Here is a 55,529-nt window from a genome sequence, read left to right as displayed (position 1 = left end):
CTGCTGACCACCGTCCGCTTCGTTGGCGTTCTGCCGGACAAGCCCGCCGCCGTGCCGGTGGAAGTCCTGCAGGTGCTTTGCCGACAACTGGCGATTCCAGACCCCGACTGCCTCCAGCGCTATAGCGATCATCGCCGCTGGATACATGCCACCGATATTCAGAACCGCTTTGGCTATCGTCATTTCACCGATCCGGGCATCGGCTTTCGCTTGAGCCGCTGGCTGTATGCCCTCTGCTGGACGGGCACCGACCGGCCGGGAGTGCTGTTTGAGCGAGCCACCTCGTGGCTGTTCACACAGAAAGTCCTCCTGCCTGGTGTGTCTCAACTAGAGCGCTTTATCGCCCAGTTGCGCAGTCGGGTCGAAGAACGCCTCTGGTTTACGCTGGGCCGCAGCGTGACTGAGGAACAGCGATTGCAACTGCAAGACTTGCTGACGGTGGCCGAAGGCAACCGCAGCTCCCGGCTGGATCAATTGCGCTCCGGCCCGGTCATGGTCAGTGGCCCCGCGTTGATTCGGGCACTGCGCCGGCTCGATGACGTGCGCGGCATCGGCATCACCTTGCCGGCGGCGGCGCACATCCCTCCCAGCCGTATCGCCGCCCTGGCCCGCTTCGCCAACACGGCCAAGGTCACCGCGATTAATCGGCTGCCGGCGTCGCGGCGGATGGCGACACTGGTGGCCTTCGCACTCTGCCTGGAGGCGACTGCGCACGACGACGCACTGGAAGTCCTGGAGGCCTTGCTGCGCGACCTGTTCAGCAACGCGGAGAAGGCCGACAAGAAAGCCCGCATGCGCAGCCTGAAAGACCTGGATCGGTCGGCCGCGACGCTCGCCGCCGCGTGCAAGGTCGTGCTGGACAGCTCGATCAGCGATGACAACGTGCGCGCCCGGCTGTTCAACGACCTGCCGAGGACCACCCTGGAAAAGGCCCTGGAAGAGGTCAACGCGCTGATCCGCCCGGTAGATGACGTCTATTTTCTTGCATTGGAAGCGCGCTACCGCAGCGTGCGCCGCTTCCTGCCCGACCTGCTCAAGCACATCCGCTTCGGCTTCAGCCCGGCCGGCAAGGGCGTGGCGGCTAGTCTGGAGTGGCTGCAACTGAACCTGCCGCGCCGGAAGCCAGAGGATGACGCGCCGCAGGAGATCGTGGCCAAGGCTTGGCAGAAGCACATCACCCGCGAAGATGGCTCCCTCGACATGGGTGCCTATGTGTTCTGCACGCTCGATGCGCTGCGCACGGCCCTGCGCCGCCGCGATGTCTTCGTCTCGCCCAGTTGGCGCTATGCCGACCCGCGTCTTGGCCTGCTCGACGGTGCCGAATGGCTGGCGGCGCGACCGATCATCTGCCGGTCACTGGGCCTGACCATCGACGCCAAAACCACCCTGGACGCCTTGTCCGTCGAGCTGGATGCAACCTGGCTGGCAGTAGCCGCGCGCCTGCCCGACAACCCGGCGATTCAACTGAGCGAGAACACCGAGGGCAAGACCGAACTGTCGCTCGGGGCGCTGGACAAGCTGGACGAGCCCTGCTCGTTGCTGCAACTGCGGGCGGCCGTGTCTGACCTGATGCCGCGTGTCGATCTGCCGGAAATCCTCTTGGAAATCGCCGCCCGCACTGGCTTTTCCGAGGCCTTCACCCATGTCTCCGAACGCAATGCACGCGCCGACAACCTGGTCACCAGCCTCTGCGCGGTGCTGTTGGGCGGGGCCTGCAACACCGGCCTGGAGCCCTTGATCCGCACCGACAACCCGGCGCTGCGCCGTGACCGGCTGTCCTGGGTCAGCCAGAATTATATCCGCGACGACACCCTGTCAGCGGCTAACGCCATCCTGGTCGGAGCGCAAAGCCAACTGGAACTGGCCCAAGTCTGGGGTGGCGGCGAGGTCGCCTCCGCCGATGGCATGCGCTTCGTCGTACCGGTGCGCACCGTGCATGCCGGCCCCAATCCGAAGTATTTCGGCACCGGCCGGGGTGTCACCTGGTACAACCTGATTTCCGACCAATTCTCCGGCCTCAACGCCATCACCGTGCCCGGCACGCTGCGCGACAGCCTGGTGTTGCTGGCGGTCGTGCTGGAACAGCAGACCGAGTTGCAGCCGACGCAAATCATGACCGACACCGGGGCCTACAGCGATGTGGTGTTCGGGCTCTTCCGCCTACTTGGCTACCACTTCAGTCCGCGGCTGGCCGATGTCGGCGGTACCCGCTTCTGGCGCACGCGCCCGGACGCGGACTACGGCAAGCTCAACGGGCTGGCCCGCCAGTCGGTCAAACTCGACCTGATCGCCGAGCACTGGGACGACCTGCTGCGCCTGGCCGGCTCGCTCAAACTCGGCCGGGTGCCGGCGACTGGCATCATGCGCACGCTGCAAACGGGAGATAGACCCACCCGGCTGGCCCAGGCGCTGGCCGAATTCGGGCGGATCGAAAAGACTCTGCACACGTTGACCTATATCGACGACGAGTCCAAGCGCCGCGCCACCCTGACCTAGTTGAACCGAGGCGAAGGCCGGCACAGCCTGGCCCGCGCCGTGTTCCACGGCAAACGCGGCGAGCTCCGCCAGCGCTACCGCGAAGGCCAGGAAGACCAGCTCGGTGCTCTGGGCCTGGTGGTGAACATCATCGTGCTGTGGAACACCCTCTACATGACGGCGGCCGTGGAACGGCTCAAGCAGCACGGCTATCCAGTGCTGGAAGAGGATTTGGCCCGGCTATCGCCGCTGATCTACGAGCACATCAACATGCTCGGGCGGTATTCCTTTGCGGTACCGGAAGAAGTTGCGCGCGGCGAGCTGCGGCCACTGCGTAATCCAGACGACGACCTGTGATCCCCCTAAACGCTATGAGCAACACCCAAGCTGCTGCTGGATCGGCGGGCACTTCACCGAGCCGAACGAACAGAAAACGCAGCAATCCCCTGGGTTGGGGCGCAGCAGCGCCTTGCAGTTGCTGCACTCGTAATAGAACTGGCAGGCGTCCGTGGGCATGGTTTCCGGCTTGGCGAAGCCGCAGCGCGGGCAAGTCAGCACGGACTCAAGGACAATGGCGCTCATCGTGACCTCACTTCTGCACTGTGGAGGGGTATCCCGCGTTCGCGGTCGCCTCAGTCAGTGCCTCGGGCTGGGCCTTATCGGGATCGTAGGTGACGGTCGCCGTCTTCTGGTCGAAATTGACCTGGACGTCACTCACGCCGGACACCTTCTCCAGCGACTTCTTGACCGTGATCGGACAGAGTCCGCACGTCATGTTCTGCACGTCGAGCGTGACGGTTTTCGGGGGAGCCGCCAGCGCCACGAAGGGCAAGGCGAAAAGCACGGCGATCAGCAGTTTGCGCATGGTTAATCTCCTTCAGTAGAACAGCGGGGCGAGCCACGGCACGGCCAATAGGCCGAGCAGCAGCACGCTGACGATCCAGAACACGAGTCGCTGTCGCACGAGCGTGCGCGGATCGGCGCAGGGTGTACCTGGCGTACAAACCTGTGGCACCAGGTAGAGCTTGCGGAATGCCAATCCCAGGAACAGTAGAGTCAACCCGATGAAGAGGGGGCGTAGTGGCTCCATCATGGTCAGAGCGCCCACCCACGTACCGCCGACACCGAGTGCCAACAGCACCAGTGGCCCGACACAGCACACCGACGCACCGATGGCGGTCAGCGAACTCGCGACCAGCGAGCCTTTCCCGGTGAGTTGCATCCCCATTCCCATCTCCTGAGCCTGATTGCCTAGGTGCTATTCTAAACTCCGTACCAAAGTACGGAATCAAGGAGAAAGTGATGGCCACAGAGCTGACCATTGGCAAGCTGGCAGACGCCGCCGGGGTGAACGTCGAGACGATCCGCTACTACCAGCGACGCGGGCTGCTGGATGAACCAGCCAAACCCTTGGGTGGCCATCGGCGCTATCCGGTGGACATGGTGAAGCGACTGCGTTTCATCAAGCGGGCTCAGGCGCTGGGTTTCACGCTCTCGGAAGTCGGTGGACTGCTGACGCTGGATGAGTCGTGCGCCTGTGCCGAAACGCGAGCACGGGCTGCACGCAAGCTCGCGTTGATCGAGCAGAAGATGGCCGACTTGGTCGTCATGCAGCAACTGTTAGGCGAACTGGTGCAGCAATGTGATGCGGGAGACGGCGGAACGATCTGCCCGATCATCGAGGCACTGATCAGAGAGTAATGCCTGGCGGGTGAGCTGGAGATCGGAAAGCCCCTTTACGGTGGGATTCAGAGCTTACGTTGGTTTTTGGTTCCATTGCTCCCCAAACCCCTCGTTCAAACGGACGACCAGGCTCTGGTCGTCCTTGAAACGCGCTTCACCGTGCAAAACGGTGATGGCTGGATTGCCGTCCAGGATGCCTTCGTATTTGGCGTGCCGCAGTTCATCGACACGGGCCTGCTGCTGGGCCAGCAGTTTGCTGCGGTCAATCGCAGGCACAGTTGCCGCAATACCGCCGTCGAACGGACTTTCCCGGCGCAGATGGGCAATATGGGCAGCGCGGATCATGATCTTGGACGGCACACAGCCGATATTGACGCAGGTGCCGCCGATGGTGCCGCGTTCGATCAGCGTGACCGTCGCGCCTTGCTCGACGGCCTTCAGCGCCGCCGCCATCGCGGCCCCGCCGCTGCCAATGATGGCGATATGCAAACCGGCGCCCTCAAGTGCATCACGGATTTTTGGTTCATCTTTGAAATCACCAACCCGGATCGAGCCTTGATAACCCAATGCGGCGATGGCGGCCAGCAGTTGGTTGTGGCTCACGGCGGTGTCTGCCATGACTTGCGCGCGGCTTTCTGGATAGGACACCACAGCGGCATTCACGCCGGGAATCTTTTCCAAAGCATCTTTGACATGGGTGGCGCAGGATGTGCAGGTCATGCCATTCACGGTGATTTCGGTCATTTTTTTACTCCATTGAATTTCGGGGTGCAGCAGGCATCGGCTTGGCGTTTTCGTTGGATGGCGTAGATGGTCAAGCCGATGAAAATCGCCAGCGCAGGCAGCAGCACATAGTCCAGATAGCCGGTCAGCGCGGACAAGCCGACCACACCGAGCAAAATGACCAGAACAGGGGTGAAGCAACACAGCGCCACGAGGGTTGTGCCAATGATGCTGACCCGCAGCAGTGTCTTCGGGTCTTTCATGATCAGTTCTTGACTGATGATGGGTAGCCCGCATCCTCGGTAGCCTTGGTCAGTTTCTGCACGCTGGTCTTGGCATCATCGAAGGTGACCACCGCTTCGCGCGTCTCGAAGGTCACGTCAACTTTACTGACGCCATCGACCTTGGAAATCGCCTTCTTGACAGTGATCGGACAGGCCGAGCAGGTCATGCCCGGTACGGACAGCGTAACGGTCTGGGTGGCGGCCCACACGGGGGCAACAACGGCAGCGAGGGCAAGGGCGGAAAGCAGCTTTTTCATGGTGAACTCCTGTGATCAATAGAAAAATGGCACGACGTAGGGAAATCCGAGCGCGACCAAAACCAGCACGGCCACGCCCCAGAAAATGAGCTTGTAAGTAGCTCGCACTTGGGGAATCGCGCAAACCTCACCCGGTTTGCAGGCGGCTGACGGCCGGTAGATGCGCCGCCAGGCGAAGAACAACGCCACCAGCGCCACGCCGATAAAGATGGGGCGATAGGGTTCCAACACCGTCAAGTTGCCGATCCAAGCGCCGCTGAACCCCAAGGCGATCAGAACCAGCGGCCCGAGGCAGCAAGCCGAGGCGAGGATGGCGGCCAGCCCGCCAGTGAAGAGCGCGCCGCGCCCGTTTTGAGGTTCAGACATACGTTTGTCCTTTCGAATCTGAATTGGATAGCTTAAGCTTACTTCCGTAGTTATGTACGGAGTCAAGCGATATGGAAAACAATTTGGAGAACCTGACCATTGGCGTTTTCGCCAGGACGGCCGGGGTCAATGTGGAGACCATCCGGTTCTATCAGCGCAAGGGCTTGCTCCCGGAACCGGACAAGCCTTACGGCAGCATTCGCCGCTATGGCGAGACGGATGTAACGCGGGTGCGCTTCGTGAAATCAGCCCAGCGGTTGGGCTTCAGCCTGGATGAGATCGCCGAGCTGCTGCGGCTGGAGGATGGCACCCATTGCGAGGAAGCCAGCAGCCTGGCCGAGCACAAGCTCAAGGACGTGCGCGAGAGGATGGCTGACCTGGCGCGCATGGAGGCCGTGCTGTCTGATTTGGTGTGCGCCTGCCATGCGCGGAAGGGGAACGTTTCCTGCCCGCTGATTGCGTCACTGCAAGGGAAGAAAGAACCGCGCAGTGCGGACGCGGTGTAGCCCGAGGGAACTACGCCTTAGCGTGCTTTATTTTCCGTTTTCTGAGGCGACTCCAACGTCAGAAAAGACCGTGCGGTCGACTTTTGATATTTCGTGCTGTCGCCTTCTGAAAGTGACAGGCGCGGCACGGGAATCAAGGCATTGCGATTCTCGAAAATAGTTCTTGAAATTCTATTCTTGATTGCATATCATCTCAACGAGTTTCGATAAGAAAGGATGCCCATGCGACCGTCTGTTGTGCTTGACATGAAGCGAAGCGCAGTGCGTGAAGCGGTAGGCCGCTTTCGCGCCGCGAACCCGCGCGTCTTCGGCTCGGTGCTGCATGGCACCGACCGGGATGGCAGCGACCTCGACCTGTTGGTCGATGCGCTGCCCGGTGCCACGTTGTTGGACTTGGGCGATTTGGAAGAAGAACTGAAATCGCTGCTCGGCGTTGACGTCGATCTGCTGACTCCCGGCGACCTGCCGCCGAAGTTCCGGGCCAAGGTGCTCGCGGAGGCGCAACCGATATGAGCGAGAACCGCCTGCCCGATTACCTCGACCACATTCAGCAGGCCGCAACCGATGCGCGCAGCTTCGTGGAAGGGATGGCCAAGGACGACTTCTTGGCCGACAAGCGCACCCAGCAGGCCGTCATCATGAGCCTGATCGTCATCGGCGAGGCGGCCACAAAGGTGATGGATGGCTACGTCGAGTTCACCCAGGCGCATGCCGACGTGCCGTGGCGCAGCATGCGCAATATGCGTAATCGCATGGCTCACGGCTATTTCGACATCAACCTCGATGTGGTGTGGGAGACGGTACAGGAATGGCTGCCGGCGTTGCTCCAGCAATTGCCCGCCGTGCGTCAGGATGCCGACGATGAAGACCGTAACGACAAAGGCATGGAGCCATGACCAATCAAGCCGCCGATGTTCGGCCCCTCTGGCGTGTTCGATCCCGCGACCTATGAGCCGCGCTCGGGCAAGACCTTCTGGATGGCCGCAACGGACGTGAGTTCGCTGGTGGGCAAGGAGGCAGCAGCCGACACGCTCATCGGCAACTGCACGACCGCACGACCAGCCTCCCGTTCAAATTCGAGTTAGAACTCATATCCAGCCTGTCTGGGGGCACTGTGAAAGAGGGATCTCCGATGACTGTTGAATCGAGAATATTTTCTGTAGCCGAGTATGTTCAGCCGTCCGAAGGCGAGCCTATTCGTTCCGTTGTGCTTGAAACCCGAGACTCAATTATCGTGGTTTGGCATGTCCATCCCGGGCAGGAAATTGCGGCTCACATTCATCCTCACGGCCAAGACACGTGGACTGTTTTGTCGGGAATGGCTGATTACTTTCAGGGCAATGGGATTGTTCGTGCCCTCAGGGAAGGTGAGATAGCCGTGGCAAGACCGGGCCAAGTGCACGGGGCGCGAAATACAGGTACCGAGCCATTTGTGTTCGTCTCGGTTGTGGCATCAGCCAATGCCGGTTTCGTATTGGCTGAGCGATAGAGCCCAATCTCTGGAGTTGGTCCAATGAGCGGTCGGGGAGATAGGTAACAGACATGCAGCGGACACGGCTGCTAAACCAGGTCGCAAACCTCCTTGCGTCGCAGCGTGCCGCAAGCGACGCGATCAATCGAATGGGGTCGGCATGAGACTGAACACCATCCAGTTCCCGACCGCGTAGCCGCCTGTCCTGCCGATCAGGTCTTGACCATCGACGCCTGGGATCAGTCCTGAATGTTCTTGGAGACCACTACGTTATGAGCCGCAGCCGCCGCAAAACACCCATCGTCGGGCACACGACCTGCGGCAGCGAGCGCGAGGACAAGAAGCTCTGGCATCAGCGCTGGCGCACCCGTGAGCGCACGGCGCTGACCAGCGCGTCGCCCGAAGCCCTGAGCGCCCATCTGCCCCTGCTGGAAAACCAGGCCAGCAGCGTCTGGTCGATGGGCAAGGATGGCCGCTCCTACTGGCCCGTCAAGCGCCAGGCCGCCACGGCGGATCGCATCGCCAATCACAAGGGACGCAACCCGCAAGAACGCGCCTCCCTGAAAAAGCGCCTGCTGCGCAAGTGGATGAGCAAATGAAGCTCTCCTTCCATCAGCACATTGCGCTGTTCTGGATGATCGGTGCTCCGGGCGTCTTCGCGCCCGTGATCGAGAACGCCAAGCGGCCCGATGCCGGCGCCGTCATGGCGTGGGGTGTCGCGATCGTGGCGGTGATGATCCTCTTCACCCCTTTGCTGCTGCGCTGTCCACCATTCCGGCGCTGGTATGGCCGGACGGATGCGCTGTCGGAGCGGCAGCGCCAGGCGCTTGCCGAGCGCGGCCTGCGCCGCTACTACCAGACCGCTTTCGATGACGGCTACGTGCCCCGCGTGATGCCCTACGTGTGGCGCATCATCTGGACGGTCGGCGGGTTGATGGCTGTGACCGCCGTACTGCCTACCAACACCGGACGGCCAGCCTTCGATGCCTTGGTGGTCTTCTCGACCTGGTATCCGATAGGCGTGATGCTGCTGGTTTTCGCGTCGAGGCCCCTTGGCCGGTTGATTCGCCAAAGAGCACAGGAGCGGCGGAAATGAGCACGTCAACCATCGAGGCGCTGGCCAGCGCCTGGGCAAGGATTGCCGAGGAAGCGGAATTCCCCGCTGACTACGAGGGGACTGCCACACCACAAGCGCATCGGGCTAGCGAAGCTATTCAGGAGCAGATTCGGGAGCGCATCGTCGCCACCAACGACATGCGGCTGTTCAGCCTGCTGCACCTGCTGGGTCAGGCGTCGCTGCGCATGGAGCAAGCGCTGTGGCCGGAGGATTACGAGCGGATGACGCGCGAGGTTGAGGAAGCCCTGCGGCAAGCCACCGACGCCAACGCCAGATCGTACACCCACGAAGAAGTGATGCAGGCGATGCAGGAACGCATCGACCGGGCGCGAGACAAGCCATGTTGATTGGCTATGCGCGCGTCTCGACGCAGGATCAGAACCTGGAGCTGCAACGCGAAGCCTTGAGCAAGGCCGGATGTAAAAAGGTCTTCGAGGACAAGGTGAGTGGCACGCGGGCAGACCGGCCTGGCTTGGCCAAGACGCTCGAAATGCTGCGCGAAGGCGATACTTTGGTCGTCTGGAAGCTCGACCGGCTGGGCCGGTCGGTCAAGCAACTGGTCGATCTGGTCGGCGATCTGCACAAGCACGGTGTCCAGTTCAGGAGCCTCACCGACTCCATCGACACCGGCACACCATCCGGGCGGTTCTTCTTCCACGTCATGGCGAGCCTTGCCGAAATGGAGCGCGAGCTGACCGTCGAGCGCACCCGCGCCGGGCTGGAAGTCGCCAAGCAGCTCGGCCGCAAAGGCGGCCGCAAGCCGAAGATGACCGACAGCAAGATCGAGTCGGCCAAGAAGCTGCTGGCCAGCGGGGTGCCGCCCAAGGACGTGGCCAAGAACCTCGGCGTGTCCATTCCGACGCTGTACCGCTGGGTGCCAGCCTCCACGCACGCTTAGCGTGCTTTATTTTCCGTTTTCTGAGACGACCCCTGACGGCGCAGCGTGGCCATTCCTGACATCCAGTTAGGGTATGCCTTAAATTGACGCTCCGACATGAGTTGTGTATTAGATATAACTTATTGTAGTATTTGTAACATTAATCATCTTTTTGACGAAGGAGCCCGTGCTTGAGCTTTCTTGCCCTATTCGTCAGCCTGCCCACCAAGGCATCGACCGGCCGCATGCGCGTCTGGCGTTCTGTCAAAGCGCAGGGCTGCGCAACGCTGCGCGACGGGGTCTATCTGCTGCCCGACTCGGCGGACAGTGCGGCGACGCTGGGCGAAGTGGCGGCGCAGGCGGTGGAAGTCGGGGGCAGCGGCCAGGTCTATCGACTGTCGGGGTGTGACGAAGCTCAGAAGGCCGCGCTACGCGCCCTGTTCGACCGGGGCGAGGAGTACGCCAGCATCGCCGAGGAGATCAAAGCGCTCGGGCGTAACCTGGCATCCCCGGACGGCGCCGATGCCATGCGCAAGCTCCAGCCGCTCGTGCGCCGCTTCGAGCAGGTGAACCGCATCGACTTCTTCCCCGGCGAGGCGCAGCGGCAGACCTTGAGCCTGCTGGACGACCTGCGCGACGCGATCACCCGCCGTATGTCTCCCGACGAGCCGACCGCCCGGCAGACGGATATTCCGCGGCTGAACCGCGCCGACTATCAGGGTCGGACCTGGGCCACGCGGGCGCGCCCGTGGGTGGACCGACTCGCTTCGGCCTGGCTGATCCGGCGGTTCATCGACCCGAGCGCGCGCATCGTCTGGCTGGCGAGTCCCTCCGACTGCCGCAATGGCTGGCTCGGCTTCGATTTCGACGGCGCCGCCTTCAGTCATGTGGGCACCAAGGTCACCTTCGAGACGCTGCTGGCGAGTTTCGGACTTGATTCCGCCCCTGCACTGGTACGCCTGGGCAAGCTCGTGCATTGCCTGGATTTGGGCGGGCTGCCGGTAGCAGAAGCGCTGGGCATCGAATCGCTGCTCGCCGGCTTGCGCGCATCGGAACCCGATGACGACGCGCTGCTTGCCCGCGCGTGCGAAATTTTTGATTGGCTATTGAAGAGTTACGAGGACAAAACAACGTGAACGCCCCGACCAGTCCTCAGACCGCCGCGCAACCACGCCCGGCCCGTCCGTCTTTCTGGGACATCACCCAAGACGACCTGCTGCTGGCCGCAGGCTTCGGCCGTATTCGACGGCTTGTTGGCCAACTTCCGTATTTGACTGGTTACTGTTGAACTACAAGGAGAAGATCTATGAGCGTTGCGAATGAAGAGTCGTATCGCCCGAGCAAGGCGACGGATGCCACGACTGAAGCCGTCCCTCCACCCATGAGCTACCCACAGCTCTTCGCGCGCTTCCTCAAGTTCGGCTTGCTCGCATGGGGCGGGCCTGTGGCTCAGATCGACATGTTGCGCCGCGAGCTCGTGGACGAGGAACGCTGGATCTCCAGCAAACGCTTCAACAAGCTGCTTGCGGTGATGCAGGTGCTGCCCGGACCCGAAGCGCATGAAATATGCGTTCATTTGGGCATCCGAGCAAAGGGGCGGCTGGGGGGCGTGCTGGCGGGACTCGGTTTCATGCTTCCCGGATTCTTGCTGATGTTCGCGCTGTCCTGGTTGTACTTCCAGATTGAATTCGTGGGTACCGCGCTGGGCGCGGCGTTCCTTGGCGTGCAGGCGGCTGTGATCGCCCTGATCGTGCGCGCCGTGCACCGTATCGGCGAGCACATCCTGCTTGATCGCTGGTTGTGGGTCATTGCCATCGTTTGCGCGCTGGCAGCCATAGGTCGTGTCGACTTCTGGATCACCCTGCCGGCGGGCGGCCTTGTGTACGCCCTGCTCGTGCTGAATCATCGGGCCTCAGCGCTCTTGGTGACACTGGCGGCGGTGGCGCTGGCCGCGGCCGTGGCTTTGTGGGCTGCACCGACAGCGAAGCTTGTGGAAGCGGTCGTTCAGGGCCAGGCCTCGGTGCTGCTCATCTTCGCGTCGGGCCTGAAGGCCGGCTTGCTCACCTTCGGCGGCGCCTACACAGCGATTCCGTTCGTTCGCAACGACGCCGTCGGGCGCGGATGGATGACGGATGGGCAGTTCCTGGACGGCCTGGCGCTGTCCGGTGTGCTACCGGCACCCCTCATCATCTTCGCCACGTTCGTCGGCTATGTGGCGGGGGGGCCGATCGGGGCGGTGGCCATGACGGTGGGTGTCTTTCTTCCGGCCTTTGCGTTCTCGCTGATTTTCTACGACCGGCTGGAGGCGGTCGTGGAGAACAAACGGCTGCACGCCTTTCTGGACGGCGTCGCGGCTGGGGTAGTCGGCCTGATCGGCGCAACCACCATCGACTTGGCGCAGGTCACTGCTGAACGTGTCCCATCGTTGACGGTGGGCATGTCGATTTTCGCCGCAGGCTTGGCATTCCTTTATGCCTGGAAGAACAAGCTCAACGTCGTCGTCGTGATCCTCGCGGCGGGATTGGCGGGGTGGCTGGTATTTCCGAACCAAGGCTGAACCTGATCGAGTCAGCCTTCGTCGCGCCGTTTCCGATCCACCTTGCTGAGGAAGCCAAGATGCCTTACGAACTGAAACCTCTTTCATGCGATCCGGCCAAACTCACCGGCCTGTCCGAGAAGCTGATCGTCAGCCACTGGGAAAACAACTACGGCGGTGCGGTAAAGCGCCTCAATGCCATAGCGAGCCCCGCCATTGGCGGCGCCCTATTCGCCGCCGGCTGGCTGGCGGCGCCGCTGGTGGCCTGCGGCCTACTCAAGGTCGTCTATGACGTTGTGCTTTGGCGCGCTTTTCGGAAGTACGAGGGACCATCCTCTTGAGAGCGCTCGCGCGCAAGCACATGGCGCGGCTTAGCGTACGATTTTTTCCGAATTCTGCGGGCACCCAATGCTCACCGCCCGCGACCAACTAGATGACCGGCTACAAGGCTTCCAATCCGGAGCAGACGACTATCTGGTGAAGCCCTTCGCCCTCTCTGAGCTAGCGGCTCGCATTGAAGCAGTGTTGCGCCGCAGCCTTGGCGGAGGAAAACGTCAGCTGCAGGTCAGCGACCTGATCTATGACCTCGATACTCTAGAAGCGACGCGCGCCGACAAGCCCCTCAAGCTGAACCCTGTTGGTCACAAGTTGCTGACCCTTCTCATGCAAAAGAGTCCACATGTGGTGCGCCGTGAAGTACTTGAGGAGGCAATTTGGGGCGATGACGCGCCTGATAGCGACAGCCTTCGTAGCCATGTCCACCAGCTGCGCCAGGTGATCGATAAGCCATTCGAGAAGCCGCTGCTACACACAGTGCATGGCATCGGCTTCCGACTGGCGGATCAAGATGGGAGCAACTGAATTGCCCATGCTGTAGACACAGGTCAAGTCAGTTCTGAACTACTCCTGCGGTAACGAGAACGCGAGCGTGGAAACGTAGCCGTCCTCATCCACCTCACGCCTATCCTCTCGCTGGACATTGTGCGAGACCTTAACCACGTTCAAGCCCGTGCTGCGCACCTTGATCTGGGCATAACCCTTCTCATCAGTTTTCACCGAACTGTCGCTTTCGTTGAGGTAGTCGCCGACAACCTTCACCTTGGCCAGCGGCTTGCCATCGAACAGTACCTGGATGCGCAAAGTCTCCCCCAGCTTGAGGCTTAGCGGATCAACCTGCGGCAGGATCTCCAGCGGCAGCCCAAAAGGCTTCGCTGGCATGCTGGAGGGGGCAAGGGCTGCACGGGTAAACATCTGGTAGTAGCCTGCAATTTTTGCCTCAGGAAACTTGAGGCGAGAGCCCGCTACGCGCTCCCGTGCCGTAGTGAGGGTACGAGACTTTCTTGTCCAGCTATCCAAAGCTAAGTTCCTACACCTACTCCAATCCGCCCTAGCTCCATACTCAAGGAAGAGTGAAATGAGGCATCTACTTGCACTACCCCTGCTCCTGCTGCTTGGCTCATGCGTGCGGCATGAGCCCTTACCGCCTCCTGTCCCAGTAGCACTTACCGTTGGGGCGCCGCTCACCGAGCTGGACTATGGTCGCTTTCAGATCATGTATGACTGTCAGTTAGGAGAGCCGCACCGCGTGACCTATCTCGTGGGCGCCGACAAAGGGGCACTTGAGCGGGTTGATAACTTCCGCGTCGACCGTAGCCTGCCCGAGGGATGCAAAGGTCAGCACGCAGCAGACACCTACAAGCCCCCCTCAGGATTCGATCGCGGACATCTGGCCCCAGCCAATCACTTCGATGACAGTCGCCAGGCCATGAATGCCAGCAACCTGATGACGAACATCGTTCCCCAGCTAGCCACACACAACAGACATACCTGGGGGATGACCGAGACTCTGACCGAGTGCTATCGCGACATCCGCCCCGTTCAGGTTATTGCAGGGGTCGTGTTCGGCGATCTCCCCCAAGACCTGCAGAATGACTACTTCGTGCAATCTCATGGGATCGCCACGCCGGAGTACTTCTGGAAAGTACTGCTGACGGAGGACGAGGTGGGGCAGCCGCTGATCATCAGTTGGTGGATTCCACACAAAACAGGACTGGGCACCAATCTGGATCCATTCGTGAAGTCTGTCCGCGAGATTGAAGTGCTACTCGGACCGTATGAGCTTCCAATTGATGTTCCGGAGGAGCTCAAGGACATACGTCCTGCACATAGCTGGGCACGCCCACATGGATGCGATACCGAATAGCGCTGATACGGATGAACAAAGCTTATATGAGGCGTTTGAGATGCCAGACATACAGCTGCGCGCAGTCAAAACCGAGTTTTTCTCAGCGCCTAGATACATGAGCCCTCAAAGAACCACCCTGCCCGGCCGTCATCCTTGCCCGATGCGCAGCCGGCGGGTAGCTAACCGGATTCTACCCCAGCGCTCCGAGCATAGAAGGGAGTCGACAATTGGCTATTCAACATGGCCTCTACCGGGAACATTGAACGTCGCTCCGACTGCCACCACAGGCTGCAGCAAGGTCACCGTAATTCAGTGACCGGCGCGGTGCTAGCCATCGGCTGAGGGCGATACAGCATCAAGTCGTACAGAGTGAGGCAGATGAGCCAGCACAGTAGTGCTGTCCATAAGTTGTGCGAGAAGAAGTGAGCCCCCTGAGCCATACGCACCAACGAAAACAAAGTCCCCAAGCTGGTGGCAGCTATCAGTGCAACATGAGCGACGTTAGGGCGGCGATCTCGCAAAGCGAAGAACAGTGCAAACAATGCAAAACCTGCAGCAGCATGGCCTCCCGGCCAGCAGTTCCCGGGCTTCTCTACGGGCTCCGCTCGTGCACCTAGCAATGGCGAGAAATGCTCTACTCCGCCGAACTGCTCGAGGCTCCATGGGCATTGCATCTGGGTCACTTGCTTGAGCGGGCTAACGAAGCCCCCTGATATCCCCATAGCCAGCACCAAGTAGCCCAATGTCAGGCGCAAAGGTCTCAGCCGAGTCGGAAACAGGCTTATCACAAAGCCAATCAACGCCAGGACACCAACAGCTATCACCAACTGCTTCGCACGATCGTGCAGCACGTTCTCCAGAAAATCATTATGTCGCCCTATGAAACCCAACCCATGGACGTAGAAGAGGTCCGCGATTGCGAAGTCCAACCTGGTCGGTTCAAAAGCTAAAAGCAGGGCAATGAAAAAGAGAGGGATGCCGTACCACCATCGTCTATCAAAACGGACTGAATATCGCTGCTGGTTCATTGCTGCCCCACCTCCATCTGCTTTTCAAACGGCTTCCAGGCCAATAGACCGTTTTGGAAAGCATGACTCGCCGCCTGGTAGTAGCTGATGTTCCTTTGCATCAGAGGATCCTGAGCATCCACTTGATACTCCCGGCTTTCGCCCAAGGCATCGTCATGCCGGCGCATATGATTTTGCGGACTGAGAATGGCCAGGTTTTTGCCGTCGAAAAGGCCCAGGTGCTGATAGTTGCCAATAAGAACCCGAGGCTGCGCAGCATTGCTCTTAAGCAAATCGCGGCCAAAGAACGTGGAGGTGTAGTCAAGGTTCAGCAAACCAAGGAGGGTCGGAGCTAGGTCAATCTGGCTAGCCAACTGACCATCCTCGCGAGCCGGAAGCCACTTGGGGGCGTATAGGAACAATGGGATGTGGTAATTGGCCACCGGGAGATCTTCCATGCCGGCGCTACCTGCACAGTGGTCAGCTACAAAGACGAACAGGGTGTTGTCGAACCAGGGCTTCTTTCTGGCCTGCTCAAGGAAGTTACCGATAGCCCAGTCGGTGTACTTAACCGCCCCCTCACGCCCATCGCCAGCAGGTATGTCGATGCGACCACTCGGGTATGTGTATGGACGGTGATTGGAGGTGGTCATCAGTTGCAGCAGGAACGGCTTGCTAGCTGCATGATCAGCATCAGCTAAGCGAAGTGCTTGAGCATAAAGATCCTCGTCCGCCATGCCCCAGGCATTTTTAAAGTGGATGTCGGCCTCATCAACACTGCTCTGATCGACCACGCGGTACCCGTTCCCGCTGAAGAAAGCGTTCATGTTGTCGAAGTAGCCGCGACCGCCATAAACAAAGACGCTGTCGTAACCCTGAGACGCAAGCTGCTGGCCGAGGCTGCCATAGCCACTCTCACGCCCAATGCGCTTCACGATGGAACGCCCTGGCGTCGGCGGTATGGAAAGCGTGATGGCCTCAAGGCCTCGGTCTGTCCGGGTACCGGTTGAGTAGAAATTGTTGAAGAACAGGCTCTGCTTACGCAGCTCATCCATGTTCGGGGTCAGCCCCCGCGGATCACCGAAGCTGCCCAAGTATTTGGCTGACAGGCTCTCGATGGTCACCAGGACAATATTGAGCTTACGTGGCGCTCCTGGATTGTTGATCTGCCGGCGAATATCCACCGGATCATCGCTAGTGAATTGTGCAGTCGGCTCGCTCATCTCCTGGCGCAACTGCTGGCCGATCTGGGCATCAGGCAGCGTGCTGTAGAACTGCTGATAATCAAGCTCGTTGTTCCGGAACGCCGCAAAGAACTGATATGGACCATTGCTCGCTAGCTCGTGGCGGTATGCGTTCCCCCCCATCCCTCGGGGACTGTCTTGATTGAGCGCCACTGCGGACAGAACTACAGCAAAACCCAACCCAGCCACGGCGATGCCACGAGAGCACCACGTCGGTAGAGGTGCATTCAAGGCCGCAATGAGGGGGCGACGGAGCATCCCCCCCAGCAGTGCGCTAACTGCGCCGAGACCGAGCAGTAGCAACCCGATGGGATAAGACTCAAGCAAGTTGTTAAGCACCTCATCGGAGTACACCAAGTAGTCCACGGCGATGAAGTTGAAGCGCACTCCGAACTCGTCCCAGAACAGCCACTCGGCTGTAGAGACAAAAAGCATGGCAAACAGGCTGACCAAAAACAGAGTAATCAGAAAAATCCGATGCCCAGGACGTCGCCAAAGCACTGGCGGGCACAGCAGCAGATACAAACCTAGAGGGAAAGCTGCATAAGCCAGGAAGCCAAGATCATAAAGTGCTCCAATAGCAAAGATTCCAGCGGACGCGCCGCCAGCCTCAGTAAGGTGAGAACCAAGCAAGACTGCCCGAGTACCCAAAAACACCACCAGCCAACAGGTCAGCAGCAGTAGTAGGAAACGCATAGGCGCAGTGCGGGGAGTGAACATACGAGAGTCCGAGCAGTAGAAATGCCCGGCAGTCTGCAAAGTGCGCCGTCGAAAACTGGTGAAGAAGATGTGAAAAAGCTGTCAACGCCGTGCGCGCATCTAGAACTCTGATGACGCAGCAGTAACTTCTGATTGAGACGTGAGTGCTATGCGAGAATTTTCGCCCTTCAGGAACAGGCACGAGCCTGCTCTTTGCTACTGACTGAGCGATGAACTGTCCGAACCCCGACATGATGTTTTGTCTGACAAATGACTACATCGGTGATGCTTAGAAGGGTTACTCCCAACCCCATCACACAGACAAAGACTCGGTAAGGCAGCCCCAAAATGCAGATTGCTCAGCCAGATAGAAACAGTGGCTCCAGAGTGCGCACCGGTAGGTAGCAGGGCTGATAGCCAAGTCCCCGTCCGAGCATCAAACAAGACTCCAGCACACTCGGCCTGATCAAGGACCGCAGGAGTTATCTGCAACTATTTCGTCCCCAATAATTGGCATTCAGCAATGCCATGGGGCGCATTTCACAGACACCGCCATCACAGATATACAGCCACAGCCCCCTACAAAGCCCCTCTTAGAGCAAGCTGGTAGGATCCCTCGAGAGCTAGCAGATCATCCTTGGGGAGCTCTCCCCAGTGCCTCCTCAGCTGGGATAGATCTTTTCGAGAGGCCTTGCCGACACTCCATCTCTGCCGACTCTTCTCCAGATCGAGCAAAGCAACTTCGACCTGCACTCCCCCCAAGGTATTGGTGAGGGTTTTGACAAAGATGTGCTTGGGATACAAGCAGCCATGCTGCCACCTACCCTTGTGCAACCGAGCCAGCTCTGTGCCAAGCGCCGCCATGAGGTGTTGGGCAACGTGAGTCTCACCCTGAACTCGATACCAGTCCTGAAGGCTAACGAAACCACGAAGCGCCTCTGTCACCAGTAGCGCTTGCCAATTTCCGTCACTGCGACGGGCTCCACAGTAAACAATGTTTGGTGTTCGAATACCGAGGCGAGCATATGCCAGGTACGCCTTTCGCTCACGCAGCACCGTAGGTAGTCCCATTGGGTGCTGAAGAGAACGATAGATGTGGCCGATCTGACGCTTGCAGTAGAGATCCGGCCGCTCATCGTTAAGAGAGCGCAAAATGCGCACTCCGCTCTCTCCTCCCCGCCGCTTATTGGCTGGCTCTACCCATTCCCCACCACTGTCCCACCAACGATCAAATGAGCGAAGGCCTTTGGCGCCCTTCTGCACCCGCCCTGCAGCACTGGTAATCGTATGCAGGCTCATAGCTTGGGAGCCTTACGCAAGACATATGTGCGCCACATGGCGTAGCCCGGCAAGAAGTCCAGGTGGCCAACGACCTGGAAACCTGCCTCTTTAAACTCACTTTCGATCACCGATCGAGGAACGATGAAGCGGTTTTGGTTCTGCGCTGGGCGACCTTTCAGAGCTCGTCTCGACTCAAGGCGCCGGCGCCTCCAGGCCTTGAAATTGCCGTCAACCCAGAGAGAGACGATGACGCTATCGCGACTAACTCTGGAGAACTCTCGTAGCATCGCAAGGCGATGCTCTGAAGACTCGATGTGATGCAGCAGTCGGATACAGAAGACGCAGTCCACTTCACTGTCATTGAGTTGAATATCAAAAGCGGAGGTTTGGAAGGTAGTGATCCGCCGGACAACATCCTTCGGCTGCCCCTGCCTAGCTATCTCAAGCATCTCAGCAGAGTTGTCAGCAGCAAGGATTACTCGATTAGGGTTCTCGCAGAGCAGCGGCCAGAAGCGGCCTGCGCCACTAGGCAGATCCAGAACTTGTGCGGGATCGCCCGCAAGCTTAAGTGCTTGTCGTGCAACCTCCACATCCCGCCAATGGGAAATTCGTCGAGCCAGACCATCCTGATGCTTAGCAAAGTATTGCTGAGCATGGTCGCGGTCGTACTTGCGGGAAAATTCGAGCTCGATAGGGTCTTGCTTGAGCATGAGATAGCGCTCCAGATGGTCTGGTTGACCACCCTAGAGATCCGGGCATCAAGCACTCGTTAAAAAAATGCGAAAAATTCGTCAACTGCGGAGCAACGGTTACTTAATATTTCAGCGTCGAGCAGTGTGGCAGTAACACTCAATTAAGCTTGATGTTTTTTTCACAATATCTTGACGACTGCTTAACAACAGAAAGAACAGACTGACTTCAAGGCTACACCCTGGAATCAGTCAATGCATCGCCCGCATACATCATTTTCATTACTAAATAATGAAAATTCACCCCTATTAGCTGCATGTCTAATTTTTTCAGCAGCGCTCATATCTGGCTGCCAAAACACTCAAGAACAGATGTTATACGAGGGCTACCCACCAACCTATGTTGATGGCTTCGATGCAGGCTGCAGCAGCGGTCGGCATGCTGGAGGAGGTCTAGAACCATTTCGAAAAGATGTACGGCAGTACATGAACGACTCGCTGTACAAAATGGGGTGGGAGGATGGGCTTAGCCAGTGCAAAGACGCACTTCAAGCAGAGGAAGACAGGATCGCCAACAAGCCTACCGACGAGGATAACGAGTGGCGTAGGCATGTAAAATCTCGAATGGGTGAGGCCTTCTCGAAGAAAAAGCAATTGGATTCCGAACACTAATTTACGTGATATCTACCCAACCGCTCTCCAAAAGAAAAGCCAGGCAATGCCTGGCCTTTCGCAATCGACGCGGCTGACTTACTGCAACCACCCGTCTACCTTTTCAGTTCCGTATTGCGCCCTCCAAGCCTTCAGCACTTTGCTGGCACCTTTGGTCTCAACCACTTCACCGGTTTCTGGATGCTTATAAACCTTGACCTGGCGTTTCCGGCGCTGCCCCTGCATTGCCGGAGCCAAGCGGCGACTTGCTTGTGGGTCGAGAAGAGAAATGACGCTTCCCAAATTAAAGCCGTATTCAGCCATGAGCTTGCGTAGCTTTTCTTCAAACTCAATTTCACGCTTCAAACCACCATCATTTTTAAGCACATCGAGCTGCTTAATCTGAGCGGCAAGCTGAGCCTCAAGAGCCTTGAATTCTGCAAGCTTAGACATAGACAAACCTTTATTAGGGTGTATTGGATTAAATCACTCTAACACGAGCCATCTGCAGCGAGGAAATTAACGACGAATAGGTCGACCAATGCACTAAATTTATGCCGTACGGCCTAGTGAAGCCTGATACCTCCCCACCCATTTCATGGCAAAGCACCCCACTCAAGCGCGTAGAAGCGGTGATATATAAAGAACCATGATCATCGATTGGCATGTGCTCTAGCTTGGCACGAAAACGCCTAATCGATGTAGATAATTGCTTTCTTATCTCCGTATTTCTTCTGCATTAACTGAAGTGCCACCCTAGCGTAGTCATGCTTGTAAAACCACGCAGAGTGCTTTTCTTTACCGTCCTTCAGATAAAGCACACGGTACCGAGGCGCAGAAATTGGCGCCTGCATGGCAGTTCGAAGGCGATCACGCTCAATGCGAGCAGACAAAGCCAATTTTGCGCGTAGCGCGGATTGAGCATCCATCATTATCCCTTAACGAGCTTCGTAATACCTATGCTGGCAGGTATGCGTAGCTTGATAAGGTAGTGTGGAACGGAAAAAGTTCACCCCTTGATCATTCGCCCTACTCATTAAGATCAGCGAGCCGAAACCCTACGCCTCGAATAGTATGTAGCAAGGGCGTGCCGAATGGCTTGTCTAGCGTTTGCCGAAGCTTATGGATCTGAGGCCTGGAACACCACAGCTCGCAAATATAAGCATTATCGTTTGCTAGGCAGCTCCCAACTTTGTGTCAAATCATGGCCGCGAGGATCGGCCAATACGGGGGGGCGCCCTCAATTACTGGTGCTGCCTACACCTAGGTTGCCGGGCAAGCCCACTCGCCCGGGTTGGCGAGCAGTGGGCTCAGCTGCTGCGGTGGTTGGTGAATGAGCCCTGTAGGCGACTCACATACACGCTGGATAAAGTTGTCGGTGAACAGCAGCTTGCCGGACACGTAGTATTCGTTTGGCCGCAGGTTGGAATTTCAATCTTCGTGCTCAGCCGGGCAGCCAACCACTGTTAGCCATTCAAGTAATGATCAACGTGGCAATCGACTGTCCGAACTGGAATGACAACAGGCTGGCGGCATTCTCGCCGCCAGCCTTCCCAAGTCACCTGCCTGCTTGGACCCGTGGGCGATCGCGCCAGCTCAGGTAGCACACCAGTGCAATGATGATGACGGCGAACACCTCGCTGGTTCCGACCGTTCCAAGCCCCAACCCGCCTTTCTTGGCTGAGTGCGATAGCCAGTCGCCCACGGATGCTCCGAACGGCCGTGTGAGCACATAGGCGACCCAGAAGGCCGTCACGACATCCAGGCGGAAGAAATAGTGGGCGATCGCCACAGCGAGGATGCACCCGGCGAAGAATAGGGCCGAGATCGCGTAGCCCAGCTTCAGCTCTTCCGCGACTAAGTCACCGGCGGCGGTTCCGAGCGCGAAGGTCATCAGGATCGCCGTCCAATAGAAGAACTCCCTCCGCCCCGGGTAAATGGCCAGGATCGACAGGGTCTTCTCCTGGGCGAACCAGAGCACAAAGGTCAGTACCAGCAGTACGCTGAACACCGCGGTGGTGGTGGTCAGCGCCACACCATAGGTGTCCACCAGGCTGTCGGTAACCAGAGTCCCGAAGATGCTCACCTGCACCACCGCCAACCAGTACTTCCAGGGCACGTAGTGCTCGCTGCGCAACTGGATGAACATGACCGCCACCAGCAACGCCCCCATGATCAAGGAGGTCAGCGGTAGCCCGAAATGCAGTTTGAAGATCAGGAAGTCAGCCCCCGTCTCCCCAACCGTGGTCGACAGGATCTTGATCACCCAAAACACCAGTGCCACCACTGGAACCTTGTTCTGCAGGGCATCGGCCCAATCACTATTGTCCACTCGCATGCTGGAGCCTCCGTGTTGTCGTTGTTCGAGGCTCGCCGGGATGCGTGTACACCCACCGCCTTTGCCAAGAAATGCGAAGGAGGTTAGAGGCGAAGGTGTGAAGTGCCTGTCAAGTGCACGTGAAGTTTTCGTTGGCCTGGCAACATTACGCGGGAGGAGCGATCTGCTGTCCTGAACAAAACTCGGCAGGTCCGCCCAGCGAGGGAAATAAAAGCAGCCTTACCAGTCTTCGAGCAGGAGTCGTTAGTCAGTGAGACCAAGAAGCAGGTGCTGTCGCCACTTCGCTCGATAGCTCAGAAGCCGAGGGAGTGATAGTCCAGCGTCCGCTATTGGCCGATTCTGTTGAAAAACTCCCTCGGCGATTTTCTTCGCCGAAAGTGCACGGCTGAGGCTGAAATCTGAATCGTTGCGCTGGTCGAGTTGCTCTGGATTTCGCGTAGAAGCGCTCGATTTGTACATTTTTCCGGCTACGAGCAAGCAGCTCTGTCGCACATCGAGTTTTTCAACAGAATCGGCCGATTCTGTTGAAAAAGTCCCGTCGCAATTTTTCCCCATGAAAGAGCGTGAGCGACGTTGAAATCTGGCTTGCTCAGAAGGAAGAGCTGTCTTGGTTTTTACGTAGCAACACCGAAATCGAGTGCTTTCTGAGCTACCAAAACGCAGCTCGCTCAGAAACCGACTTTTTCAACAGAATCGGCCGTAAAGGGACATCCCGTAGAGGACAGCTAGGGACTAACAGTGGCATTCCAGCGCCTACGAATTATGGGGCGATTCAGCAGCTAGAGCGGCCACAATCCAGCTGCTTACGAAACAGCCTCTGATCGGACTGCAGCTTCGCCAGACAGGCATATTTGATACTGCAAGCTGGCTCATTCCTGACTTATGCTTCAGAGAGCTACTTCTTCGGGACGAACAAGAGCGGCTGTAGGATGTGCCATCCGCTAGCCTGCGGCCCCGAAGAAAACGAACAACAAGATTAGTCAGAAGGGAATCTGAGCGATGAGGCTGAGCAATCTGCTTATCAGTAACTTCCAGTCCTTTGGGCCGGCAGCGGAGGAGATCTCGTTCGAAGATGTTACCTACCTCCTAGGCCCTAATGGTGCAGGGAAAACAGCCGCGCTGCAGGCACTCTGCCGGATGTTTTCAGTTGATCCCAGCTTACGCCGAATCCGCCGTTCAGACTTTCACGTCCCTGCCACTGAAGCGAAGCAGCCCGAGCAGCGTCATCTGTGGCTTGAAGCAGATTTTACGTTTGAGGAAACACTCGAGGACGATGATAACGACACTGTGCCGCCGTTCTTCGGGCAAATGGCAATGCGCGAGGTGGGAGGGACCCCTTGGATACGCTTTCGCCTAGAGGCAACACTGTACGAGGATGGGGAGATTGAAGAGCAATTTCTCTTCGTCACCAAGACGGACGAGAATGACGAGCCTGTATCGAAACAGGCGGTTCCAAAACGGCATCGTGACACAATCCATCTCCACTACCTCCCAGCCAAGCGCGATCCTTCCGATCACGTCGCCTACGGCGCAACAGCCCTTCTGGGGCGGCTCCTACGAGCTGCCAACTGGACTGAAGACCGAGAGACGGTAAAGGATCTCACAGAGCAAATTACTGACTGCCTTGTTGAGAACGAGTCAGTTAAAACACTGAGCGATAGCCTCACCACTGCTTGGCAGCGTCTGCACAAGGGGGACTTCTTTGCATCGCCCCGCCTGACGTTTGAGAACTCTGAGATCGAAGCATTACTTCGGCACCTCACTGTCTCCTTCAGCCCTGGCCATGGAGAAAATCAGGTTGACTTTGCACGCCTGAGTGATGGGCAGAAGTCCATGCTGTACCTCTCGCTGGTCCTGTCAGCACTCACGATAGGGCGTGATGTGAGGTCGGGAGAGAACAAGGCTTTCGATCCCCATAAATTGAAACCGCCGGCATTCACCATCCTCGCGGTGGAAGAGCCGGAAAACAGCCTTTCGCCACATTACCTCGGCCGCATCGTCAACTCGCTGAAGTCCTCAGTCGACGTGGATGCCCAAGCACTGATAGCCACTCAAGCGCCCTCTATGCTGCGGCGGGTTGAGCCTGAAAACATCCGGTACCTGCGACTGAATGGAGATCGGCGCACCCAAGTCACAACTATTCAGCTACCTCAGAAGCATACCGACGCTTACAAGTTTGTTAGGGAGGCGGTGCAGGCGTTTCCTGAGATCTATTTCGCTCGACTGGTGGTGCTGGGGGAAGGTGATAGCGAAGAGATCGTACTGCCCAGAATCCTTCAGGCGAAGGGGGCACCTGTCGATGAATTTGCTGTTGCAATTGCCCCGCTCGGTGGTCGCCATGTGAACCACTTTTGGCGGTTGCTCTCAGCGATCGGAACTCCCTACATCACGCTCCTTGACCTTGATGTCGGCCGCCATCAGGGCGGGTGGGGACGCGTGAAGTACGTCAGGGACCAGCTTGCTCAGTATGCTCCTGAAAATAACCTACCCGCTGGCTGGCCTTACCATGAATGGAACGATCCCAACACGCCTGTACGAACCCATAACTGGTTCGAGAGTGGAACAGTAAGCCTCTTCAACGAGCTCGAAAAAAGGAGCGTTTTCTTCTCCGACCCCTTGGATCTGGACTTTGCAATGCTGTGTGCCTTCCCACAGGCATATGAGGCTGAAGCCATCGCAGCAACCCCAAAGAGCCACACCAAGGTCTTAGGAGATAGCCATTTCAATCCCGACCAATACGACGAAGATGAACAGAGCTTGTTCGAGGCTTACCACAAGCTTTTCAAGTTGAGCAGCAAGCCTGCAGCCCACTTGGGCGCGCTAGGAAGGCTCACTGATCAGGAGCTTCTTGATGGCCTGCCTGAGTCGCTGGATCGGCTCGCAGATAAAGTTATCGAACGGCTCGATGAGTCACCGGAATGATCAAGCCTGAACGCTGGGTTCCCTCCCCAGGAATTCGACTGGAGAGAAATGCGTGGGAGGCTATCCGGGAGCGAGAAGAGTCAGTAGTGCTTACTGCTGGTCCTGGTGCAGGCAAAACAGAAGTACTTGCGCAGCGAGCGGACTTTCTTCTACGTACGAACTCCTGCCGCTACCCGAAACGCATACTTGCCGTCTCGTTCAAGACCGATGCCAGTCGGAATCTCAAACAGCGGGTTCAGCTTCGCTGTGGCTGGGATTACTCGTCACGCTTCGACAGCGTTACCTTTCATGGCTTTGCGAAGAGGATCATTGATCGGTTCCACCCAATTTTGGTGGATGAGGCGTTGAGCCAAGACTACGAAATTGGTCCACAGTACATCCGAGGCAAACAGATCACCTTCAATCATCTGCTCCCGCTTGCCCTTCGGATCGTGAAAGAGAGCGTGATCGCCCGCAATGCAATACGTCAGTCCTATTCACATGTGTTCCTTGACGAATTCCAAGACTGCACTGCAGACCAATACGAACTGATAAAACTGCTGTTCCACGGTACACCAGCGATCCTGACCGCTGTAGGAGATACCAAGCAGACCATCATGGGTTGGGCAGGCGCACTTGAAGGAATCTTCAAAACTTACGCTGACGACTTTGGTGCCCGCCCTCTGCGCCTGTTCTTGAACTTCCGGTCCCAGCCAGCCCTTCTGCGGATGCAGAATGACGTCATTCGGGAGATTGAGGCTGATGCGGTGATGCCGGAAGATCTTGCCAAGGGTGATGGGGGGGAGATTTTGGCGGGGCGTTTCCCAAATGCCGCGGAGGAAGCGCAGGCTGTAGCGAACCTTATTCAGCGCTGGATTTCTCAGGAAGGCATACCACCTAGTCAGATCGCCGTTTTGATGCCTCGTCAGATTGAAGAGTACGGCGAATTCCTAATGTTTCGACTCACTGAGTTGGGAATCGCTCATCGCAACGATCACAACCTTCAGGATCTCCTGAAAGAGCCGGCAGTCAGCCTTGTAGTCGACTACCTCACTTGCCTGTACGGCCAGGAGCAAGCAGAAGCATGGTCTCGATTAATGGACCACTTCACCCCGTTCGAGGACGACGACAGCCGAAGCAGTGCCCAACGGATCTTCGAAGAGACCTATCGTGAGCACCTGAAGAAAGTTAAGCAAGAGCGCAAAACAGCGAATCCATATGCCTCATGGTGGGATATGGCCAATGAATTCCTCAAAAAACTAGGCTTCTCGTCCGTCAGTGCACTCTCCGCCGACTACCGCTCCAAGGCTCGTCTGTTAGAGATTGTTCGCGAAGTTCGTGAGCGCATCAGAGGGCTACTGGCTACAGAGCCAGATTTACTCAGAGCATTGGCACGGCTTTCTGACGATTCGGCAGTTCGGTTCCTAACCATGCATAAAAGCAAAGGTTTGGAGTTTCATTCGGTAGTTGTGCTTGGCGTCGAGCAACAAACGTTCTGGGGGCAACTCGACCAAGAGCGATGCGTGTTCTTTGTTGGAATCTCTAGGGCCAAAAACCGGCTTGTGCTTACAACTGCGGATTACAGGCCATGGCCAAAGAACGCAAGAAGATGGGATGAGCATCGAGCTCCGCATGCCGAGTTTGTGAGCCATGTTGTGCGCCATCTCACCAAGCAGCACTTCTAATTATTAAATTCCCGCTCACGCTGTGGAGGAGGCTTGGAAATAAAAAACCAAAGCCAGCTCGGATTATGCGGTCAGACCCAAACCAGAATTCCTTATTGGTAGTGGGAGGCCTTAAAATTCGCCGAGAGTAAGCGTAGATGTAACGACTCTTACCCGCTCTATGCCATTGGGGATATGTTCCTCATCCGTATTTGAATATTTGCCGCGAATTTTAGCTGAGGCCGAGTGGGCTTTCAGTCCGATGGCTCGCATTCTGGGATTTGGACTCTGTATCCACATCCCCGAACGTTTTTGATGCGTACATCACTGCCAGCATCTCGCAAGCTCTTGCGCAATCGATAAATCGTAGACTTGATAGTCGTATCATCGCTTGATTTGCATTCTTTCTGAGCATCAAGTGCAGCAATAATTAGATCTTGATGGACTACTCGAGGCGCATGTTTGGCTAGTGTAAAGAGTATTTGATGTTGCCTTTTCGGAAGCCTCGACGTTGATCCGCCAATAGTGAGCGTCCCTTTTTTGTCGCAAAGTGTCATGCTGCCTATAGACGTAATAGATCCTAGATTCTTCGGTTTTATTATGGCGGCGATGCGCTTTGCAATAACCTCAATTTTGAATGGCTTAAGCAAGTAATCATCAATCTTCGGGTTGAAGGTTTTATTATTAATGATCAGTGAATTAGCTTGCGCCAAAATAATGCATGGGGTGTCTTTGTTTATAGTTGAGCACCTGATTATTAAAGGGGCTTCGGATAAAAAGTCTGGCGCGTCACCATTAAAAACCATCGCCGAGAACTTTGATGTATTCATGACGATTGTGGCTTGCTTGCAGCTTTCTGTCTCTGTTACCTCGTAGCCAAACTTCTCAAGGCAGGTTCGAATATGTGAGCGCAGTGCCGGGTGATCGTGAGCGACAAGGATTTTGATCGAAATGAGTTTTGCAATAGCTGTCATTTTTGGGCGGCGAAAGGATACATGGAGACGATTTTGACATGCCGGGTAGAAGCACCTGAGGGTGTTTTCGCCCGAAGGGGCAAGCTTTTTTCTATAAAATGAAACGAATGTTCTGCTTGATCAAAAGAATTCTCAACGGTGAGCTGATCTGGTGGGGGGTGGCGGTGTTTCAAAAAATGAAACGGTATTTCTCAATGGTTATTGAAGGACGCCGTCAACTGATCCGTTGCTGCAGCCCGGAGCCTCGTCGCTCCGGGCTGCGTTCCCCGGGCATCCCTGCCCTTCGCATCGCTTCCCTGTCCTTATGTCACCGGTCTGGCGTCACTGCGCATAGATCTGGTCGAACACGCCACCATCGTTGAAGTGGGTCTTCTGGATGCTCGGCCAGTCGCCGAAGGTTTCGTTCACGTTGAGGAAAGTGACCTTCGGGAAGCGGTCGGAGAACTCGGCGAGGATCTTCTCGTTGCGCGGGCGCAGGTAGTTGTTGGCGGCGATGCGCTGGCCCTCTTCGGACCACAGGTATTTCAGATAGGCCTCGGCTTCGGCACGGGTGCCTTTGCGATCGACCACCTTGTCGACCACCGTCACCGGCGGCTCGGCCTGGGCGGACACGGTCGGGTAGACCACTTCGAAGCCGCCGCGGCCGAATTCACGGGCGATCATCTCGGCTTCGTTCTCGAAGGTCACCAGCACGTCGCCGATCTGGTTCTGGATGAAGGTGGTGGTGGCGGCGCGGCCGCCGGTGTCCAGCACCGGCGCCTGCTTGAACAGCTTGCCGACGAAGTCCTTGGCCTTGTTCTCGTCACCGCCGTTCTGCAGCACGTAGCCCCAGGCGGAGAGGTAGGTGTAGCGGCCGTTGCCCGAGGTCTTGGGGTTGGGCACCACCACCTGCACGCCGTCCTTGAGCAGGTCCGGCCAGTCGTTCAGGGCCTTGGGGTTGCCCTTGCGCACGATGAACACGGTGGCGGAGGTGAAGGGCGCGCTGTTGTCGGGCAGGCGCGCGGCCCAGTCCTGGGGCACCAGGCCGCCGTTGTCGGCCAGCGCGTTGATGTCGGTGGCCATGTTCATGGTGATCACGTCGGCCGGCAGGCCGTCGATCACGGCGCGGGCCTGCTTGCTGGAGCCGCCATGGGACATCTGGATGGTCAGCGGCTTGCCGCCCTCGGCCTGCCAGTGTTTCTGGAAGGCGGCGTTGTAGTCCTTGTAGAAGTCGCGCATCACGTCGTAGGAGACGTTGAGCAGGTTCGCCGCCTGGGCGGAGGCGGCGAAGGCGAAGCTGGCGGCCAGCAGGGAGAGAGGCAGTAGGCGTTTCATCGGACGTCCTTGGAATGGAAGAGCGGTGCTGACTATATGGGCTGCTGCTTATTCATTGAAAGAATAATTGATTAGATGCTTATGCGTTTATGCATGAACTGCATATCTTAAAATGGAATAAATAAATCATTATTTATTCTTTTTATTCCTTTTCGTTCCTGCGCATAGTGAGCCCCACGCAACGAACCTGAAGGAACACCACCATGAGCATCCGCCTGGGCGACATCGCCCCCGACTTCGAGCAGGACTCCAGCGAGGGTCGCATCCGTTTCCACGACTGGCTGGGCGACAGCTGGGGCGTGCTGTTTTCCCACCCCGCCGACTTCACCCCGGTGTGCACCACCGAGCTGGGCTTCACCGCCAAGCTGAAGGACGAGTTCGCCCAGCGCGGGGTGAAGGCCATCGCCCTCTCCGTGGACCCGGTGGATTCGCACCTGCGCTGGATCGACGACATCAACGAGACCCAGAACACCCTGGTCAACTTCCCGATCCTGGCCGACGCCGACCGCAAGGTATCCGGCCTGTACGACCTGATCCACCCGAACGCCAACGATACCCTCACCGTGCGCTCGCTGTTCATTATCGACCCGAACAAGAAGGTGCGCCTGATCATCACCTACCCGGCCAGCACCGGGCGCAACTTCAACGAGATCCTGCGGGTGATCGACTCGCTGCAGCTCACCGACAACCACAAGGTCGCCACCCCGGCCAACTGGCAGGACGGCGACGAGGTGGTGATCGTGCCCTCGCTGAAGGACGAGGAAGAGATCGCCCGCCGCTTCCCGAAAGGCTACCGCGCGGTGAAGCCGTACTTGCGCCTGACGCCGCAGCCGAACCGTTAAGGAAGTCATCATGCTGGTAGTTTCACTGGGCGGCAGCCCGAGCCAGAAGTCCCGTTCCAACGGTCTTCTCGACTATGCCCGGCGCCGCCTGGAGTTGCGTGGCGTGGAGGTGGTTTCCTACCAGGTCCGCGACTTTCCGGCGGAAGACCTGCTGTACGCCAACTTCGCCAGCCCGCAGATCCGTCACTTCATCGAGCAGGTCTCGCTGGCCGATGGCCTGCTGGTGGCGACGCCGGTGTACAAGGCCTCGTTCTCCGGGGCGCTGAAGACGCTGCTGGACGTGCTCCCCGAGCGCGCCCTGCAGCACAAGGTGGCGCTGCCCATCGCCAGCGGTGGCAGCCCCGCCCACATGCTGGCGGTGGACTACGCGCTGAAGCCGGTGCTGGCCGCGCTCAAGGCCCAGGAAGTGCTGCACGGCGTGTTCGCCGACGACAGCCAGATCCAGTACTTGGAAGAGTGCGTGCGGCTGGTGCCGGACCTGGAGCTGCGCCTGAACGATGCGCTGGAGCAGTTCCTCGCCGCCCTGGCCCGCCGGCCGAAACCGATCGACCCACAATTGTTGAACGACCGGCTGGTGAACGCCCGCTGGAGCATTTGAAGAGCAGCTACGAGCTTCAAGCTACACGCTGCAAGTAAAGGCCAGAGCAAGAGCGGGCACGTCCGCTTGCCGCTTGAGGCTTGTAGCTTGCCGCTGATTATCCCGCCTTACTCGCCCGCCAACGGGCAAGCAGGTAGCCAACCTAGAAAAACCACAGCAAAGGGAGAGCGCCATGCGCACCATTACTTTGCGTCGGAGCCTGGTCGCCCTGTTTGTCGCGGCCATCTCCTTCGGCGCCATCACTCAAGCACAAGCCGAGACCCTGCGGATCGGCTATCAGAAATACGGCACCCTGGTGCTGCTCAAGGCCAAGGGCACGCTGGAGAAGCGCCTGGCCGAGCAGGGCGTCGAGGTGAAGTGGACCGAGTTCCCGGGCGGCCCGCAGCTGCTCGAAGGACTCAACGTCGGCTCGGTGGACTTCGGTGTCACCGGCGAGACCCCGCCGGTATTCGCCCAGGCGGCCGGCGCCGACCTGCTCTACGTGGCCCACGAGCCGCCCGCCCCGACCGGCGAGGCGATCCTGGTGCCGAAGGACTCGCCGATCAAATCGGTCGCCGAGCTGAAGGGCAAGAAGGTCGCCCTGAACAAGGGCTCCAACGTGCACTACCTGCTGGTGCGCGCCTTGGAAGACGCCGGCCTCAAGTACGCCGACATCCAGCCCGTGTACCTGCCGCCGGCCGACGCCCGCGCCGCCTTCGAGCGCGGCAGCGTCGACGCCTGGGTGATCTGGGACCCCTTCCAGTCCGCCGCCGAGCACCAGCTGCAGGCCCGCACCCTGCGCGACGGCACCGGCCTGGTCGACAACCACCAGTTCTACCTGGCCACCCGCCCCTATGCCGAGAAGAACCCGCAGGTGATCGGCGTGCTGATCGACGAGATCCGCGGCGTCGGCGAGTGGGTGCAGGGCAACCTGGACGAAGCCACCGACCAGGTCGCGCCGCTGCTCGGCCTGTCGCGCGAGATCACCTATAGCGCGGTCAAGCGCCAGGGCTACGGCGCCAGGCTGATCGGCCCGGAGGTGGTGGTCGCCCAGCAGAAGATCGCTGACACCTTCACCGACCTCAAGCTGATCCCGAAGAAGCTGGTTATCCAGGATGTGATCTGGAATCCGCCGGCATCCGCCAAGGTCGCCCAGCAGTAAGCCCCACGCCGCGGCCCGCCGGGCCGCGGCGACACCGAATCCATCTAGGAGACCACTCCATGAGCCTCAACATCTTCTGGTTCCTGCCCACCCATGGCGACGGCAAATACCTCGGTACCGCCGAAGGCGCCCGCGCCGTCGACCATGGCTACCTCACCCAGATCGCCCAGGCCGCCGACCGTCTCGGCTACGGCGGCGTGCTGATCCCCACCGGGCGCTCCTGCGAGGACTCCTGGCTGGTGGCCGCCTCGCTGATCCCGGTGACGCAGAACCTGAAGTTCCTGGTCGCGCTGCGCCCGGGGATCATCTCGCCCACCGTGGCCGCACGCCAGGCGGCGACCCTGGACCGCCTGTCCAATGGCCGCGCGCTGTTCAACCTGGTAACCGGCGGCGACCCGGACGAACTGGCCGGCGACGGCCTGCACCTGTCCCACGAGGAGCGCTACGAGGCCTCCGTCGAATTCACCCGCATCTGGCGCCGCGTGCTGGAGGGCGAGAGCGTCGACTACGACGGCAAGCACCTCCAGGTGAAGGGCGCCAAGCTGCTCTACCCGCCGATCCAGCAGCCGCGCCCGCCGCTGTACTTCGGTGGTTCCTCCGAGGCCGCCCAGGACCTGGCCGCCGAGCAGGTCGAGCTGTACCTGACCTGGGGCGAGCCACCGGCCGCGGTGGCCGAGAAGATCGCCGCCGTGCGCGAGAAGGCCGCCAAGCTGGGCCGCGAAGTGCGCTTCGGCATCCGCCTGCACGTGATCGTGCGCGAGACCAACGAAGAAGCCTGGGCCGCCGCAGACCGCCTGATCAGCCATCTGGATCAGGACACCATCGACCGCGCCCAGGCCTCCCTGGCGCGCTTCGACTCGGTCGGCCAGCAGCGCATGGCCGCGCTGCACGGCGGCCGCAAGGACAACCTGGAAGTGTCGCCCAACCTCTGGGCCGGGGTCGGCCTGGTGCGCGGCGGCGCCGGCACCGCCCTGGTCGGCGACGGCCCGACCGTGGCCGCGCGGGTCAAGGAATACGCCGAGCTTGGCATCGACACCTTCATCTTCTCCGGCTACCCGCACCTGGAAGAGTCGTACCGGGTCGCCGAACTGCTGTTCCCGCACCTCGACATCGCCCAGCCGGAGCGCCCGCAGAGCCGCGGCTACGTCAGCCCGTTCGGCGAGATGATCTCCAGTGACATCCTGCCCAAGGCGGCTGCGGCGAGCTGAAGGCATGCCCCTCACCCCGACCCTCTCCCGGAGGGAGAGGGGGCAGCCCGCGCTGTGCCCGAATCCCCCTCTCCCCCTGGGAGAGGGGTCAGGGGTCAGGGGTGAGGGAGATCGGCCAGGTGCGAGCCTGACGTATGACGAACATGAAAAGGAGCGTTGCCATGTCGACGCACACGCTACACAACATCGGTCGCCGCCTGGCGCCCTGGGCCTTGCCCGTGGCCCTGCTGGCGATCTGGCAGGGCGCGGTGGCGGCCGGCTGGCTGTCCACCCGCATCCTGCCGGCGCCCAGCGCCGTGCTCGAAGCCGGCTGGGCGCTGCTCAAGAGCGGCGAGATCTGGACCCACCTGGCCATCAGCGGCCAGCGCGCGGCCATCGGTTTCGCCATCGGCGGCGGCCTCGGCCTGCTGCTGGGCTTCATCACCGGCCTGTCCAACTGGGGCGAGCGCTTCCTCGACAGCTCGGTGCAGATGATCCGCAACGTGCCGCACCTGGCGCTGATCCCGCTGGTGATCCTGTGGTTCGGCATCGACGAGGCGGCGAAGATCTTCCTGGTCGCCCTCGGCACCTTGTTCCCGATCTACCTGAACACCTACCACGGCATCCGCAACGTCGACCCGGCCCTGGTGGAGATGGCGCGCAGCTACGGCCTCAAGGGCTTCGCCCTGTTCTGGCAGGTGGTCCTGCCCGGCGCGCTGCCGTCGATCCTGGTCGGCGTGCGCTTCGCCCTCGGCTTCATGTGGCTGACCCTGATCGTCGCCGAGACCATTTCCGCCAGCAGCGGCATCGGCTACCTGGCGATGAACGCCCGCGAGTTCCTGCAGACCGACGTGGTGGTGCTGGCGATCCTGCTCTACGCGGTGCTCGGCAAGCTGGCCGACGTGGCCGCCCGCGGCCTCGAACGCGCCTGGCTGCGCTGGCATCCGGCCTACCAGGCCAAGGCAGGTGCGCGATGACCGCCCTGCACAACATCCGCCAGGGCATCCCCCTGGCCATCCAGGGCATCCGCAAGGCGTTCGGCGAGCGCGAGGTGCTGCAGGGCATCGACCTGCACATCCCGGCCGGCCAGTTCGTCGCCGTGGTCGGCCGCAGCGGCTGCGGCAAGAGCACCCTGCTGCGCCTGCTGGCCGGTCTCGATGCGCCCAGCGGCGGCCAGCTGCTGGCCGGCAAGGGCCCGCTGTCGGCGGCCCGCGAGGACACCCGGCTGATGTTCCAGGACGCGCGCCTGCTGCCGTGGAAGCGGGTGATCGACAACGTCGGCCTGGGCCTGTCTGGCGACTGGAAGCCCAAGGCCCGCGAGGCGCTGGCCGCCGTCGGCCTGGCCGACCGCGCGGGCGAGTGGCCGGCGGCGCTGTCCGGCGGGCAGAAGCAGCGCGTGGCCCTGGCCCGCGCCCTGATCCACCAGCCGCGCCTGCTGCTGCTGGACGAACCGCTCGGCGCCCTGGACGCGCTGACCCGCATCGAGATGCAGCAGTTGATCGAGCGCCTGTGGCAGAAGCACGGCTTCACCGTGCTGCTGGTGACCCACGACGTGGCGGAGGCGGTGGCCATCGCCGACCGGGTGATCCTGATCGAGGAGGGTCGCATCGGCCTGGACCTGGCCGTCGACCTGCCGCGTCCGCGCCAGCGTGGCTCGGCGAGACTCGGCGCGCTCGAGGCCCAGGTACTCGACCGCGTGCTGGCGCTGCCCGGCACGCCGCCGGAGCCGGAACCCGTTTCACCCCTGCCCACGCAATTGCGCTGGGCGCTTTAGAGCAGCGGCAAGCTGCAAGCGACAAGCCGCAAGTGAAAGCGACCCGCTCTTTCTTGCAGCTCGAAGCTTGCCGCTTGTAGCTAATTTCGACGTTAGGAGAAATACCATGACCATCAAAGCCATCAACGTACGCAACCAGTTCAAGGGCAGCATCAAGGAAATCGTGATCGGCGACGTGCTGTCCGAGATCGACGTGCAGACCGCCGCCGGCATCGTCACTTCGGTGATCACCACCCGCTCGGTACGCGAGCTGGACCTGCAGGTGGGCAGCGAAGTGATCGCCTTCGTGAAGTCCACCGAGGTGTCGATCGCCAAGCTCTGATAGCCAGTTCACGACCTCGCGAGGGCATGAGGCAGATGCGGTTGTAGGAGCGGCTTTAGCCGCGAACCGAGGTGTGCAGGAAAAGCTTCGCGGCTAAAGCCGCTCCTACAGTCTGTGTTACCGGTACAGGCTCTGCGGCGCGTAGGTCGCGGGCGCGGGTTGCACCTGTCCTACGGCTTCGTGGTGGACATGAGCTGTTCGGCCGGTTGCGGCCGGCCGAACCAGTAGCCCTGCCCGAGGTTGCAGCCCAGGCCACGCAGGAACGCGGCCTGGGACTCCTTCTCGATGCCTTCCGCCAGCACGCGCAGCCCCAGGCTCTGGCCGAGGGTGATCACGGCGCGCGCGATGGCGGCGTCCTCATGGTCGTCCGGCAGGCCGCAGACGAAGCTCTGGTCGAGCTTGAGCTTGTGCACCGGCAGGCGCTTGAGGCGCGCGAGCGAGGAGTAGCCGGTACCGAAGTCGTCGATGGCCAGGCGCACGCCCAGCTCGCGCAGCTGGGCGAGCACCGTCTGCGCCTGCTCCGGGTTGTCCATCACCGCGCTCTCGGTCACTTCGAGTTCGAGGTGCGCCGGGTCGAGCCCGGTGTCCGCCAGCACCTGGGCCACCTGCTGGGCCAGGTCGCCGCGGCCGAACAGGCGGCTGGAGACGTTCACCGCGACGAATTCCAGGCCGCGTCCTTCCCTGATCCAGGCCTGCATCTGGTTGCAGGCGTGCGCCAGCACCCAGGCGTCGATGGCGCCGATCAGCCCGCTGTCCTCGGCGATGGGGATGAACTCGCCCGGCGTGACCAGGCCGCGCTGGGGATGCTCCCAGCGCACCAGCGCCTCGACGCCTATCAGGCCGCGGTCGTCGAGGCGGTGGATCGGCTGGTAGTGGACGCGCAGGTCGCCCTGTTCCAGGGCCGCGCGCAGCTCGGACTCCAGGCGCACGCGCTGCTGGGCGACGGCGGTCATGTCCTGGCTGTAGAAGGCGAAGGTCTGGCGTCCGCTGCTCTTGGCCCGGAACAGTGCGGAGTCGGCGTTGCGCATCAGTTGCTCGACGCTGTCGCCGTCCTCGGGGAACAGGCTGATGCCGATGCTGGCGCTGATGAACAAGGTCTGGCCGTCGATCATGAACGGCTGGGCCAGTTCGTCCAGCAGGTGCTGGGCCAGCAGCGAGGCCTGCTCCGCCCCCGCGCAGTCGTCGCTGAGCAGGCCGAACTCGTCGCCGCCCAGGCGTGCCAGGGTCAGTTGCGGCGCCAGGCACTGGGCCAGGCGTTCGCCGATCAGCTTGAGCAACTGGTCGCCGATGTTGTGGCCCAGGCTCTCGTTGACGATCTTGAAGTGGTCCAGGTCGAACAGCAGCAGGGCGCCGCGCAGCTTGTCCCGGTGCGCCCGCTGCAGCGCCTGCTCGATGCGCTCGCCGAACAGCAGGCGGTTGGGCAGGGTGGTCAGCGGGTCGTGGTGGGCGAGGAAGTCCAGCTCGTGCTGGGAGCGTTTCAACGCGCTGATGTCGGAGAACACCGCCACGTAGTGGCTGAGCTTGCCGCGCTCGTCGTGGATGCTGCGGATGCACTGCCACATGGGGAACACCTCGCCGCTCTTGCGCCGGTTCCAGATTTCCCCGCTCCACGAGCCGCGCTGCTCCAGGGCGTGCCACAGGTTGTGGTAGAAGGCCGCGTCGTGGCGGCCGGACTTGAACAGGTTGGGCTCCTTGCCCAGCACTTCCTCGGCGCTGAAGCCGGTGATGCGCGAGAAGGCCGGGTTGACGTGGACGATCTTGCGCGTCTGGTCGGTGACCAGCACCCCTTCCTGGGTGCTGTCGAACACCGCGGCGGCCTGGCGCAGGCTGTCCTCGTCGGCGCGGCGCTGGGTGATGTCGCTGGAGGTGCCGATGAAGCGGCGCGGCTGGCCGTCCTCGTCGAGCAGCAGTTGGCCGCGGGAATGCAGCCAGCGGTAGCCGCCGTCGCGGTGGCGCAGGCGGGCGATGTTCTCGTAGTAGGGCTGGCGGTCGACCAGCAGTGTCTCCAGGCGCTGGATGGCCGGCTCCCGGTCGTCGGGATGGAGACGTTCGCGCCAGGCCTCCTGGCTGTCACCGAATTCCTCGGGTGTGTAACCAAGCATGTCGCAGTAGCGCTTGGAGAAAAACACCCTGGCGCTTTTCAGATCCCAGTCCCACATGCCTTCCTGGGCCGCGTCGAGGGCCTGGGCGAGGCGTTCCTCGCTGCGCCGGATGCGCGCCTGCACCCGGCGCTGCTCCTGCTGATACTGGCTGAGCGCGCAGTACAGCAGCGCAGCGGTGATCAGCACGAAGACCAGGCCCTTCAGCACTTCCAGGCCGGTGCGCAGTTTCCCGTCGAGCGCCAGCCACAGCAACAGGCAGTCGCTGAGGAGAATCCACAGCGTGGCGAAGAGCAGGTAGAGCAGGGTCAGCTGCAGCGGGGTACGCTGAAATTTCATGGGCGACTTGGCATCGAAAATGTGCACGGCGGCACATTATAGATAAGTCGGCTTCCAGTGCATTCTCGTCTAACGATGGTCTGGCTTTCTCCCTGTCGTTGGTGATAATGCGCGCAAGGCCAGGGCCCGGCCGCTATCTCTCTCCCCGCGAGGCAATACCCTTCTATGTGGTACAACGGTTTTCTCGATCTTTCGCCGTGGCAACTGGTGGCGGTCACCCTGGTGATGACCCACATCACCATCGTCAGCGTCACCGTCTACCTGCACCGCTACTCCGCGCACCGCGCGCTGGAGCTGCACCCCGCCCTCAAGCATTTCTTCCGCTTCTGGCTGTGGCTGACCACCGGCCAGAACACCCGCGAGTGGACCGCCATCCACCGCAAGCACCACGCCAAGTGCGAAACCGCCGACGACCCCCACAGCCCGGTGATCAAGGGCCTGGGCACCGTGCTGCGCAAGGGCGCCGAGCTGTACCAGGAGGAGGCGAAGAACGAGGAGACCCTGCGCATCTACGGCAAGAACTGCCCGGACGACTGGGTCGAGCGCAACCTCTACAGCCGCTTCCCCATGGGCGGCATCATCCTCATGGCGATCATCGACCTGGCCCTGTTCGGCGTGCTCGGCATGACCGTCTGGGCGGTGCAGATGATGTGGATTCCGGTGTGGGCCGCGGGCGTGATCAACGGTCTCGGCCATGCCGTGGGCTATCGCAACTTCGAATGCCGTGACGCCGCCACCAACCTGGTGCCCTGGGGCATCCTGATCGGTGGCGAGGAGCTGCACAACAACCACCACACCTACCCGAACAGCGCCAAGCTGTCGGTGAAGAAGTGGGAGTTCGACATGGGCTGGGCCTGGATCAAGCTGTTCGGCTTCCTGCGCCTGGCCAAGGTGCAGCGGGTGGCGCCCATCGCCCACCGGGTCGAGGGCAAGCGCAGCCTGGACATGGACACCGCCATGGCCATCCTCAACAACCGTTTCCAGATCATGGCCCAGTACCGCAAGCTGGTGATCAAGCCGCTGGTCAAGCAGGAACTGGCCAAGGCCGACGAGTCGGTGCGCCACCTGTTCCGCCGCGCCAAGCGCCTGCTGTCGCGCGAGACCAGCCTGCTGGACGACCGCCACCACGCGCGCATCGCCGACCTGCTGGCGCAGAGCCAGGCGCTCAAGGTGATCTACGAGAAGCGCATCGCCCTGCAGCAGATCTGGGTCAAGACCAGCAGCAACGGCCACGACATGCTCGAAGCGATCAAGCAGTGGATACATGAGGCCGAGGCCAGCGGCATCCAGTCCCTGCGCGAGTTCGCCGAGCAGCTGAAGACCTACTCGCTGCGCCCGACCACCGCCTGATTCGCGGTCGCTTCGCTAAAAACCCCACCTCTGGTGGGGTTTTTTGTGTCCGGATGTAAGCGAGGCGGCAGCGCATTGACCTGAGTCAGCTTCCCGCTCTTCGTGCGCGCGCATGGTGAATCCAGACCGTGTGCCAACACTAATAACGAGGAGATAAAACATCATGCGCGCCGCTACCCTGCTGTTTGCCGGACTCTGTCTGGGCTCGACCGTCGCCGAGGCCAACAAGGAACCGGTGGAGCCCATCGCCCCGGCCCAGGTCACCGATGCCGCCAAGGTCGAACTGGGCAAGCAACTGTTCTTCGACCCGCGCCTGTCGCGCTCCGGCTTCATTTCCTGCAACTCATGCCACAACCTGTCCATGGGTGGCAGCGACAACCTGCCGACCTCCATCGGCCACAACTGGCAGGAGGGCCCGATCAACTCGCCCACCGTGCTCAACTCCGGCCTCAACCTGGCCCAGTTCTGGGACGGCCGCGCCGCCGACCTCAAGGAACAGGCCGCCGGCCCCATCGCCAACCCGAAGGAGATGGCTTTCACCCACATCCTGGCGCTCGACGTGCTGCGCTCCATCCCGCAGTACCGGGAGTCGTTCAAGGCGGTGTACAAGAACGACGAGATCACCCTGGATGAGGTGACCGACGCTATCGCCGAGTTCGAGAAGACTCTGGTCACGCCGAACTCGCGCTTCGACAAGTGGCTCAAGGGCGACGCCAACGCGATCAGCGCCGCTGAGTTGGAGGGCTACGAGCTGTTCAAGTCGATCGGCTGCGTGGCCTGCCACAACGGCCCGGCGCTGGGCGGCAACTCGTTCCAGAAGATGGGCCTGGTTGAGCCCTACCAGACCCAGAACCCCGCCGAGGGTGTCGCCGGCCTGACCGGCAAGGACGCCGACCGCTTCAAGTTCAAGGTGCCGACCCTGCGCAATGTGGAGCTGACCTACCCCTACTTCCACGACGGTGCCTACTGGAAGCTGGAAGAGGCGGTGGACGTGATGGCGCGCCTGCAACTGGGTCGCCAGCTGAGCGCCGACGAGGTGGGCAAGGTCACCGCCTTCCTCAAGACCCTGACCGGCGAGCAGCCGAGCTTCGCGCTGCCGATCCTGCCGCCGTCCACCGGCGCCACGCCGCCGCCGAAGCCGTTCCGGTAGCGCAGCGCAGGCTGTGGGAGCGGACTTGTCCGCGAGCTTTTAAGCTTTGCGAAGATTCGCGGCCAATCGGAATGCCGCCCAACCGCTCCCACACAAGCCTGCTCCCCCACCAGGCCCTCTTCACAGAGGGCCTCTTTCATCCGGGCCTCAGCGCCCTTGCGGCGCCGGCTGCTGCTGGGTGATGCAGTGGATGTTGCCGCCGCCGAGCAGGATCTCGCGGCCCGGCACCATCACCACCTGGTGCTCGGGGAACACGCGCTGGAGGATGGCGCGGGCCTCCTCGTCCTTCGGGTCGTCGAAGCTCGGCGCGACGATGCCGCCATTGACGATCAGGAAGTTGACGTAGGAGCCGGCCAGGCGCACGTCCGGGCTGCGCTCCTGGCTGCCGGCGGCGGCGTCGACGCCGGCGCATTCTTCCTCGCTGGCGTGCAGCGGGCCGGGGATCGGCATCTTGTGCACTACCAGCTGGCGGCCCTTGGCGTCACGGGCGGACTCCAGCACCTTCATCGCCGCCTGGCAGCGCGGGTAGTTCGGATCGTTGGCGTCGTCGGTCCAGGCCAGCAGCACTTCGCCCGGGCGCACGTAGCAGCAGAAGTTGTCGACGTGGCCGTCGGTCTCGTCGTTGTACAGGCCGTCCGGCAGCCAGATCACCGTGTCGATCGCCAGATGCTCGGCCAGCACCGCCTCGATCTGCTCGCGGTTCAGGTGCGGGTTGCGGTTCCTGTTGAGCAGGCATTCCTCGGTGCTGATCAGGGTGCCTTCGCCGTCGACGTGGATCGAGCCGCCCTCCAGCACGAAGCCCTCGGTGCGGTAACGGTCGCGGCGCTCGATCTCGAGGATCTTGCTCGCCACCTGGTCGTCGCGCTGCCACGGCCAGTACAGGCCGCCGTCGAAGCCGCCCCAGGCGTTGAAGGTCCAGTCCACGCCGCGCACCTGGCCGTTGTCGTCGATGACGAAGGTGGGGCCGGTGTCGCGCACCCAGGCGTCGTCAGTGGTGATCTCCAGCAGGCGGATGTTGGCGTCGTCGAGGCGTGCGCGGGCGTTCTCGTACTGGCCGGCGGAGACGCACACGGTCACCGGCTCGAACCGGGCGATGGCCTTGGCCACGGCGGTGAAGGCGGCCTGCGCCGGCTTGCCGCCGAGGCGCCAGTTGTCCGGGCGCTCGGGCCAGACCATCCAGGTCTGGTCGTGGGGTTCCCACTCGGCGGGCATGCGGAAACCGTCGGTGCGTGGGGTGCTGGTCAGGGTGGGCATTGCTTGGCTCCGTAGGGTGCGCCATGCGCACCGGCGAAGGTATCGGGATGGCGAGGTGCGCGCGGTGCACCCTGCCCATTGTGTGCGGTTACTCGGACAGGCTTTCGCCGTCGAGGGTCGAGATCGGCCAGTATAGGTTCGGCCGGCGGTCGCGGAACACGCCCCAGGCGCTGCGCACGTGTTCGAGGCGGTCCAGGTCGAAGCTGTGCACCAGCACGCCTTCCTCGCGCTCGCCCAGTTCCTCGACCTTGGCGCCGAACGGGTCGGCGATGAACGAGGAGCCGTAGAAGGTGATGTCGTAGCCGTCCTGCTCCTCGCGGCCGATGCGGTTGGAAGCGACCAGCGGCATCAGGTTGGCGCCGGCATGGCCCTGCTGCACGCGCTGCCAGTGGTCGCGCGAGGTGATGGCCGGGTCGTGCGGCTCGCTGCCGATGGCGGTCGGGTAGAACAGCAGCTCGGCGCCCATCAGGGCCATGCTGCGGGCCGCCTCGGGGAACCACTGGTCCCAGCAGATGCCCACGCCGATCTTCGCGTAGCGGGTGTCCCACACCCGGAAGCCGCTGTCGCCCGGGTTGAAGTAGTACTTCTCGTGATAGCCAGGGCCGTCCGGGATGTGGCTCTTGCGGTACACGCCGAGGTTGCTGCCGTCGGCGTCGATGATGGCGATGCTGTTGAAGCGGGCGCGGCCGGCGCGCTCGAAGAAGCTGATCGGCAGCACCACCTGCAGCTCCCGGGCGAGTGCCTGGAAATGCAGGATGGCCGGATTCTCCTCGGTCGGTGTCGCCAGCTGCAGGTAGTCCGGATTCGGCTTCTGGCAGAAGTAGGGCGTCTCGAACAGCTCCTGCAGCAGGATGATCTGGGCGCCCCTGGCGGCCGCCTGGCGCACCAGCTTCTCGGCATTGGCGATATTGGCGGCGCTGTCCCAGGAGCAGGCCATCTGGGTGGCGGCGACGGTAACGATACGCGACATGAAGCACCTCTTGGCTCGTTCGCAGGCCGATCCGGCGTCCCCGGCGGCCTTTTCGGAGTGCCATGGCCGAGCATCGACCAAGGCGTAATGATCGATTTATATCCGATAAATATCGGTATTAAAAGATGCATCCGGCCTATTTCATAAAATAAACGGATTTTTATCGATATTAATCTGGGGTTTTTTATGTGGGAGCGGACTTGTCCGCGAAAAGGCAGGCACGGTGCCAACCCCTTTCGCGGACAAGTCCGCTCCCACAGAGGCGGCGGGCTTTCGCAGCGGCCCCTTCCTACAGGGAGGGGCGGTCAGGCCAGCGGTGCTGGCCTTTTCGGCAGGGCGGCGGGCAGGTACAGGCCGAGGTAGGCGTCGAACACCCGCATGCCTTCCTCGGCCAGGCGCGGGGTGATCTCGCCGTGCAGCTGCACCGAGCGGGCGTAGACCCGGTCGCCCAGCTCCATGGCCAGGGCGAACACGTCGATGTCGTCCGGCAGTTGCGGCAGCGGGAAGTGGCGTTCGAACAGCCGCTGCATCAGGCGGCCCAGCTCCAGATCGTGCTGGCGGTCGGCCTGGGTCACCTCGGCCAGGCCGTGCTGGGCCAGGATCAGCTGGCGCGCGGCGTGGTCGTTGGCGTAGATCGCCAGCATGCGCCGCTCGACGATGCGCGACAGGTCGCGCCAGTCGCGCAGTTCGGCGTGCTCCACCGGCTGCAGCAGGCAGTCGCGGAAGGCGGCGTGGATGTCGGCCGTCAGCGCTTCCAGCAGCGCCGGCACGCTGGCGAAGAAGTGGTAGACGGAGGAGGGCGGGATGCCCGCCCGCTCGGCCACCCCGTAGATGGTCAGGCTGGCGATGCCCTGGGCGCTCAGCAGCTCGCGCGCCGCCTGCAGGATCAGGCCGATGCGCGCCTGGCTGCTGGCGCGGGGCTTGCGGGCGGTGGCGGTGCGGGTCATGCCGGTCTCCTGTCCGAGTGAGGCGCTATTGGACGCCAGGCGGACAGGAGTGGCAAGCCGTCAGCTGCCGTCGCGGAAGCGGGTCCAGACTTCGTCGCGGGCGGTCTTGAGTTTGTCCGGCAGCGGCATCAGGGCGAACAGGCGGTTCTTGACGTCGTCCAGGTTGCTGCCCAACTGGTCGCGCAGATGGGGCTCGAGGAACTGCCGGGCGTCGGTGTTGGCGCTCGGGTAGAGGGTTTCGGCGCTGATCCGCGCGGCCACCTGGGGCTGCATCAGGTAGTCGATGAACTTGTGCGCCAGGTCGGCGCGGCGCGCGCTGGCCGGGACCACCAGGTTGTCGATGAACAGGGTGGAGCCTTCCTCCGGCACCACGAACTGCACCGGCTGGCCGGCGTCGCTGGCGCCCAGGGCGTCGCCGACCCAGGCCACGGCCATGCACAGGCGGCCCTGGTTGAGGTCGTCGATGTAGCGCTCGCTGTCCACGTAGCGCAGGTTCGGGCGCAGGCCCTGGAGGGTCTCGCCGGCCTTGCGGATGCGCCCCGGCGAGCTGTTGGCGAGGCTGCGACCCTGGTAGCTGAGCAGGTTGTAGAGCAGCTCGTCCGGCGCATCCAGCACGCTGATGCCGCAGCCGGTGAGCCGGGCGCTCTGCGCCGGGTCGAACAGCAGGCTCCAGCTGTGCGGCAGCGGGCCGCCGTAGGCCGCCTCGGCCTGCGGCGTGTTGATCGCCAGGCCCACGGCACCCCACAGGTAGGGCACTGCGTGGCGGTTCTGCGGGTCGACCGCGGCCAGCTTGCTCAGCAGCTGCTTGTCCAGATGCTTGCGGTTGGGCAGCAGGCTCATGTCCAGCGGCTGGATCAGCTTCTGCCGGATCAGTGCCGGCAGGTCGTTCTGCGACGGCACCGCGATGTCGATGCTTTCGCCGCTGGCGAGGATCTTGTCCAGTTCCTCGGCCGAGGCGTAGGTGTGGTACTCGACGGCGATGCCGGTGGCCTTGCTGAAGTCCTCCAGCACCTGCGGCGCGATGTAGTCGTTCCAGTTGTAGACCCGGATGCTGTCGGCGGCGGCCGCCAGTCCGGGGGCGAGGGCCAGCAGCAGCGGAGCAAGAATGCGAAACATGACGACCTCCTTGGCGAATGGATGGGCAAAGCTCCGCCATTCCGCGCGCCGGGGCTGGGCGGGAGGCAGAACCAGGGCAGTAAAAACAAGGCCATGCACCCGTTATGCGTTGCACCTGATCACGCATTGCTGAAGGCGCGGCGCTCTGCCGTAGGGTGCGCCGCGTGCACCGGGGCCATGTACGGGCTTACCGGTGCGCACGGCGCACCCTACGCCACAGCTCAATGGGGCATGGCTAAAACAACGCCAGCACGAGGGCTGGCGTCGGGTGTTGCATCAAACGGTATGCAGGTACCAGTTGTATTCGAGGTCGGAGATGGTGGTCTCGAACTCCTGCAGCTCGGCTTCCTTGCACGCGACGAAGATGTCGATGTAGTCCGGGCTGATGTACTTGTTCAGCACTTCGCTGTCGTCCAGCTCGCGCAGGGCGTCGCGCAGGTTGTTCGGCAGGCTCTGCTCCAGCTGTTCGTAGGAGTTGCCCTCGATCGGCTCGCCCGGCTCGATCTGGTTGGTCAGGCCGTGGTGGATACCGGCGAGGATCGCCGACATCATCAGGTACGGGTTGGCGTCGGCGCCGGCCACCCGGTGCTCGATGCGCACGGCGTCGGCGCTGCCGGTCGGCACGCGCACGGCCACGGTACGGTTGTCCAGGCCCCAGCTCGGCGCGTTGGGCACGTAGAACTGGGCGCCGAAGCGGCGGTACGAGTTGACGTTGGGGCAGAGGAAGGCCATCGACGCGGGCATGGTCTCCAGGACACCGCCGATCGCATGGCGCAATGCGGCGTTCTCCTGGGGATCATCGCTGGTGAAGATGTTCTTGCCGGTCTTCTTGTCGAGCAGCGAGATGTGCACGTGCAGGCCGTTGCCCGCCTGGCCCGGGTAGGGCTTGGCCATGAAGGTGGTGTCCATCTCATGGTCGTAGGCGATGTTCTTGATCAGGCGCTTGAGCAGCAGCGCGTGGTCGCAGGCCTTGATGGCGTCTTCGACGTGGTGCAGGTTGACTTCGAACTGGGCCGGGGCGCTCTCCTTGACGATGGCGTCGGCCGGGATGCTCTGTTCCTTGGCAGCTTCCAGCATGTCCTGCAGGCAATCGACGTATTCGTCGAGGTCGTCGATCAGATACACCTGGGTGGAGATCGGACGCTTGCCCGACAGTGGCGAGCGCGGCGGTTGCGGGCGGCCGTTCACGTTCTCCTGGTCGATCAGGTAGAACTCCAGTTCGAACGCGGCGCAGATCTTCAGGCCCATCTCGTCGAACCTGGCCACCACCTGGCGCAGCACTTCGCGCGGGTCGGCGAAGAACGGCTTGCCGTCCAGCTCGTGCATGGTCATCAGCAGTTGCGCGGTGGGGCGCTTCTGCCAGGGCTCGTTGCACAGGGTATTGGCGATGGGGAAGCAGATACGGTCGGCGTCGCCGATGTCCAGGCCGAGGCCGGTGCTTTCGACGGTGGAGCCGTTGATGTCGAGGGCGAACAGCGAGGCGGGCAGGTTGATGCCCTTTTCATACACCTTGTGCAGGCTGTTCCGTTCGATGCGCTTGCCGCGCACCACGCCATTCATATCCGCAATCAGAAGGTCAACGAACTGGACCTCGGGATGTTCCTTGAGGAACGCGTTCGCTTCGTTGAGCTGAACGGCACGCGGGGGTACCGACATGATGCAACACCTTTCTTGTTAAAAATTTCAATCATTCAGTCATATAGCCGTGAGTCAATCTCAATCGCCCAAGGCTGTCAATAGTGACGCATTCTGCCCCGAAACGGGGCTCGATGGCCAGTTTTGGGGCATTTTGGGCGCCTTCGAAGGTGCTGACGGCCCCGTTATCGCTGGTGCTCAGTGGGGCGTGTTCAATTTTTTACAGCCCTATTGTGTAATAAATTGAACGGCGCTAATCTCGGCTCCACCTGACAACAGCATAAGAACGGGTGTCCCATGTTGCGCCTGCCGATCATCGGCGTCACCGCCTGCACCAAGCAGGTCGGCCTCCATCCCAACCACATCGTCGGCGACAAATATGTTCGCGCGGTGGCGGTAGGAGCCGAAGGGCTGCCCCTGGTGATTCCGGCGCTGGGTGATCTGATCGACCAGGGCACCCTGCTGGAGGCCATCGACGGCCTGCTGTTCACCGGCTCGCCCTCGAATGTCGAGCCCCATCATTATAGTGGCCCGGCCAGCGAGGCCGGCACCCATCACGATCCCGCCCGCGACGCCACCACCCTGCCGCTGATCCGCAAGGCCATCGCCGCCGGCGTTCCGCTGCTGGGCATCTGCCGCGGCTTCCAGGAAATGAACGTGGCCTTCGGCGGCAGCCTGCACCAGCGCGTGCAGGAAGTGCCCGGGATGATGGACCACCGCGAGCCGGCCGACGCGCCGGTGGAAATCCAGTATGCCCCCCGCCACGCCGTGCGCGTGCAGCCGGGCGGGGTGCTCGCCGGCATCGGCTTGCCGGACGAGTTTCAGGTCAATTCCATTCATGGCCAGGGCGTTCAGCGTCTGGCGCCGGGCCTTCGCGTAGAAGCACTGGCGCCCGACGGGTTGATCGAAGCCTTCTCCGTCGAAGGTTCGCCTAGCTTCGCGCTCGGGGTGCAGTGGCACCCGGAATGGCAGGTAGGCTCCAACCCGAATTATCTCGCCATCTTCCAGGCCTTTGGTGAGGCTTGCAGGGAGAGGGCGGGGCAACGCTGAGTAGGTGAGCATCCGGCAGGCGGTGAAACCCCGGAGGTTTCGCTAGGCTTCAACCGGTCCGCAGTAGCCGCTCTACAACCCTGAGGTCTCTATGAGTACCAAGCTAGACCAGCTCACCAGCTGGCTGAAAGAACGCAAAATCACCGAAGTTGAATGCTTGATCAGCGATCTTACCGGCATTGCCCGGGGCAAGATCTCGCCGACCAACAAGTTCCTCGACGAGAAGGGCATGCGCCTCCCCGAGAGCGTGCTGCTGCAGACCGTGACCGGCGACTACGTCGAGGACGACATCTATTACGACCTGCTCGACGAGGCGGACATCGACATGTTCTGCCGCCCGGACGAGAGCGCCGTGTACGTTGTGCCCTGGGCCATCGAGCCCACCGCGATGGTGATCCACGACACCTTCGACAAGCAGGGCAACCCCATCGAGCTGTCGCCGCGCAACATCCTCAAGAAAGTGCTGAAGATGTACGCCGACAAGGGCTGGAAGCCGATCGTCGCGCCGGAGATGGAGTTCTACCTGACCAAGCGCTGTGCCGACCCGGACTTCCCGCTGGAGGCGCCGATCGGCCGCTCCGGCCGCCCGGAGACCGGCCGCCAGTCCTTCTCCATCGACGCGGCCAACGAATTCGACCCGCTGTTCGAGGACATGTACGACTGGTGCGAGCTGCAGGGCCTGGACCTGGACACCCTGATCCACGAGGAAGGCCCGGCGCAGATGGAGATCAACTTCCGTCACGGCGACGCCCTCGACCTGGCCGACCAGATCCTGGTGTTCAAGCGCACCATGCGCGAGGCCGCGCTCAAGCACGACGTAGCGGCGACCTTCATGGCCAAGCCGATCACCGACGAGCCGGGCAGCGCCATGCACATCCACCAGAGCGTGGTGGACCTGAAGACCGGCAAGAACATCTTCTCCAACGCCGACGGCACCATGAGCGAGCTGTTCCTGCACCACATCGGCGGCCTGCAGAAGTACATCCCCGAGCTGCTGCCGCTGTTCGCGCCGAACGTCAACTCGTTCCGCCGCTTCCTGCCGGACACCTCGGCGCCGGTGAACGTGGAGTGGGGCGAGGAGAACCGCACCGTGGGCCTGCGCGTGCCGGAAGCCGGCCCGCAGAACCGCCGCGTGGAGAACCGCCTGGCCGGCGCCGACGCCAACCCCTACCTGGTGCTGGCCGCCACCCTGCTGTGCGGCTACATGGGCATGGTCGAGCACGTGAGGCCGAGCGCGCCGGTCAAGGGCCGCGGCTACGAGCGTCGCAACCTGCGCCTGCCGGTGACCATCGAGAGCGCCCTGGAGCGCATGGAAGCCTGCAAGGACGCCGAGAAGTACCTGGGCGAGAAGTTCATCCGCGGCTATGTCGCGGTGAAGCGCGCCGAGCACGAAAACTACAAGCGGGTGATCAGCTCCTGGGAACGCGAGTTCCTGCTGCTCTCCGTCTGACAGGGAAGGGGCCGGGCGGCGACGCCCGGCGCCCGACCGGATGCGCAATCTGAGGTGAACGATGACCAATCAAGCGAACAACCCGAAAACCCGCGAATGGCAGGCCATGAGCCGTGAGCACCATCTCGCGCCGTTCAGCGACTACCAGCAGCTGCACGACAAGGGCCCGCGCATCATTACCAAGGCCGACGGCGTCTACCTCTGGGACAGCGAAGGCAACAAGATTCTCGACGGCATGGCCGGCCTCTGGTGCGTCGCCGTCGGCTACGGCCGCGAAGAGCTGGTCGAGGCGGCCAGCCACCAGATGCGCGAGCTGCCGTTCTACAACACCTTTTTCCAGACCGCCCACCCGCCGGCGCTGGAACTGGCCAAGGCCATTTCCGACGTGGCGCCGGAAGGCATGAACCACGTGTTCTTCACCGGCTCCGGCTCGGAAGGCAACGACACCATGCTGCGCATGGTCCGCCACTACTGGGCGCTCAAGGGGCAGCCGGAGAAGAAGGTCATCATCAGCCGCCACAACGGCTACCACGGCTCCACCGTGGCCGGCGCCAGCCTGGGCGGCATGACCTACATGCACGAGCAGGGCGACCTGCCGATCCCGGGCATCGTGCACATCCCGCAGCCGTACTGGTTCGGCGAGGGCGGCGACATGAGCCCCGAGGAGTTCGGCATCTGGGCCGCCGACCAGCTGGAGAAGAAGATTCTCGAAGTGGGCGAGGACAAGGTCGCCGCCTTCATCGCCGAGCCGATCCAGGGCGCGGGCGGCGTGATCATCCCGCCGGACAGCTACTGGCCGCGCATCCGCGAGATCCTCGCCAAGTACGACATTCTGTTCGTCGCCGACGAAGTGATCTGCGGCTTCGGCCGTACCGGGCAATGGTTCGGCAGCGACTACTTCGGCAACAAGCCGGACCTGATGACCATCGCCAAGGGCCTGACTTCCGGCTACGTGCCCATGGGCGGCCTGATCGTCAGCGACAAGGTGTTCCAGGTGATCAACGCCGGTGGCGACTTCAACCACGGCTTCACCTACTCCGGCCACCCGGTGGCGGCCGCCGTCGGCCTGGCCAACCTGCGCATTCTCAAGGAAGAGAAGATTCTCAAGCGTGTCCAGGCGGAAACGGCACCCTATTTGCAGAAGCGTTTGCGTGAGCTGGCGGATCATCCGCTGGTGGGCGAGGTACGCGGAGTGGGCATGCTCGGCGCCATCGAACTGGCGAAGAACAAGCAGACCCGCGAGCGTTTCCCGGGCGATATGGGCGTCGGCATGATCTGCCGCAGCCACTGCTTCGAGAACGGTCTGATCATGCGCGCCGTGGGCGACACCATGATCATCGCGCCGCCGCTGGTGATCAGCAAAAGCGAGATCGACGAGCTGGTCGAGAAGGCGCGCAAGTGCCTCGATCTGACGGCCCGCGCGGTGCTGGTGTAAGGCTTGAGCGACAGGCCAGACCTTGCCAGACTGCGGGGTGCGTTGGCCAGGCTCACCGGAGGGTGCGTCGCTCAGGCGACGCAGCCCCGGATACTACAAACGACAATGGAGCTAACCCGCATGATCAAGACCTTCGGCAAGACCCTCCTTGCCATGACTCTGGCAGGCGCCGTGGCCGGTATGGCGCAGGCCAATGACAAGGTGCTGCACGTCTACAACTGGTCGGACTACATCGCCCCGGAAACCCTGGAGAAGTTCACCAAGGAAACCGGCATCAAGGTCGTCTACGACGTCTTCGACAGCAACGAAGTGCTGGAAGCCAAACTGCTCGCGGGCAGCTCCGGTTACGACATCGTCGTGCCCTCCAACCCCTTCCTGGCCAAGCAGATCAAGGCTGGCGTGTTCCAGAAGCTGGACCGCGAGAAGCTGCCGAACTGGAAGAACCTCGACACCACCTTGCTCAAGGCCCTGGAGCCGAGCGATCCGGGCAATCAGTACTCCTTCCCCTATATGTGGGGCACCATCGGCCTGGGCTACAACGTCGACAAGGTCAAGGCCGTGCTGGGCGACAACGCCCCGGTCGATTCCTGGGACCTGGTGTTCAAGCCGGAGAACATCGCCAAGCTGAAGGAATGCGGCGTTTCCTTCCTCGACTCGCCGACCGAGATCCTGCCGGCCGCCCTCAACTACCTGGGCTACAGCCCGACCAGCGAGAAGCCGGATGAGCTGAAGAAGGCCGAGGAACTGTTCCTCTCCATCCGCAAGAGCATCTCCTACTTCCACAGCTCGAAGTACATCGGCGACCTGGCCAACGGCAACATCTGCGTGGCCGTCGGCTACTCGGGCGACCTGTACCAGTCCAAGTCCCGCGCCGAGGAAGCCAAGAACGGCGTGAACATCCTCTACAGCATTCCGAAAGAAGGCGCCGGCAGCTTCTTCGACATGCTCGCCATCCCGACCGACGCCAAGAACGTCGATGGCGCCCATGCCTTCCTGAACTTCCTGATGAAGCCGGAAATCATGGCCGAGATCACCAACTTCGTGCAGTTCCCCAACGGCAACGCGGCGGCCACTCCGCTGGTCGACGAGGCGATCCGCAACGACCCGGGCATCTACCCGAGCGAAGCGACCATGGCCAAGATCTACACCTTCCCGGACCTGCCGGCGAAAGTGCAGCGCACCATGAACCGCAGCTGGACCACCATCAAGTCCGGCAAGTAACCGACAGCAGCGACACCCTCCGGCGGGTGCTCCGCCGGAGCAACCGCCAGGAGGTCCCATGACCCACCTCGACTACCGTTACACACGAGCCCCACACAGCTCCGTGCGCGGGCGGCTGGGCGATCGGCATGGGCGCCAGGGATAGGACACAGATTCTCCACCACCCCCGGAGCGCGCCAGCGCTCCGCTAGATCAACAAGAAAGAGGAACGACGTGTGCGAATTTCCTTCCGCAAAACCCTGACCGCCGTTGCGGTGACATTGGGCGTGGCGGGTGCCGTGCAGGCAGCGCCCACCGTGCACATCTACAACTGGAGCGACTATATCGGCGAGACCACGCTGGAGGACTTCCAGAAGGCCACCGGCATCAAGCCGATCTACGACGTGTTCGACTCCAACGAGACCCTGGAAGGCAAGCTGCTGGCGGGCCGCTCCGGCTACGACCTGGTGGTGCCGTCCAACCACTTCCTCGGCAAGCAGATCAAGGCCGGCGCGTTCCAGAAACTCGACCGCTCCCTGCTGACCAACTGGCAGAACCTCGACCCGGCGCTGCTCAAGCAGCTCGAGACCAACGACCCGGGCAACCTGTACGCCGTCCCCTACCTGTGGGGCACCAACGGCATCGGCTACAACGCCGAGAAGATCAAGGCCGTGCTGGGCGTCGACACGATCGACTCCTGGGCCGCCGTCTTCGAGCCGGACAACATGAAGAAGCTCAGCGCCTGCGGCGTGGCCTTCCTCGACTCGGCCGACGAAATGATTCCGGCCGTGCTCAAGTACCTGGGCAAGGACCCGAACAGCACCGACGTCGACGACTACCGGGTGGCCGAGGAGAAGCTGCTGGCCGTGCGCCCGTACGTGACCTACTTCCACTCCTCCAAGTACATCGGTGACCTGGCCAACGGCGACATCTGCGTCGCGGTCGGCTTCTCCGGCGACATCCTGCAGGCCGCCGACCGCGCCGAAGAGGCCGGCAAGGGCGTGGAGATCACCTACTCCATTCCCAAGGAAGGCGCCAACCTGTGGTTCGACATGATGGCCATTCCGGCCGACGCGAAGAACGTCAAGGAAGCCCACACCTTCATCAACTACCTGCTCGACCCGGCGGCCATCGCCAAGGTCAGCGACTACGTCGGTTATGCCAACCCCAATCTCAAGGCCGGCGAGCTGATGGACCAGGACGTGCGCAACGACGAGTCCGTTTACCCCCCGCAGGAGGTGCTGGATAATTTGTTCATCTCCGCCGAACTGCCGCCGAAAGTGCAGCGCCTGATGACCCGCAGTTGGACCAAGGTCAAGTCGGGCAAGTGAATTAATTGCCCGGCCAGCGGCCGGGCGCGATTTCTTTTTCCGGGAGTTTTGGAAATGGCTGTTGCTTCCAGCGCCTACAAGAAAGCCCTCGAGGGCAGCCAGCAACCCAAAGAGGTGCTGGTCAAGATCGACCGCGTGACCAAGAAGTTCGACGAGACCATCGCCGTCGACGACGTCTCGCTGACCATCAACAAGGGCGAGATCTTCGCCCTGCTCGGCGGCTCCGGTTCGGGCAAATCGACCCTGCTGCGCATGCTCGCCGGCTTCGAGCGCCCCACCGAGGGCCGCATCCTGCTCGATGGCGTCGACATCACCGACATGCCGCCCTACGAGCGGCCGATCAACATGATGTTCCAGTCCTACGCGCTGTTTCCGCACATGACCGTGGCGCAGAACATCGCCTTCGGCCTCAAGCAGGACGGCCTGCCCAAGGCCGAGATCGACGAGCGCGTGGCCGAGATGCTCAAGCTGGTGCACATGACCCAGTACGCCCGGCGCAAGCCGCACCAGCTGTCCGGCGGCCAGCGCCAGCGCGTGGCCCTGGCCCGTTCCCTGGCCAAGCGGCCCAAGCTGCTGCTGCTCGACGAGCCGATGGGCGCGCTGGATAAGAAGCTGCGCTCGCAGATGCAGCTGGAACTGGTCGAGATCATCGAGCGCGTGGGCGTGACCTGCGTGATGGTGACCCACGACCAGGAAGAAGCCATGACCATGGCCCAGCGCATCGCCATCATGCACCTCGGCTGGATCGCCCAGACCGGCAGCCCGGTGGACATCTACGAGACCCCGGCCAGCCGCCTGGTCTGCGAGTTCATCGGCAACGTCAACCTGTTCGACGGCGTGATCACCACCGACGAGGCCGACCACGCCATCATCGGCTGCCCGCAGCTGGACAAGCCGATCTACATCGGCCACGGCGTCACCACCCGCGCCGAGAGCAAGGCTGTCACCTACGCCCTGCGCCCGGAAAAATTGCTGATGGCCACCACCCTGCCGGCGGACCACGAGCACCCCGAGTACAACTGGTGCAACGGCACCGTGCACGACATCGCCTACCTGGGCGGCCACTCGGTGTATCACGTCAAGCTGGCCTCCGGGCAGATCGTGCAGTGCTTCATCGCCAACGCCGAGCGCCGCGGCAAGCGTCCGACCTGGGACGACCACGTGGTGGTGTACTGGGAAGACGACAGCGGCGTGGTACTGCAATCATGAGAATCGGCAAACTGAAGCGCTATCTGCCCACCGGGCGGCATGCCGTGATCGGTGTGCCGTTCTTCTGGCTGTTCCTGTTCTTCCTGCTGCCGTTCTTCATCGTCCTGAAGATCAGCTTCGCCGAAGCCGACGTGGCCATCCCGCCCTACACCGAGATCTACAACTGGGCCGACAACCAGCTGTCGATCGTGCTCAACCTGGGCAACTACATCTTCCTCAGCGAGGACGAGCTGTACCTGGCGGCCTACCTGGGATCGCTGAAGATAGCCTTCGTCAGCACCGTCCTCTGCCTGTTGCTCGGCTACCCGATGGCCTATTCCATCGCCCGTGCCAGCAAGGAAGCGCAGACCGTGCTGCTGCTGCTGATCATGATGCCGACCTGGACCGCGATCCTGATCCGCGTCTACGCGTGGATGGGCATCCTCAGCAACAACGGCCTGCTCAACGGCTTCCTGCAGATGATCGGGGTGATCAACGAGCCGCTGCAGATCCTCAACACCAACCTCGCGGTGTACATCGGCATCGTCTATTCGTACCTGCCGTTCATGGTCCTGCCGCTCTACGCCAACCTGGTCAAGCACGACATGAGCCTGCTGGAAGCGGCCTCCGACCTGGGCTCGAGCAACTTCAACAGCTTCTGGAAGATCACCGTGCCGCTGTCCAAGAACGGCATCATCGCCGGCAGCATGCTGGTGTTCATCCCGGTGGTGGGCGAGTTCGTCATCCCCGAACTGCTCGGCGGCCCGGAGACCCTGATGATCGGCAAGGTGCTGTGGCAGGAGTTCTTCAACAACCGCGACTGGCCGGTGGCATCGGCCCTGGCGGTGGTGATGCTGGCGATCCTGATCATCCCGATCATCCTGTTCAATCGTAACCAGGCCAAGGAAATGGAGGGCCGCGCATGAAACGCTTCAGCTTCTCCAACGTGATGCTCTGGGTCGGCCTGCTGTTCATCTACCTGCCGATGCTGATCATGGTCATCTACTCCTTCAACGCCTCCAAGCTGGTCACCGTATGGGGCGGCTGGTCGGTGAAGTGGTACGTCGGCCTGCTCGACAACAGCCAACTGATGGGCTCGGTGATGCGCTCCCTGGAGATCGCCCTGTACACCGCCGTCGCGGCGGTGGCGCTGGGTACCCTGGCGGCCTTCGTGCTGACCCGGGTGACCCGCTTCAAGGGTCGCACCCTGTTCGGTGGCCTGGTCACCGCGCCGCTGGTGATGCCGGAAGTGATCACCGGTCTGTCCCTGCTGCTGCTGTTCGTGGCCATGGCCCAGCTGATCGGCTGGCCCGCCGAGCGCGGGCTGATGACCATCTGGATCGCCCACACCACCTTCTGCTCGGCCTACGTGGCGGTGGTGGTGTCGGCGCGCCTGCGCGAGCTGGACCTGTCCATCGAGGAAGCGGCCATGGACCTCGGCGCCAAGCCGTGGAAGGTGTTCTTCCTGATCACTATCCCGATGATCGCGCCGTCCCTGGCGGCCGGCGGCATGATGTCCTTCGCCCTGTCGCTGGACGACCTGGTGCTGGCCAGCTTCGTCTCCGGCCCGGGCTCCACCACCCTGCCGATGGAAGTCTTCTCCGCCGTGCGCCTGGGTGTGAAGCCGGAGATCAACGCGATCGCCAGCCTGATCCTGCTGACCGTGTCGATCTTCACCTTCTTCGCCTGGTACTTCGCCCGCCGTGCCGAGGAGCGCCGCAAGCGCGCGATCCAGCAGGCCATGGAGTCCATGGCCGAGGAAGCCACCAACTCCAACTGGAAACCGGCCCAGCCCGCCTGAGCCACTTCCCGCCCATGAAAAAGGCCACCCTCGGGTGGCCTTTTTCATGGTTCCCGTTACGGAAGCATGTCCTTCGTAGGGTGCGCCATGCGCACCACCCGTGGCCGG

The 55,529-nt window shown here is 61.5% G+C and carries 54 protein-coding genes and 4 pseudogenes (1 of these 58 running past the window's edge); 35 read left to right on the top strand and 23 right to left on the bottom strand.

Translation table 11 applies throughout. The annotated features are described in order from the left end of the window. A pseudogene (locus N5D30_RS14755) lies at nt 1-2,832 on the top strand (Tn3 family transposase); it begins 162 nt to the left of the window's first position. Between the two features lie 12 nt (nt 2,833-2,844). On the opposite strand, the gene N5D30_RS14750 reads toward N5D30_RS14755, so the two are convergent. Genes N5D30_RS14750 through N5D30_RS14740 form a run of 3 tightly spaced genes read right to left on the bottom strand, consistent with a single transcriptional unit; the run spans nt 2,845 to nt 3,703 of the window. After that, nucleotides 2,845-3,057 carry a GDCCVxC domain-containing (seleno)protein gene (locus N5D30_RS14750; RefSeq protein ID WP_003089113.1) on the bottom strand — a complete coding sequence of 71 codons (213 nt, stop codon included), beginning with the start codon at nt 3,055-3,057 and terminating at the stop codon, nt 2,845-2,847. 7 nt (nt 3,058-3,064) lie between these two features. Next, the gene (gene merP / locus N5D30_RS14745; protein WP_003150552.1) at nt 3,065-3,340 is read right to left on the bottom strand and encodes a mercury resistance system periplasmic binding protein MerP; all 276 of its coding nucleotides are present in this window, start codon (nt 3,338-3,340) and stop codon (nt 3,065-3,067) included. Between the two features lie 12 nt (nt 3,341-3,352). Then, nucleotides 3,353-3,703 carry a mercuric transporter MerT family protein gene (locus tag N5D30_RS14740; RefSeq protein ID WP_003089115.1) on the bottom strand — a complete coding sequence of 117 codons (351 nt, stop codon included), beginning with the start codon at nt 3,701-3,703 and terminating at the stop codon, nt 3,353-3,355. 74 nt (nt 3,704-3,777) lie between these two features. On the opposite strand from N5D30_RS14740, the gene merR (N5D30_RS14735) reads away from it, so the two are divergent. Further along, nucleotides 3,778-4,176: an Hg(II)-responsive transcriptional regulator gene (gene merR, locus N5D30_RS14735; RefSeq protein ID WP_003089120.1), complete on the top strand. Its 399-nt coding sequence runs from the start codon at nt 3,778-3,780 to the stop codon at nt 4,174-4,176. A gap of 75 nt (nt 4,177-4,251) precedes the next feature. Here merR (N5D30_RS14735) and N5D30_RS14730 read toward each other — a convergent pair. The 4 genes and pseudogenes from N5D30_RS14730 to merT all read right to left on the bottom strand — a co-directional run. Next, a pseudogene (locus tag N5D30_RS14730) lies at nt 4,252-4,902 on the bottom strand (cation transporter); the annotation flags it as partial. Then, nucleotides 4,899-5,144, bottom strand: coding sequence for a mercury resistance system transport protein MerF (gene merF, locus N5D30_RS14725; protein ID WP_000654684.1), 246 nt, complete (start codon nt 5,142-5,144; stop codon nt 4,899-4,901). The gene merF and the pseudogene N5D30_RS14730, both read right to left, overlap by 4 nt. A 2-nt stretch (nt 5,145-5,146) precedes the next feature. Further along, nucleotides 5,147-5,422 carry a mercury resistance system periplasmic binding protein MerP gene (merP, locus tag N5D30_RS14720; RefSeq protein ID WP_000735441.1) on the bottom strand — a complete coding sequence of 92 codons (276 nt, stop codon included), beginning with the start codon at nt 5,420-5,422 and terminating at the stop codon, nt 5,147-5,149. Nucleotides 5,423-5,437: 15 nt separating this feature from the next. Continuing rightward, a complete protein-coding gene (merT, locus tag N5D30_RS14715) occupies nt 5,438-5,788 on the bottom strand; it encodes a mercuric ion transporter MerT (protein WP_001294667.1) in 351 nt (116 codons plus the stop codon). Between the two features lie 71 nt (nt 5,789-5,859). Here merT and merR (N5D30_RS14710) point away from each other — a divergent pair, with 71 nt between their 5' ends. The 12 genes and pseudogenes from merR (N5D30_RS14710) to N5D30_RS14655 all read left to right on the top strand — a co-directional run. Then, nucleotides 5,860-6,294 carry an Hg(II)-responsive transcriptional regulator gene (gene merR, locus N5D30_RS14710; protein WP_000429838.1) on the top strand — a complete coding sequence of 145 codons (435 nt, stop codon included), beginning with the start codon at nt 5,860-5,862 and terminating at the stop codon, nt 6,292-6,294. A 222-nt stretch (nt 6,295-6,516) separates the two neighbouring features. After that, nucleotides 6,517-6,807 (top strand): nucleotidyltransferase, encoded by a 291-nt coding sequence (locus N5D30_RS14705; RefSeq protein ID WP_001247892.1) that lies wholly within the window; start codon nt 6,517-6,519, stop codon nt 6,805-6,807. Further along, complete coding sequence (locus N5D30_RS14700) at nt 6,804-7,190, top strand: DUF86 domain-containing protein (RefSeq protein ID WP_003100872.1); 387 nt, start codon at nt 6,804-6,806, stop codon at nt 7,188-7,190. The genes N5D30_RS14705 and N5D30_RS14700 overlap by 4 nt, the downstream gene beginning before the upstream one ends. Nucleotides 7,191-7,426: 236 nt before the next feature. Beyond that, nucleotides 7,427-7,783 carry a cupin domain-containing protein gene (locus tag N5D30_RS14695; RefSeq protein ID WP_003465043.1) on the top strand — a complete coding sequence of 119 codons (357 nt, stop codon included), beginning with the start codon at nt 7,427-7,429 and terminating at the stop codon, nt 7,781-7,783. A gap of 254 nt (nt 7,784-8,037) precedes the next feature. Beyond that, nucleotides 8,038-8,364 carry a hypothetical protein gene (locus N5D30_RS14690; RefSeq protein ID WP_003100858.1) on the top strand — a complete coding sequence of 109 codons (327 nt, stop codon included), beginning with the start codon at nt 8,038-8,040 and terminating at the stop codon, nt 8,362-8,364. Further along, complete coding sequence (locus tag N5D30_RS14685; RefSeq protein WP_003100856.1) at nt 8,361-8,861, top strand: hypothetical protein; 501 nt, start codon at nt 8,361-8,363, stop codon at nt 8,859-8,861. The genes N5D30_RS14690 and N5D30_RS14685 overlap by 4 nt, the downstream gene beginning before the upstream one ends. Beyond that, nucleotides 8,858-9,229 carry a hypothetical protein gene (locus N5D30_RS14680; RefSeq protein WP_003100853.1) on the top strand — a complete coding sequence of 124 codons (372 nt, stop codon included), beginning with the start codon at nt 8,858-8,860 and terminating at the stop codon, nt 9,227-9,229. Before N5D30_RS14685 ends, N5D30_RS14680 begins: the two co-directional genes overlap by 4 nt. Continuing rightward, nucleotides 9,223-9,780, top strand: coding sequence for a recombinase family protein (locus N5D30_RS14675; protein ID WP_003100847.1), 558 nt, complete (start codon nt 9,223-9,225; stop codon nt 9,778-9,780). Before N5D30_RS14680 ends, N5D30_RS14675 begins: the two co-directional genes overlap by 7 nt. Nucleotides 9,781-9,950: 170 nt before the next feature. Continuing rightward, nucleotides 9,951-10,895 carry a chromate resistance protein ChrB domain-containing protein gene (locus N5D30_RS14670; RefSeq protein ID WP_003117271.1) on the top strand — a complete coding sequence of 315 codons (945 nt, stop codon included), beginning with the start codon at nt 9,951-9,953 and terminating at the stop codon, nt 10,893-10,895. A 170-nt stretch (nt 10,896-11,065) separates the two neighbouring features. After that, nucleotides 11,066-12,316: a chromate resistance efflux protein ChrA gene (gene chrA, locus N5D30_RS14665; protein WP_003117270.1), complete on the top strand. Its 1,251-nt coding sequence runs from the start codon at nt 11,066-11,068 to the stop codon at nt 12,314-12,316. Beyond that, entirely contained in the window at nt 12,289-12,636 is a 348-nt protein-coding gene (locus N5D30_RS14660) for a chromate resistance protein (protein WP_223656445.1), read from the top strand. The genes chrA and N5D30_RS14660 overlap by 28 nt, the downstream gene beginning before the upstream one ends. 67 nt (nt 12,637-12,703) lie before the next feature. Next, nucleotides 12,704-13,156 (top strand): annotated as a pseudogene (locus tag N5D30_RS14655) (response regulator transcription factor); the annotation flags it as partial. A gap of 39 nt (nt 13,157-13,195) precedes the next feature. Here the strand turns inward: N5D30_RS14655 and N5D30_RS14650 are convergent. Further along, nucleotides 13,196-13,819: a DUF4198 domain-containing protein gene (locus N5D30_RS14650; RefSeq protein WP_255209954.1), complete on the bottom strand. Its 624-nt coding sequence runs from the start codon at nt 13,817-13,819 to the stop codon at nt 13,196-13,198. On the opposite strand from N5D30_RS14650, the gene N5D30_RS14645 reads away from it, so the two are divergent. Then, complete coding sequence (locus N5D30_RS14645) at nt 13,710-14,498, top strand: DNA/RNA non-specific endonuclease (protein ID WP_052520219.1); 789 nt, start codon at nt 13,710-13,712, stop codon at nt 14,496-14,498. The genes N5D30_RS14650 and N5D30_RS14645 overlap by 110 nt on opposite strands. 281 nt (nt 14,499-14,779) lie before the next feature. Here the strand turns inward: N5D30_RS14645 and N5D30_RS14640 are convergent, their stop codons facing one another. The 4 genes from N5D30_RS14640 to N5D30_RS14625 form a co-directional block, all read right to left on the bottom strand. Next, complete coding sequence (locus N5D30_RS14640; protein WP_021218890.1) at nt 14,780-15,508, bottom strand: phosphatase PAP2 family protein; 729 nt, start codon at nt 15,506-15,508, stop codon at nt 14,780-14,782. Further along, on the bottom strand, nt 15,505-17,451 hold the full coding sequence (locus N5D30_RS14635; protein ID WP_021703183.1) for an LTA synthase family protein: 1,947 nt from the start codon (nt 17,449-17,451) through the stop codon (nt 15,505-15,507). The genes N5D30_RS14640 and N5D30_RS14635 overlap by 4 nt, the downstream gene beginning before the upstream one ends. Nucleotides 17,452-18,009: 558 nt before the next feature. Then, nucleotides 18,010-18,729, bottom strand: a complete 720-nt coding sequence (locus tag N5D30_RS14630) for a lipopolysaccharide kinase InaA family protein (RefSeq protein WP_021703170.1) — start codon at nt 18,727-18,729, stop codon at nt 18,010-18,012. Beyond that, nucleotides 18,726-19,421 carry a class I SAM-dependent methyltransferase gene (locus N5D30_RS14625; protein WP_021703171.1) on the bottom strand — a complete coding sequence of 232 codons (696 nt, stop codon included), beginning with the start codon at nt 19,419-19,421 and terminating at the stop codon, nt 18,726-18,728. Before N5D30_RS14625 ends, N5D30_RS14630 begins: the two co-directional genes overlap by 4 nt. A gap of 234 nt (nt 19,422-19,655) precedes the next feature. Between N5D30_RS14625 and N5D30_RS14620 the strand changes: the two genes are divergently transcribed. Next, a complete protein-coding gene (locus tag N5D30_RS14620; protein ID WP_228723522.1) occupies nt 19,656-20,072 on the top strand; it encodes a hypothetical protein in 417 nt (138 codons plus the stop codon). Nucleotides 20,073-20,150: 78 nt separating this feature from the next. Here N5D30_RS14620 and N5D30_RS14615 read toward each other — a convergent pair whose 3' ends face one another. From N5D30_RS14615 to N5D30_RS14605, 3 genes and pseudogenes are all read right to left on the bottom strand, one after another. Then, the gene (locus tag N5D30_RS14615) at nt 20,151-20,504 is read right to left on the bottom strand and encodes a histone-like nucleoid-structuring protein, MvaT/MvaU family (protein WP_021218895.1); all 354 of its coding nucleotides are present in this window, start codon (nt 20,502-20,504) and stop codon (nt 20,151-20,153) included. Nucleotides 20,505-21,080: 576 nt separating this feature from the next. After that, nucleotides 21,081-21,179, bottom strand: a pseudogene (locus N5D30_RS14610) (helix-turn-helix domain-containing protein); the annotation flags it as partial. A 430-nt stretch (nt 21,180-21,609) separates the two neighbouring features. Next, nucleotides 21,610-22,389: a hypothetical protein gene (locus tag N5D30_RS14605; protein WP_021218897.1), complete on the bottom strand. Its 780-nt coding sequence runs from the start codon at nt 22,387-22,389 to the stop codon at nt 21,610-21,612. A gap of 999 nt (nt 22,390-23,388) precedes the next feature. Here N5D30_RS14605 and N5D30_RS14600 point away from each other — a divergent pair. After that, nucleotides 23,389-25,311 (top strand): TOPRIM nucleotidyl transferase/hydrolase domain-containing protein, encoded by a 1,923-nt coding sequence (locus N5D30_RS14600; protein ID WP_021218898.1) that lies wholly within the window; start codon nt 23,389-23,391, stop codon nt 25,309-25,311. Next, the gene (locus N5D30_RS14595; protein WP_021701995.1) at nt 25,308-26,975 is read left to right on the top strand and encodes an ATP-dependent helicase; all 1,668 of its coding nucleotides are present in this window, start codon (nt 25,308-25,310) and stop codon (nt 26,973-26,975) included. Before N5D30_RS14600 ends, N5D30_RS14595 begins: the two co-directional genes overlap by 4 nt. 233 nt (nt 26,976-27,208) lie before the next feature. Here the strand turns inward: N5D30_RS14595 and N5D30_RS14590 are convergent, their stop codons facing one another. Further along, nucleotides 27,209-27,928: a response regulator transcription factor gene (locus N5D30_RS14590; protein ID WP_081672164.1), complete on the bottom strand. Its 720-nt coding sequence runs from the start codon at nt 27,926-27,928 to the stop codon at nt 27,209-27,211. A gap of 321 nt (nt 27,929-28,249) precedes the next feature. Next, nucleotides 28,250-29,242 carry a sulfate ABC transporter substrate-binding protein gene (locus N5D30_RS14585; protein ID WP_220812554.1) on the bottom strand — a complete coding sequence of 331 codons (993 nt, stop codon included), beginning with the start codon at nt 29,240-29,242 and terminating at the stop codon, nt 28,250-28,252. Nucleotides 29,243-29,445: 203 nt separating this feature from the next. Here N5D30_RS14585 and N5D30_RS14580 point away from each other — a divergent pair, with 203 nt between their 5' ends. The 7 genes from N5D30_RS14580 to N5D30_RS14550 all read left to right on the top strand — a co-directional run bounded on the left by N5D30_RS14580 (nt 29,446) and on the right by N5D30_RS14550 (nt 35,106). Then, nucleotides 29,446-30,084, top strand: coding sequence for a peroxiredoxin (locus tag N5D30_RS14580; RefSeq protein WP_220812553.1), 639 nt, complete (start codon nt 29,446-29,448; stop codon nt 30,082-30,084). A 10-nt stretch (nt 30,085-30,094) separates the two neighbouring features. After that, the gene (ssuE, locus tag N5D30_RS14575; RefSeq protein WP_220812552.1) at nt 30,095-30,682 is read left to right on the top strand and encodes an NADPH-dependent FMN reductase; all 588 of its coding nucleotides are present in this window, start codon (nt 30,095-30,097) and stop codon (nt 30,680-30,682) included. A 172-nt stretch (nt 30,683-30,854) separates the two neighbouring features. Then, complete coding sequence (locus N5D30_RS14570) at nt 30,855-31,823, top strand: sulfonate ABC transporter substrate-binding protein (protein ID WP_279909603.1); 969 nt, start codon at nt 30,855-30,857, stop codon at nt 31,821-31,823. A 59-nt stretch (nt 31,824-31,882) separates the two neighbouring features. Continuing rightward, on the top strand, nt 31,883-33,031 hold the full coding sequence (gene ssuD, locus N5D30_RS14565; RefSeq protein ID WP_220812550.1) for an FMNH2-dependent alkanesulfonate monooxygenase: 1,149 nt from the start codon (nt 31,883-31,885) through the stop codon (nt 33,029-33,031). A 161-nt stretch (nt 33,032-33,192) separates the two neighbouring features. Continuing rightward, nucleotides 33,193-33,987, top strand: coding sequence for an aliphatic sulfonate ABC transporter permease SsuC (gene ssuC, locus N5D30_RS14560; RefSeq protein WP_220812549.1), 795 nt, complete (start codon nt 33,193-33,195; stop codon nt 33,985-33,987). Next, nucleotides 33,984-34,784: an aliphatic sulfonates ABC transporter ATP-binding protein gene (gene ssuB, locus N5D30_RS14555; RefSeq protein WP_220812548.1), complete on the top strand. Its 801-nt coding sequence runs from the start codon at nt 33,984-33,986 to the stop codon at nt 34,782-34,784. Before ssuC ends, ssuB begins: the two co-directional genes overlap by 4 nt. A gap of 106 nt (nt 34,785-34,890) precedes the next feature. Beyond that, nucleotides 34,891-35,106, top strand: coding sequence for a TOBE domain-containing protein (locus N5D30_RS14550; RefSeq protein WP_220812547.1), 216 nt, complete (start codon nt 34,891-34,893; stop codon nt 35,104-35,106). 170 nt (nt 35,107-35,276) lie between these two features. On the opposite strand, the gene dibA is transcribed toward N5D30_RS14550, so the two are convergent. After that, nucleotides 35,277-37,544 carry a phosphodiesterase DibA gene (dibA, locus tag N5D30_RS14545; protein WP_279909601.1) on the bottom strand — a complete coding sequence of 756 codons (2,268 nt, stop codon included), beginning with the start codon at nt 37,542-37,544 and terminating at the stop codon, nt 35,277-35,279. A 165-nt stretch (nt 37,545-37,709) separates the two neighbouring features. Between dibA and desA the strand changes: the two genes are divergently transcribed. Together desA and N5D30_RS14535 are read left to right on the top strand one after the other, a co-directional pair. Beyond that, entirely contained in the window at nt 37,710-38,894 is a 1,185-nt protein-coding gene (desA, locus tag N5D30_RS14540; protein ID WP_220812545.1) for a delta-9 fatty acid desaturase DesA, read from the top strand. Between the two features lie 163 nt (nt 38,895-39,057). Beyond that, on the top strand, nt 39,058-40,044 hold the full coding sequence (locus tag N5D30_RS14535; RefSeq protein ID WP_279909600.1) for a cytochrome-c peroxidase: 987 nt from the start codon (nt 39,058-39,060) through the stop codon (nt 40,042-40,044). A gap of 147 nt (nt 40,045-40,191) precedes the next feature. Here the strand turns inward: N5D30_RS14535 and aguA are convergent, their stop codons facing one another. The 5 genes from aguA to N5D30_RS14510 form a co-directional block, all read right to left on the bottom strand. Next, a complete protein-coding gene (gene aguA, locus N5D30_RS14530; RefSeq protein ID WP_279909599.1) occupies nt 40,192-41,298 on the bottom strand; it encodes an agmatine deiminase in 1,107 nt (368 codons plus the stop codon). An 88-nt stretch (nt 41,299-41,386) separates the two neighbouring features. Further along, complete coding sequence (gene aguB, locus N5D30_RS14525; protein ID WP_279909598.1) at nt 41,387-42,268, bottom strand: N-carbamoylputrescine amidase; 882 nt, start codon at nt 42,266-42,268, stop codon at nt 41,387-41,389. Nucleotides 42,269-42,573: 305 nt separating this feature from the next. Next, complete coding sequence (locus N5D30_RS14520) at nt 42,574-43,215, bottom strand: TetR/AcrR family transcriptional regulator (RefSeq protein ID WP_279909597.1); 642 nt, start codon at nt 43,213-43,215, stop codon at nt 42,574-42,576. Nucleotides 43,216-43,275: 60 nt separating this feature from the next. After that, nucleotides 43,276-44,331, bottom strand: a complete 1,056-nt coding sequence (locus N5D30_RS14515) for an extracellular solute-binding protein (protein ID WP_220812540.1) — start codon at nt 44,329-44,331, stop codon at nt 43,276-43,278. A 276-nt stretch (nt 44,332-44,607) separates the two neighbouring features. Further along, on the bottom strand, nt 44,608-45,987 hold the full coding sequence (locus N5D30_RS14510) for a glutamine synthetase family protein (protein ID WP_220812539.1): 1,380 nt from the start codon (nt 45,985-45,987) through the stop codon (nt 44,608-44,610). A gap of 276 nt (nt 45,988-46,263) precedes the next feature. Here N5D30_RS14510 and N5D30_RS14505 point away from each other — a divergent pair, with 276 nt between their 5' ends. From N5D30_RS14505 to N5D30_RS14470, 8 genes are all read left to right on the top strand, one after another. Then, a complete protein-coding gene (locus N5D30_RS14505; RefSeq protein ID WP_279909596.1) occupies nt 46,264-47,016 on the top strand; it encodes a gamma-glutamyl-gamma-aminobutyrate hydrolase family protein in 753 nt (250 codons plus the stop codon). Between the two features lie 91 nt (nt 47,017-47,107). Then, complete coding sequence (locus tag N5D30_RS14500) at nt 47,108-48,466, top strand: glutamine synthetase family protein (RefSeq protein WP_220812537.1); 1,359 nt, start codon at nt 47,108-47,110, stop codon at nt 48,464-48,466. 61 nt (nt 48,467-48,527) lie between these two features. Beyond that, entirely contained in the window at nt 48,528-49,901 is a 1,374-nt protein-coding gene (locus N5D30_RS14495) for an aspartate aminotransferase family protein (protein ID WP_279909595.1), read from the top strand. 120 nt (nt 49,902-50,021) lie between these two features. Next, nucleotides 50,022-51,122 carry a polyamine ABC transporter substrate-binding protein gene (locus tag N5D30_RS14490; protein ID WP_279902947.1) on the top strand — a complete coding sequence of 367 codons (1,101 nt, stop codon included), beginning with the start codon at nt 50,022-50,024 and terminating at the stop codon, nt 51,120-51,122. Between the two features lie 215 nt (nt 51,123-51,337). Then, nucleotides 51,338-52,432: a polyamine ABC transporter substrate-binding protein gene (locus N5D30_RS14485; RefSeq protein WP_279909593.1), complete on the top strand. Its 1,095-nt coding sequence runs from the start codon at nt 51,338-51,340 to the stop codon at nt 52,430-52,432. Between the two features lie 54 nt (nt 52,433-52,486). Next, the gene (gene potA / locus N5D30_RS14480) at nt 52,487-53,641 is read left to right on the top strand and encodes a polyamine ABC transporter ATP-binding protein (protein WP_220812533.1); all 1,155 of its coding nucleotides are present in this window, start codon (nt 52,487-52,489) and stop codon (nt 53,639-53,641) included. A 23-nt stretch (nt 53,642-53,664) separates the two neighbouring features. Next, on the top strand, nt 53,665-54,546 hold the full coding sequence (locus N5D30_RS14475; protein ID WP_279903090.1) for an ABC transporter permease subunit: 882 nt from the start codon (nt 53,665-53,667) through the stop codon (nt 54,544-54,546). Then, nucleotides 54,543-55,421: an ABC transporter permease subunit gene (locus tag N5D30_RS14470; RefSeq protein WP_220812532.1), complete on the top strand. Its 879-nt coding sequence runs from the start codon at nt 54,543-54,545 to the stop codon at nt 55,419-55,421. Before N5D30_RS14475 ends, N5D30_RS14470 begins: the two co-directional genes overlap by 4 nt. Nucleotides 55,422-55,529: the final 108 nt, after the last annotated feature.

Source organism: Pseudomonas sp. GD03875, assembly GCF_029840585.1.
In the GTDB taxonomy this organism is placed as follows: domain Bacteria; phylum Pseudomonadota; class Gammaproteobacteria; order Pseudomonadales; family Pseudomonadaceae; genus Aquipseudomonas; species Aquipseudomonas paralcaligenes.
This window is presented reverse-complemented; position numbering and strand designations above follow the sequence as displayed.

Excerpts from the sequence above, each read along its gene's own strand:
- N5D30_RS14750 (WP_003089113.1), bottom strand. The coding sequence starts at position 3,057 with ATGAGCGCCATTGTCCTTGAGTCCGTGCTGACTTGCCCGCGCTGCGGC.
- merP (WP_003150552.1), bottom strand. The coding sequence starts at position 3,340 with ATGCGCAAACTGCTGATCGCCGTGCTTTTCGCCTTGCCCTTCGTGGCG.
- N5D30_RS14740 (WP_003089115.1), bottom strand. The coding sequence starts at position 3,703 with ATGGGGATGCAACTCACCGGGAAAGGCTCGCTGGTCGCGAGTTCGCTG.
- merR (WP_003089120.1), top strand. The coding sequence starts at position 3,778 with ATGGCCACAGAGCTGACCATTGGCAAGCTGGCAGACGCCGCCGGGGTG.
- merF (WP_000654684.1), bottom strand. The coding sequence starts at position 5,144 with ATGAAAGACCCGAAGACACTGCTGCGGGTCAGCATCATTGGCACAACC.
- merP (WP_000735441.1), bottom strand. The coding sequence starts at position 5,422 with ATGAAAAAGCTGCTTTCCGCCCTTGCCCTCGCTGCCGTTGTTGCCCCC.
- merT (WP_001294667.1), bottom strand. The coding sequence starts at position 5,788 with ATGTCTGAACCTCAAAACGGGCGCGGCGCGCTCTTCACTGGCGGGCTG.
- merR (WP_000429838.1), top strand. The coding sequence starts at position 5,860 with ATGGAAAACAATTTGGAGAACCTGACCATTGGCGTTTTCGCCAGGACG.
- N5D30_RS14705 (WP_001247892.1), top strand. The coding sequence starts at position 6,517 with ATGCGACCGTCTGTTGTGCTTGACATGAAGCGAAGCGCAGTGCGTGAA.
- N5D30_RS14700 (WP_003100872.1), top strand. The coding sequence starts at position 6,804 with ATGAGCGAGAACCGCCTGCCCGATTACCTCGACCACATTCAGCAGGCC.
- N5D30_RS14695 (WP_003465043.1), top strand. The coding sequence starts at position 7,427 with ATGACTGTTGAATCGAGAATATTTTCTGTAGCCGAGTATGTTCAGCCG.
- N5D30_RS14690 (WP_003100858.1), top strand. The coding sequence starts at position 8,038 with ATGAGCCGCAGCCGCCGCAAAACACCCATCGTCGGGCACACGACCTGC.
- N5D30_RS14685 (WP_003100856.1), top strand. The coding sequence starts at position 8,361 with ATGAAGCTCTCCTTCCATCAGCACATTGCGCTGTTCTGGATGATCGGT.
- N5D30_RS14680 (WP_003100853.1), top strand. The coding sequence starts at position 8,858 with ATGAGCACGTCAACCATCGAGGCGCTGGCCAGCGCCTGGGCAAGGATT.
- N5D30_RS14675 (WP_003100847.1), top strand. The coding sequence starts at position 9,223 with ATGTTGATTGGCTATGCGCGCGTCTCGACGCAGGATCAGAACCTGGAG.
- chrA (WP_003117270.1), top strand. The coding sequence starts at position 11,066 with ATGAGCGTTGCGAATGAAGAGTCGTATCGCCCGAGCAAGGCGACGGAT.
- N5D30_RS14645 (WP_052520219.1), top strand. The coding sequence starts at position 13,710 with ATGAGGCATCTACTTGCACTACCCCTGCTCCTGCTGCTTGGCTCATGC.
- N5D30_RS14640 (WP_021218890.1), bottom strand. The coding sequence starts at position 15,508 with ATGAACCAGCAGCGATATTCAGTCCGTTTTGATAGACGATGGTGGTAC.
- N5D30_RS14635 (WP_021703183.1), bottom strand. The coding sequence starts at position 17,451 with ATGTTCACTCCCCGCACTGCGCCTATGCGTTTCCTACTACTGCTGCTG.
- N5D30_RS14630 (WP_021703170.1), bottom strand. The coding sequence starts at position 18,729 with ATGAGCCTGCATACGATTACCAGTGCTGCAGGGCGGGTGCAGAAGGGC.
- N5D30_RS14625 (WP_021703171.1), bottom strand. The coding sequence starts at position 19,421 with ATGCTCAAGCAAGACCCTATCGAGCTCGAATTTTCCCGCAAGTACGAC.
- N5D30_RS14620 (WP_228723522.1), top strand. The coding sequence starts at position 19,656 with ATGCATCGCCCGCATACATCATTTTCATTACTAAATAATGAAAATTCA.
- N5D30_RS14615 (WP_021218895.1), bottom strand. The coding sequence starts at position 20,504 with ATGTCTAAGCTTGCAGAATTCAAGGCTCTTGAGGCTCAGCTTGCCGCT.
- N5D30_RS14605 (WP_021218897.1), bottom strand. The coding sequence starts at position 22,389 with ATGCGAGTGGACAATAGTGATTGGGCCGATGCCCTGCAGAACAAGGTT.
- N5D30_RS14600 (WP_021218898.1), top strand. The coding sequence starts at position 23,389 with ATGAGGCTGAGCAATCTGCTTATCAGTAACTTCCAGTCCTTTGGGCCG.
- N5D30_RS14595 (WP_021701995.1), top strand. The coding sequence starts at position 25,308 with ATGATCAAGCCTGAACGCTGGGTTCCCTCCCCAGGAATTCGACTGGAG.
- N5D30_RS14590 (WP_081672164.1), bottom strand. The coding sequence starts at position 27,928 with ATGACAGCTATTGCAAAACTCATTTCGATCAAAATCCTTGTCGCTCAC.
- N5D30_RS14585 (WP_220812554.1), bottom strand. The coding sequence starts at position 29,242 with ATGAAACGCCTACTGCCTCTCTCCCTGCTGGCCGCCAGCTTCGCCTTC.
- N5D30_RS14580 (WP_220812553.1), top strand. The coding sequence starts at position 29,446 with ATGAGCATCCGCCTGGGCGACATCGCCCCCGACTTCGAGCAGGACTCC.
- ssuE (WP_220812552.1), top strand. The coding sequence starts at position 30,095 with ATGCTGGTAGTTTCACTGGGCGGCAGCCCGAGCCAGAAGTCCCGTTCC.
- N5D30_RS14570 (WP_279909603.1), top strand. The coding sequence starts at position 30,855 with ATGCGCACCATTACTTTGCGTCGGAGCCTGGTCGCCCTGTTTGTCGCG.
- ssuD (WP_220812550.1), top strand. The coding sequence starts at position 31,883 with ATGAGCCTCAACATCTTCTGGTTCCTGCCCACCCATGGCGACGGCAAA.
- ssuC (WP_220812549.1), top strand. The coding sequence starts at position 33,193 with ATGTCGACGCACACGCTACACAACATCGGTCGCCGCCTGGCGCCCTGG.
- ssuB (WP_220812548.1), top strand. The coding sequence starts at position 33,984 with ATGACCGCCCTGCACAACATCCGCCAGGGCATCCCCCTGGCCATCCAG.
- N5D30_RS14550 (WP_220812547.1), top strand. The coding sequence starts at position 34,891 with ATGACCATCAAAGCCATCAACGTACGCAACCAGTTCAAGGGCAGCATC.
- dibA (WP_279909601.1), bottom strand. The coding sequence starts at position 37,544 with ATGAAATTTCAGCGTACCCCGCTGCAGCTGACCCTGCTCTACCTGCTC.
- desA (WP_220812545.1), top strand. The coding sequence starts at position 37,710 with ATGTGGTACAACGGTTTTCTCGATCTTTCGCCGTGGCAACTGGTGGCG.
- N5D30_RS14535 (WP_279909600.1), top strand. The coding sequence starts at position 39,058 with ATGCGCGCCGCTACCCTGCTGTTTGCCGGACTCTGTCTGGGCTCGACC.
- aguA (WP_279909599.1), bottom strand. The coding sequence starts at position 41,298 with ATGCCCACCCTGACCAGCACCCCACGCACCGACGGTTTCCGCATGCCC.
- aguB (WP_279909598.1), bottom strand. The coding sequence starts at position 42,268 with ATGTCGCGTATCGTTACCGTCGCCGCCACCCAGATGGCCTGCTCCTGG.
- N5D30_RS14520 (WP_279909597.1), bottom strand. The coding sequence starts at position 43,215 with ATGACCCGCACCGCCACCGCCCGCAAGCCCCGCGCCAGCAGCCAGGCG.
- N5D30_RS14515 (WP_220812540.1), bottom strand. The coding sequence starts at position 44,331 with ATGTTTCGCATTCTTGCTCCGCTGCTGCTGGCCCTCGCCCCCGGACTG.
- N5D30_RS14510 (WP_220812539.1), bottom strand. The coding sequence starts at position 45,987 with ATGTCGGTACCCCCGCGTGCCGTTCAGCTCAACGAAGCGAACGCGTTC.
- N5D30_RS14505 (WP_279909596.1), top strand. The coding sequence starts at position 46,264 with ATGTTGCGCCTGCCGATCATCGGCGTCACCGCCTGCACCAAGCAGGTC.
- N5D30_RS14500 (WP_220812537.1), top strand. The coding sequence starts at position 47,108 with ATGAGTACCAAGCTAGACCAGCTCACCAGCTGGCTGAAAGAACGCAAA.
- N5D30_RS14495 (WP_279909595.1), top strand. The coding sequence starts at position 48,528 with ATGACCAATCAAGCGAACAACCCGAAAACCCGCGAATGGCAGGCCATG.
- N5D30_RS14490 (WP_279902947.1), top strand. The coding sequence starts at position 50,022 with ATGATCAAGACCTTCGGCAAGACCCTCCTTGCCATGACTCTGGCAGGC.
- potA (WP_220812533.1), top strand. The coding sequence starts at position 52,487 with ATGGCTGTTGCTTCCAGCGCCTACAAGAAAGCCCTCGAGGGCAGCCAG.
- N5D30_RS14470 (WP_220812532.1), top strand. The coding sequence starts at position 54,543 with ATGAAACGCTTCAGCTTCTCCAACGTGATGCTCTGGGTCGGCCTGCTG.